At 69.6% G+C, this 55,440-nt stretch carries 54 protein-coding genes and 1 tRNA gene (1 of these 55 only partly in view); 26 read left to right on the forward strand and 29 right to left on the reverse strand.

Annotation, left to right across the window (positions count from 1 at the left end; genetic code table 11):
• Positions 1-211: 211 nt before the first annotated feature.
• The 15 genes from dcd (at position 212) to FIF60_RS07510 (ending at position 12,628) form a co-directional block, all read left to right on the forward strand.
• Positions 212-766 carry a dCTP deaminase gene (gene dcd / locus FIF60_RS07440; protein ID WP_144185436.1) on the forward strand — a complete coding sequence of 185 codons (555 nt, stop codon included), beginning with the start codon at positions 212-214 and terminating at the stop codon, positions 764-766.
• Between the two features lie 9 nt (positions 767-775).
• Positions 776-2,038, forward strand: a complete 1,263-nt coding sequence (gene murA / locus FIF60_RS07445) for a UDP-N-acetylglucosamine 1-carboxyvinyltransferase (RefSeq protein ID WP_144185437.1) — start codon at positions 776-778, stop codon at positions 2,036-2,038.
• 19 nt (positions 2,039-2,057) lie between these two features.
• Positions 2,058-3,230 (forward strand): OpgC family protein, encoded by a 1,173-nt coding sequence (locus FIF60_RS07450; RefSeq protein WP_144185438.1) that lies wholly within the window; start codon positions 2,058-2,060, stop codon positions 3,228-3,230.
• Positions 3,227-3,988, forward strand: a complete 762-nt coding sequence (locus FIF60_RS07455; RefSeq protein WP_144185439.1) for an SGNH/GDSL hydrolase family protein — start codon at positions 3,227-3,229, stop codon at positions 3,986-3,988. Before FIF60_RS07450 ends, FIF60_RS07455 begins: the two co-directional genes overlap by 4 nt.
• A 71-nt stretch (positions 3,989-4,059) precedes the next feature.
• Positions 4,060-4,770, forward strand: a complete 711-nt coding sequence (hisG, locus tag FIF60_RS07460) for an ATP phosphoribosyltransferase (protein ID WP_144185440.1) — start codon at positions 4,060-4,062, stop codon at positions 4,768-4,770.
• Entirely contained in the window at positions 4,767-6,074 is a 1,308-nt protein-coding gene (gene hisD, locus FIF60_RS07465; protein WP_144185441.1) for a histidinol dehydrogenase, read from the forward strand. Before hisG ends, hisD begins: the two co-directional genes overlap by 4 nt.
• Positions 6,075-6,166: 92 nt before the next feature.
• Positions 6,167-6,385 carry a translation initiation factor IF-1 gene (infA, locus tag FIF60_RS07470; RefSeq protein ID WP_026299603.1) on the forward strand — a complete coding sequence of 73 codons (219 nt, stop codon included), beginning with the start codon at positions 6,167-6,169 and terminating at the stop codon, positions 6,383-6,385.
• Positions 6,386-6,417: 32 nt separating this feature from the next.
• Positions 6,418-6,999 (forward strand): Maf family protein, encoded by a 582-nt coding sequence (locus tag FIF60_RS07475; RefSeq protein WP_144185442.1) that lies wholly within the window; start codon positions 6,418-6,420, stop codon positions 6,997-6,999.
• On the forward strand, positions 6,978-8,162 hold the full coding sequence (locus tag FIF60_RS07480; protein ID WP_144185443.1) for a ribonuclease E/G: 1,185 nt from the start codon (positions 6,978-6,980) through the stop codon (positions 8,160-8,162). Before FIF60_RS07475 ends, FIF60_RS07480 begins: the two co-directional genes overlap by 22 nt.
• Positions 8,159-8,347, forward strand: a complete 189-nt coding sequence (locus tag FIF60_RS07485) for a DNA gyrase inhibitor YacG (RefSeq protein WP_144185444.1) — start codon at positions 8,159-8,161, stop codon at positions 8,345-8,347. Before FIF60_RS07480 ends, FIF60_RS07485 begins: the two co-directional genes overlap by 4 nt.
• Before the next feature lie 59 nt (positions 8,348-8,406).
• A tRNA-Phe gene (locus tag FIF60_RS07490) sits at positions 8,407-8,482 on the forward strand.
• Positions 8,483-8,688: 206 nt separating this feature from the next.
• Positions 8,689-9,555 (forward strand): SDR family oxidoreductase, encoded by an 867-nt coding sequence (locus FIF60_RS07495; protein ID WP_144185445.1) that lies wholly within the window; start codon positions 8,689-8,691, stop codon positions 9,553-9,555.
• A gap of 59 nt (positions 9,556-9,614) precedes the next feature.
• Positions 9,615-10,184 carry a diguanylate cyclase gene (locus FIF60_RS07500; protein WP_144185446.1) on the forward strand — a complete coding sequence of 190 codons (570 nt, stop codon included), beginning with the start codon at positions 9,615-9,617 and terminating at the stop codon, positions 10,182-10,184.
• 22 nt (positions 10,185-10,206) lie between these two features.
• A complete protein-coding gene (locus FIF60_RS07505) occupies positions 10,207-10,395 on the forward strand; it encodes a hypothetical protein (protein ID WP_144185447.1) in 189 nt (62 codons plus the stop codon).
• A gap of 136 nt (positions 10,396-10,531) precedes the next feature.
• A complete protein-coding gene (locus FIF60_RS07510) occupies positions 10,532-12,628 on the forward strand; it encodes a catalase (protein WP_144185448.1) in 2,097 nt (698 codons plus the stop codon).
• A 41-nt stretch (positions 12,629-12,669) separates the two neighbouring features.
• Here FIF60_RS07510 and FIF60_RS07515 read toward each other — a convergent pair whose 3' ends face one another.
• The 3 genes from FIF60_RS07515 to FIF60_RS07525 are packed head-to-tail and all read right to left on the reverse strand — an operon-like array spanning position 12,670 to position 15,529.
• Positions 12,670-13,920 carry a CaiB/BaiF CoA transferase family protein gene (locus FIF60_RS07515; protein ID WP_144185449.1) on the reverse strand — a complete coding sequence of 417 codons (1,251 nt, stop codon included), beginning with the start codon at positions 13,918-13,920 and terminating at the stop codon, positions 12,670-12,672.
• Between the two features lie 29 nt (positions 13,921-13,949).
• Entirely contained in the window at positions 13,950-14,693 is a 744-nt protein-coding gene (locus tag FIF60_RS07520; protein ID WP_239451539.1) for a CoA-transferase, read from the reverse strand.
• A gap of 2 nt (positions 14,694-14,695) precedes the next feature.
• Positions 14,696-15,529 (reverse strand): CoA transferase subunit A, encoded by an 834-nt coding sequence (locus FIF60_RS07525; protein ID WP_144185451.1) that lies wholly within the window; start codon positions 15,527-15,529, stop codon positions 14,696-14,698.
• Positions 15,530-15,624: 95 nt separating this feature from the next.
• Here FIF60_RS07525 and FIF60_RS07530 point away from each other — a divergent pair, with 95 nt between their 5' ends.
• Complete coding sequence (locus tag FIF60_RS07530) at positions 15,625-16,707, forward strand: endonuclease/exonuclease/phosphatase family protein (protein WP_204251132.1); 1,083 nt, start codon at positions 15,625-15,627, stop codon at positions 16,705-16,707.
• Positions 16,708-16,776: 69 nt separating this feature from the next.
• Entirely contained in the window at positions 16,777-18,003 is a 1,227-nt protein-coding gene (locus tag FIF60_RS07535) for an NAD(P)/FAD-dependent oxidoreductase (RefSeq protein WP_144185452.1), read from the forward strand.
• A gap of 3 nt (positions 18,004-18,006) precedes the next feature.
• Here the strand turns inward: FIF60_RS07535 and FIF60_RS07540 are convergent, their stop codons facing one another.
• On the reverse strand, positions 18,007-18,708 hold the full coding sequence (locus FIF60_RS07540) for a dienelactone hydrolase family protein (RefSeq protein ID WP_144185453.1): 702 nt from the start codon (positions 18,706-18,708) through the stop codon (positions 18,007-18,009).
• Between the two features lie 71 nt (positions 18,709-18,779).
• Here FIF60_RS07540 and FIF60_RS07545 point away from each other — a divergent pair, with 71 nt between their 5' ends.
• Positions 18,780-19,499: a DUF3047 domain-containing protein gene (locus FIF60_RS07545; protein ID WP_144185454.1), complete on the forward strand. Its 720-nt coding sequence runs from the start codon at positions 18,780-18,782 to the stop codon at positions 19,497-19,499.
• 226 nt (positions 19,500-19,725) lie between these two features.
• On the opposite strand, the gene FIF60_RS07555 is transcribed toward FIF60_RS07545, so the two are convergent.
• From FIF60_RS07555 to FIF60_RS07585, 7 genes are all read right to left on the reverse strand, one after another.
• Complete coding sequence (locus FIF60_RS07555) at positions 19,726-20,025, reverse strand: hypothetical protein (RefSeq protein ID WP_144185455.1); 300 nt, start codon at positions 20,023-20,025, stop codon at positions 19,726-19,728.
• A 265-nt stretch (positions 20,026-20,290) separates the two neighbouring features.
• Positions 20,291-20,971, reverse strand: a complete 681-nt coding sequence (locus FIF60_RS07560; RefSeq protein ID WP_144185456.1) for a hypothetical protein — start codon at positions 20,969-20,971, stop codon at positions 20,291-20,293.
• Positions 20,972-21,076: 105 nt separating this feature from the next.
• Positions 21,077-22,108, reverse strand: coding sequence for an ABC transporter ATP-binding protein (locus FIF60_RS07565; protein WP_144185457.1), 1,032 nt, complete (start codon positions 22,106-22,108; stop codon positions 21,077-21,079).
• Positions 22,098-23,081, reverse strand: coding sequence for an ABC transporter ATP-binding protein (locus FIF60_RS07570; protein WP_144185458.1), 984 nt, complete (start codon positions 23,079-23,081; stop codon positions 22,098-22,100). Before FIF60_RS07570 ends, FIF60_RS07565 begins: the two co-directional genes overlap by 11 nt.
• Before the next feature lie 13 nt (positions 23,082-23,094).
• A complete protein-coding gene (locus tag FIF60_RS07575; RefSeq protein ID WP_144185459.1) occupies positions 23,095-24,030 on the reverse strand; it encodes an ABC transporter permease in 936 nt (311 codons plus the stop codon).
• 1 nt (position 24,031) lies between these two features.
• Positions 24,032-25,015, reverse strand: a complete 984-nt coding sequence (locus tag FIF60_RS07580) for an ABC transporter permease (protein ID WP_144185460.1) — start codon at positions 25,013-25,015, stop codon at positions 24,032-24,034.
• A gap of 62 nt (positions 25,016-25,077) precedes the next feature.
• Positions 25,078-26,670 carry an ABC transporter substrate-binding protein gene (locus tag FIF60_RS07585; protein WP_144185461.1) on the reverse strand — a complete coding sequence of 531 codons (1,593 nt, stop codon included), beginning with the start codon at positions 26,668-26,670 and terminating at the stop codon, positions 25,078-25,080.
• Positions 26,671-27,023: 353 nt separating this feature from the next.
• Here FIF60_RS07585 and FIF60_RS07590 point away from each other — a divergent pair, with 353 nt between their 5' ends.
• The 3 genes from FIF60_RS07590 (at position 27,024) to FIF60_RS07600 (ending at position 30,333) form a co-directional block, all read left to right on the forward strand.
• Positions 27,024-27,620: a hypothetical protein gene (locus FIF60_RS07590; RefSeq protein WP_158639109.1), complete on the forward strand. Its 597-nt coding sequence runs from the start codon at positions 27,024-27,026 to the stop codon at positions 27,618-27,620.
• Between the two features lie 148 nt (positions 27,621-27,768).
• Complete coding sequence (locus tag FIF60_RS07595) at positions 27,769-29,067, forward strand: O-acetylhomoserine aminocarboxypropyltransferase/cysteine synthase family protein (protein WP_144185463.1); 1,299 nt, start codon at positions 27,769-27,771, stop codon at positions 29,065-29,067.
• Positions 29,068-29,145: 78 nt separating this feature from the next.
• Positions 29,146-30,333 (forward strand): homoserine O-acetyltransferase/O-succinyltransferase family protein, encoded by a 1,188-nt coding sequence (locus FIF60_RS07600; protein WP_144185464.1) that lies wholly within the window; start codon positions 29,146-29,148, stop codon positions 30,331-30,333.
• A gap of 122 nt (positions 30,334-30,455) precedes the next feature.
• Here the strand turns inward: FIF60_RS07600 and FIF60_RS07605 are convergent, their stop codons facing one another.
• On the reverse strand, positions 30,456-32,030 hold the full coding sequence (locus tag FIF60_RS07605) for a winged helix-turn-helix domain-containing tetratricopeptide repeat protein (protein ID WP_144185465.1): 1,575 nt from the start codon (positions 32,028-32,030) through the stop codon (positions 30,456-30,458).
• Between the two features lie 181 nt (positions 32,031-32,211).
• Here FIF60_RS07605 and FIF60_RS07610 point away from each other — a divergent pair, with 181 nt between their 5' ends.
• Both FIF60_RS07610 and FIF60_RS07615 read left to right on the forward strand, forming a co-directional pair.
• The gene (locus FIF60_RS07610; protein ID WP_144185466.1) at positions 32,212-32,382 is read left to right on the forward strand and encodes a DUF1127 domain-containing protein; all 171 of its coding nucleotides are present in this window, start codon (positions 32,212-32,214) and stop codon (positions 32,380-32,382) included.
• The gene (locus tag FIF60_RS07615) at positions 32,379-33,344 is read left to right on the forward strand and encodes an EamA family transporter (protein ID WP_144185467.1); all 966 of its coding nucleotides are present in this window, start codon (positions 32,379-32,381) and stop codon (positions 33,342-33,344) included. The genes FIF60_RS07610 and FIF60_RS07615 overlap by 4 nt, the downstream gene beginning before the upstream one ends.
• Here FIF60_RS07615 and FIF60_RS07620 read toward each other — a convergent pair.
• The gene (locus FIF60_RS07620; RefSeq protein ID WP_204251133.1) at positions 33,233-34,120 is read right to left on the reverse strand and encodes a DMT family transporter; all 888 of its coding nucleotides are present in this window, start codon (positions 34,118-34,120) and stop codon (positions 33,233-33,235) included. The genes FIF60_RS07615 and FIF60_RS07620 overlap by 112 nt on opposite strands.
• A 13-nt stretch (positions 34,121-34,133) precedes the next feature.
• Positions 34,134-35,492 (reverse strand): lactonase family protein, encoded by a 1,359-nt coding sequence (locus tag FIF60_RS07625; RefSeq protein ID WP_204251134.1) that lies wholly within the window; start codon positions 35,490-35,492, stop codon positions 34,134-34,136.
• A 91-nt stretch (positions 35,493-35,583) separates the two neighbouring features.
• On the opposite strand from FIF60_RS07625, the gene FIF60_RS07630 reads away from it, so the two are divergent.
• Positions 35,584-36,237 (forward strand): TetR/AcrR family transcriptional regulator C-terminal domain-containing protein, encoded by a 654-nt coding sequence (locus FIF60_RS07630; protein ID WP_144185468.1) that lies wholly within the window; start codon positions 35,584-35,586, stop codon positions 36,235-36,237.
• On the opposite strand, the gene FIF60_RS07635 is transcribed toward FIF60_RS07630, so the two are convergent.
• The 7 genes from FIF60_RS07635 to FIF60_RS07665 form a co-directional block, all read right to left on the reverse strand.
• The gene (locus FIF60_RS07635) at positions 36,229-37,413 is read right to left on the reverse strand and encodes an aminotransferase class V-fold PLP-dependent enzyme (RefSeq protein WP_144185469.1); all 1,185 of its coding nucleotides are present in this window, start codon (positions 37,411-37,413) and stop codon (positions 36,229-36,231) included. The two genes, FIF60_RS07630 and FIF60_RS07635, sit on opposite strands and share 9 nt — an antisense overlap.
• Positions 37,410-38,387 (reverse strand): ABC transporter ATP-binding protein, encoded by a 978-nt coding sequence (locus FIF60_RS07640; protein ID WP_144185470.1) that lies wholly within the window; start codon positions 38,385-38,387, stop codon positions 37,410-37,412. The genes FIF60_RS07635 and FIF60_RS07640 overlap by 4 nt, the downstream gene beginning before the upstream one ends.
• Positions 38,384-39,373: an ABC transporter ATP-binding protein gene (locus tag FIF60_RS07645; RefSeq protein ID WP_144185471.1), complete on the reverse strand. Its 990-nt coding sequence runs from the start codon at positions 39,371-39,373 to the stop codon at positions 38,384-38,386. Before FIF60_RS07645 ends, FIF60_RS07640 begins: the two co-directional genes overlap by 4 nt.
• Positions 39,373-40,269 (reverse strand): ABC transporter permease, encoded by an 897-nt coding sequence (locus tag FIF60_RS07650; RefSeq protein WP_144185472.1) that lies wholly within the window; start codon positions 40,267-40,269, stop codon positions 39,373-39,375. The genes FIF60_RS07645 and FIF60_RS07650 overlap by 1 nt, the downstream gene beginning before the upstream one ends.
• Entirely contained in the window at positions 40,269-41,210 is a 942-nt protein-coding gene (locus tag FIF60_RS07655; protein WP_144185473.1) for an ABC transporter permease, read from the reverse strand. Before FIF60_RS07655 ends, FIF60_RS07650 begins: the two co-directional genes overlap by 1 nt.
• Positions 41,211-41,283: 73 nt before the next feature.
• The gene (locus FIF60_RS07660; RefSeq protein ID WP_144185474.1) at positions 41,284-42,879 is read right to left on the reverse strand and encodes an ABC transporter substrate-binding protein; all 1,596 of its coding nucleotides are present in this window, start codon (positions 42,877-42,879) and stop codon (positions 41,284-41,286) included.
• A gap of 32 nt (positions 42,880-42,911) precedes the next feature.
• Positions 42,912-44,396 carry a M81 family metallopeptidase gene (locus FIF60_RS07665; protein ID WP_144185475.1) on the reverse strand — a complete coding sequence of 495 codons (1,485 nt, stop codon included), beginning with the start codon at positions 44,394-44,396 and terminating at the stop codon, positions 42,912-42,914.
• A gap of 140 nt (positions 44,397-44,536) precedes the next feature.
• Between FIF60_RS07665 and FIF60_RS07670 the strand changes: the two genes are divergently transcribed.
• The gene (locus FIF60_RS07670; RefSeq protein ID WP_144185476.1) at positions 44,537-45,535 is read left to right on the forward strand and encodes a succinylglutamate desuccinylase/aspartoacylase domain-containing protein; all 999 of its coding nucleotides are present in this window, start codon (positions 44,537-44,539) and stop codon (positions 45,533-45,535) included.
• 43 nt (positions 45,536-45,578) lie between these two features.
• Here FIF60_RS07670 and FIF60_RS07675 read toward each other — a convergent pair whose 3' ends face one another.
• From FIF60_RS07675 to FIF60_RS07700, 6 genes are all read right to left on the reverse strand, one after another.
• Positions 45,579-46,553, reverse strand: a complete 975-nt coding sequence (locus FIF60_RS07675; RefSeq protein WP_144185477.1) for an ABC transporter ATP-binding protein — start codon at positions 46,551-46,553, stop codon at positions 45,579-45,581.
• Positions 46,554-46,561: 8 nt separating this feature from the next.
• Positions 46,562-47,566: an ABC transporter ATP-binding protein gene (locus FIF60_RS07680; RefSeq protein ID WP_144185553.1), complete on the reverse strand. Its 1,005-nt coding sequence runs from the start codon at positions 47,564-47,566 to the stop codon at positions 46,562-46,564.
• 8 nt (positions 47,567-47,574) lie between these two features.
• On the reverse strand, positions 47,575-48,447 hold the full coding sequence (locus tag FIF60_RS07685; protein ID WP_239451540.1) for an ABC transporter permease: 873 nt from the start codon (positions 48,445-48,447) through the stop codon (positions 47,575-47,577).
• 25 nt (positions 48,448-48,472) lie between these two features.
• On the reverse strand, positions 48,473-49,432 hold the full coding sequence (locus tag FIF60_RS07690) for an ABC transporter permease (protein ID WP_144185479.1): 960 nt from the start codon (positions 49,430-49,432) through the stop codon (positions 48,473-48,475).
• 87 nt (positions 49,433-49,519) lie between these two features.
• A complete protein-coding gene (locus FIF60_RS07695) occupies positions 49,520-51,313 on the reverse strand; it encodes a peptide ABC transporter substrate-binding protein (protein WP_144185480.1) in 1,794 nt (597 codons plus the stop codon).
• 207 nt (positions 51,314-51,520) lie between these two features.
• On the reverse strand, positions 51,521-52,735 hold the full coding sequence (locus FIF60_RS07700) for a M20 aminoacylase family protein (RefSeq protein ID WP_239451541.1): 1,215 nt from the start codon (positions 52,733-52,735) through the stop codon (positions 51,521-51,523).
• A gap of 116 nt (positions 52,736-52,851) precedes the next feature.
• On the opposite strand from FIF60_RS07700, the gene FIF60_RS07705 reads away from it, so the two are divergent.
• Positions 52,852-53,922 (forward strand): META domain-containing protein, encoded by a 1,071-nt coding sequence (locus tag FIF60_RS07705; protein ID WP_158639110.1) that lies wholly within the window; start codon positions 52,852-52,854, stop codon positions 53,920-53,922.
• Positions 53,923-53,932: 10 nt separating this feature from the next.
• Here the strand turns inward: FIF60_RS07705 and FIF60_RS07710 are convergent, their stop codons facing one another.
• Both FIF60_RS07710 and FIF60_RS07715 read right to left on the reverse strand, forming a co-directional pair.
• On the reverse strand, positions 53,933-55,339 hold the full coding sequence (locus FIF60_RS07710) for an amidase (RefSeq protein WP_144185482.1): 1,407 nt from the start codon (positions 55,337-55,339) through the stop codon (positions 53,933-53,935).
• Positions 55,336-55,440, reverse strand: the end of a protein-coding gene (locus tag FIF60_RS07715; RefSeq protein WP_144185483.1) for a hypothetical protein. The gene runs 366 nt beyond the window's last position; only the last 105 of its 471 coding nucleotides appear in the window; the start codon falls outside the window, past its right edge; the stop codon is at positions 55,336-55,338. Before FIF60_RS07715 ends, FIF60_RS07710 begins: the two co-directional genes overlap by 4 nt.

Genomic DNA, 55,440 nt, shown 5'->3' on the forward strand with positions numbered 1-55,440 from the left:
TGACGGAGGCGGGCCTCGCCGCCAAGGCTGCCCGGGAGGCCCGCAGCGCGGCCGCGCTGCGCGAGAACCTCCGCCGGCGGAAGGCCCAGGCACGCGCGCGGGCGGGCGCCGACACGCCTCGCGACGGCGGCCAGGGCAGCGGTTGAGCCGCCCCCCTCGCTCCGCTACACCCTCGGGCCTTCACCCCCGAGACAGCGGAGTCGCCCCGCCCATGGGCATCCTGCCCGACCACTGGATCCGCCGCATGGCGACGGAGCACGGGATGATCTCCCCCTTCGTCGAGAAGCAGACGCGCGAAGGCGTGATCAGCTACGGCCTCTCCTCCTACGGCTACGATGCCCGCGTCGGCCCCGACTTCAAGATCTTCACGAACGTGGAGAGCGCGGTGGTCGACCCGAAGAACTTCTCCCCCGCTTCCTTCGTCGACCGCACGACGGATGTCTGCGTCATCCCGCCGAACTCCTTCGCGCTCGCTCACACGATCGAGTATTTCCGGATCCCGCGCGACGTGCTCGTGATCTGCCTCGGGAAGTCCACCTACGCACGGTGCGGCATCATCGTGAACGTGACGCCGCTCGAGCCGGAATGGGAAGGCCAGGTGACCATCGAGATCAGCAACACCACCCCGCTGCCGGCACGCATCTACGCCAACGAGGGGATCTGCCAGTTCCTGTTCCTCAGGGGCACCGAGGTCTGCGAGACGAGCTACGCCGACCGCGCGGGCAAGTACATGCGCCAGCGCGGCGTCGCGCTGCCGAAACTCTGAGGGGCAGGGATGGACCGCATCCGCATCCGTGGCGGCAGGCCGCTCGAGGGCACAATCCGCATCGGGGGCGCGAAGAACGCCGCCCTGCCTCTGATGGCCGCAGGCCTGCTGACCGACGAGCGGCTGACGCTCACCAACGTTCCCGCGCTCGCCGACATCGCGACCATGAGCTCGCTCCTGCGCACGCTCGGCATCGCCGTCGAGCCGGTCGGCAATGACGGGCGGACGCTCGCAATCGGCGGGGCCATCGCCTCGTCGGAGGCGCCCTACGACATCGTGCGCAAGATGCGCGCCTCGGTCCTGGTGCTCGGCCCCCTCGTCGCCCGCACCGGGCTCGCGCGGGTGTCGCTGCCTGGCGGCTGCGCCATCGGCACGCGGCCGATCGACCTTCACCTGAAGGCGCTCGAGCAGCTCGGCGCAGAGATCAGCCTCGAGGGCGGCTACGTCACCGCAACCGCGAAGCAGGGCCTGAAGGGGGCGACGGTGATCTTCCCCTTCGTCTCGGTCGGCGCGACCGAGAACCTGCTGATGGCCGCCTCGCTCGCCGAAGGCACGACGGTGATCGCCAATGCCGCGCGCGAGCCTGAGATCGGCGACCTTGCCGCCTGCCTCGCGGCGATGGGCGCCCGCATCGAGGGCGTCGGCACCGACAGGCTGACCGTCCATGGCGTGCCGAGCCTCTCGGCCGCGACGCATGCGATCATCCCCGACAGGATCGAGACGGGCACCTATGCCTGTGCCGCCGCCATCACCGGTGGGGCGGTGCTGCTCGAAGGGGCGAAGCTCGAGCATCTCGGCGCGGTGGTGCGCACGCTGCGCGAGGCCGGCGTCGAGGTTGCCGAGGCCGAGGGCGGGCTGTCGGTGAAGCGCCTGAACGGCCTGCACGGCGCGGACGCGATGACCGAGCCCTATCCCGGCTTCCCGACCGACATGCAGGCCCAGTTCATGGCGCTGATGAGCGTCGCCGAGGGCGCCTCGATGGTCACCGAGACGATCTTCGAGAACCGCTTCATGCACGTGCCCGAGCTCGCGCGGATGGGGGCGCACATCGTCGTCCATGGCGCGTCGGCCATCGTGCGCGGCGTGCCAGCCCTCTCCGGCGCCCCGGTGATGGCGACCGACCTTCGCGCCTCCGTCTCGCTCGTGCTCGCCGGCCTCGCGGCGAAGGGCGAGACGATCGTCAACCGCGTCTACCATCTCGATCGCGGCTACGAGCGGGTGGAGGAGAAGCTCGCCGCCTGCGGCGCGGCCATCGAGCGCATCCCCGGTTAGGCAGCGCGCGGGGCGGGGCATGCGCGCGCTCGTCCGTACCAACAGGGACCTCCGCGTCGATTTCTTCCGCGGCTTCGCGCTCTACTGCATCTTCGTCGGCCACATCCCAGACCACGTGCTCTGGGTGCTCACGCTGCAGGTGCTCGGGCCGTCCGACAGCACCGAGACCTTCATCTTCCTTGCAGGCTACTCGGCCGCCATCGCCTATGGCCGCTCGTACGACCGCTTCGGCTGGACCTATGCCGCGACGGCGGTGCTGCTCCGGGTCTGGACGCTCTATGTCGTCCACATCTTCATGTTCGTCGCCTTCGTCGCGCAGGTCTCGTGGTCGGCCACGCGCTTCGCCAACCCGGCCTATATCGACGAGATCAACATCGGGGCCTTCCTTGACGAACCGCACATTGCCGTGCTCGACGCGCTCTCCCTGCGCTTCCAGCCGGCGTTCATGGACATCCTGCCGCTCTACATCGTCGTGCTGCTGGTCTTCGCAGCGATGCTGCCGCTGCTGCGGCGCCCCGCCGTGCTCCTGGCCGTATCGGGCGCGCTCTACCTCTTCGTGCGCGTGACACGCTTCAACCTGCCGACGGCGAGCGGGGAGTGGTTCTTCAACCCGCTTGCCTGGCAGTTCCTGTTCATGGCGGGCGGGGCCGTGGTGGTCATGCCGGACCGGACGCACGCCGCGCTCCGCCGGGCGGGGCCGGTGCTTCTGCCGCTTGCCATCGGCTTCGCCCTCGTCGGCCTGTTCATCAGCGCGGTCTGGCGCATCCCGGCGGTCTATGCGGCGCTGCCGGAGCCCTTCGCGGCGCTCATCTACACGAGCATCGACAAGTCGGGGCTTCACCCGCTCCGGCTGCTGCACTTCCTGGCGCTCGCCTACCTCGTGGCCCGGATCGTGCCGGAAGGCGCGCGCTGGCTCACCTCCTGGGCGGCACTGCCCTTCACCCTGGCCGGGCAGCACGGGCTGGTCGTGTTCACGCTCGGCGTCTTCCTCTCCTTCCTGGGCCGCCTCGTGATGCAGGAATGGGACGCCACGCTGCCCACGCAGCTTGCCATCGCCGTACTTGGCTGGGCCGTGTGCGTTGCCGTCTCGGCATTCCAGGCCTGGTACGACGGCAAGGGCAGGCCGCCGAAGCAGCGCCCCGCATCGCCCCCCTTGGCGGAAGTGGGCTCTCCTGATAGCGGTGCGTCATGATCGGTTGCCGCAGGCTCATCGCCGCGCTGGCCGCTCTGGCTGGTGTCGTGGCATCGCCCGTCTCCGCGGTCCCGGCGGCGGCGGACAAGTGCGCCGCACCGGCGGAGTTCTCCGTCGCCTCCGGCGCGCTGCCGAATGCCGCCGCCGCGGTGAAGCAGCGCAAGCGCCTCGCTGTCCTTGTCCTCGGCACCGGCTCCTCGACGAATGGTGGCACCTCCGACCAGGCCGCCTCCTACCCGCAGCGGCTGGAGAACGACCTCGCGGCTGCCTTCCCCGGCATCACCGTCACGCTCCAGACCCGCGGCGGACGCGGGCTAACGGCGGCCGACATGCTTCCCCTGCTCGTCGAGGCGCTCGACCAGTTCCGGCCCGACCTCGTGGTCTGGCAGTCCGGCACCGTCGACGCCGTCCGAGGCCTCGACCCGGACGGGTATGGCGAGACCGTGTCGGAAGGCATCGAGAAGGCTCTCCAGCGCCGCGCCGATGTCGTGCTGATGGACATGCAGTTCAGCCGCTTCTCCCGCGCCGCGGTGAACTACGGCCCCTTCCGGCAGGCGCTCGACACGGCTGCCTTGGCGCATGGCGCGCTGAGCTTCCCCCGCTACGAGCTGATGCGCTACTGGGCCGCCGCGGGGCAGATCGACGTCGAGCGGGCGCCGAGGCCGAAATGGGCGGCCGAGGCCGACGCGCTGCACGCGTGCATCGCCAAGAAGCTCACCGAGCTGATCCGCGACGGCATCCGCCAGGCCGGACCCTGAGGCGCGCGCCGGGCCCGACGCGCGGCCCGCTCGGCTTGTTGCCCCGCCCCCCCGATGCTACCACCCGCGCCGTGAACGCGCCGATCCCCGCCTCCCTGTCGCACCCCGCGCTCGCCCGCCCCGATGCCGGGCCACTCGTCCTCGCCCTGCCCAAGGGGCGCATCCTCTCCGAGCTCGGCCCCGTGCTCGAGCGCGCCGGCATCGCCCCCGATCCCGACTACGCGAACGAGGACAGCCGCAAGCTCCGCTTCCGCACCAACGACCCCGGGCTCGACGTCGTCCGCGTGCGGCCGTTCGACGTCGCGACCTTCGTAGCCTTCGGCGCGGCCGCGATCGGCGTCGTCGGCTCCGACGTGCTCATGGAGTTCGACTACCCCGAGCTCTACGCCCCGCTCGACCTTCGCCTCGGCCTCTGCCGGCTCTCGATCGCCGCGCCGGCCGCCGTCCTCGCCGCGGAGGACGACCCCGCGCGCTGGAGCCAGATAAGGGTCGCGACCAAGTATCCGCGCATCGCCCGCCGGCACTTCGCCGCGCGCGGCGTCACCGCCGACGTGGTGGAGCTCTCCGGCGCCATGGAGCTCGCCCCCTCGCTCGGCCTCTCGCGGCTGATCCTCGACCTCGTCCAGACAGGCTCGACGCTCCGCGCCAACGGGCTCGTGGAGATCGAGCATGTCGCGAATGTCTCGACGCGGCTGATCGTGAACCGCGCCGCGCTGAAGACGCGGCCCGAGCTTCTCGGCGGCTGGATCGCGCGGTTCCGCGCCGCCGCCGCGGCGTCATGAGCGGGCCGCGCCGCCTCTCGGCGGGCGAGCCCGGGTTCGAGGATGCCTTCGCCGCCCTGCTCGCCGACCGCGACGAGGCCAATCTCGACGCGGAAAAGGCCGCCGCCGCGATCATCGCCGAGGTGCGGGCGCGCGGCGACGCAGCGATCGTCGACTACACCGCGCGGTTCGACAGGCTGACGCTCACGCCGGAACGGTTCCGCGTGACGGAGGAGGAGATCGCCGCGGCCGATGCCGCCACGCCGCCGACGCTCGCCGGGGCGCTCGACATCGCCGCGGCGCGCATCGCCGCCTTCCACCGCGCGCAGATGCCGTCCGACCTCGCGACACGGGATGCCGCGGGGGTGCATCTCGGCATGCGCTGGGGCCCGCTCGACAGCGTCGGCATCTACGTGCCCGGCGGCAAGGCGGCCTACCCGTCCTCGGTGCTCATGAACGCGATTCCAGCGCGCGTCGCGGGCGTCCCGCGCATCGCCATGGTCGTGCCCTCGCCGGACGGCGTGCTGAACCCTCTCGTGCTCGCCGCCGCGCGCCGCGCCGGCGTGACGGAGATCTTCCGCATCGGCGGCGCGCAGGCCGTCGCCGCGCTCGCCTACGGCACCGACACCGTCCCGCCGGTCGACCGCATCGTGGGCCCCGGCAACGCCTATGTCGCGGCCGCCAAGCGGCAGGTGTTCGGCGCCGTCGGCATCGACATGATCGCCGGCCCGTCGGAAGTGGTGGTGGTGGCAGACGGCGCGAACGACCCGCGCTGGATCGCCGTCGACCTGCTCGCCCAGGCGGAGCATGACGAGGCGGCGCAGGCCATCCTGATCACCGACGATGCCGGCTTCGGCGACCGGGTGGCTGCCACGGTCGAGGAGGAGCTGGCCGCGAGCCCGCGCGGGGCGATCGCCGGCGCCTCCTGGCGGGCGCATGGGGCGATCATCGCCGTGCGCGACCTCGAGCAGGCGGCAGCGCTCGTCAACCGCCTCGCGCCGGAGCATCTCGAGCTCGCCGTCGCCGAGCCCGCGAAGCTCTTCTCGCGCATCCGCCATGCAGGGGCGGTGTTCCTCGGCCGCCACTGCCCCGAGGCGCTGGGGGACTACGTCGCTGGCCCGAACCATGTGCTGCCGACCTCGCGCACCGCGCGCTTCGCGTCCGGCCTTTCGGTGTTCGACTTCCTCAAGCGCACCACCTGGGTCTCCGCCGATGCCGCGGCGCTCGCAGCGATCGGCCCGGCCGCCGTGGCGCTCGCCGAAGCCGAGGGGCTGCCCGCGCATGCGCGCTCGGTCTCGCTCAGGCTTGCCGCAGGGCGCAGCTGACGGCCCTCTGCTTGACCGCGCCGGCTCCGGCGATCATGTTCCGGCCCCAACATGCGCCCCCGGGGGATGGGGCGCTGAACAACCGAGGTTCGATGCCGAAAGAAGACATGATCGAGTTCGACGGCATGGTGACGGAGCTTCTGCCCAACGCCATGTTCCGCGTGAAGCTCGACAACGACCACGTCATCCTCGCCCACACATCGGGCAAGATGCGCAAGAACCGCATCCGCGTGCTGGCGGGAGACCGCGTGAAGGTCGAGATGACGCCGTATGACCTGACCAAGGGACGCATCACGTTCCGCTTCAAGTAGACCGCCCGGCAGGGCCCGCGCGCCCTCGCCTCGTGCTCGCCTCCGCCTCGCCGCGGCGGCTAGAGCTTCTGCGCCAGATCGGCCTCGTTCCCGATGCCGTCGACCCAGCCGAGATCGACGAGACGCCGCGCCCGCGCGAGTTGCCTGCCACGCTCGCCGCGCGCCTCTGCCGCGCCAAGGCCGAAGCGGTCGCCGCCCGCCATCCGGATGCCTTCGTGCTGGCCGCCGACACGGTGGTGGCGCTCGGCCGGCGCGCCCTGCCGAAGGCCGAGACGGAAGAGGAGGCACATCGCTGCCTCGAGGGGCTGTCGGGGCGCCGGCACCGCGTTCTCGGTGGCATCTGCCTGATCGCGCCGGATGGACGGCGGGCCGAGCGGCTCGCCGCGACCGTCGTGCGCTTCAAGCGGCTCGAGCGCGCGGAGATCGAGGCCTATCTCGCCTCGGGCGAGTGGCACGGCAAGGCGGGCGGCTACGCCATCCAGGGCCTCGCCGCTGCCTTCATCCCCTTCATCGGCGGCAGCCATTCCAACGTCGTCGGCCTCGCGCTCGGCGAGACGGCGGCGATGCTCTCGGGCCTCGGTTTCCCCGTGCCATGGCGGACGACCGCCTCCTGATCGCCTCGAGCCCGGGCGAGCACCGGCTCGCCAGGCTCCGGGGACGAAGCCTCGTCGCCTACGCGGTCGAGCGCCCGTCCCAGCCCGAGCGCGTCGGCGCGCTGGTCCATGCCCGCGTCACCGCGCTCGCACCCGCCCTCGCTGGTGCCTTCCTCGCCATCGGCGGCGGAGAGAGCGCCTTCCTTCCCGCTGCCGAGGCAGAGCCCGACCGGCCCGACGGCGCCGCGGCGAAGCCGATCGGCGCGCTCGTGCATGTCGGCCAGGCGATCGCGGTGCGCATCACCCGCGCGGCGATGGGCGGCAAGGGCGCGCGCGCGACCGCCCGCATCCCTGCCGAGGACCGCGCGGCGGCTGCACGCGTGCAGCCCCCCGCGCTCGTCTCGCCCGGCCCCGGGCCCATCGCCCGTGCCCTGGCCGATCCACCCTCTGGCATGCTGCTCGACGACCCCGACCTCGCACGCCGCCTCCGCGAGGGCTTCCCCGCGCTTGCCGGGCGCATCACCGTCCGCCCCGGCACGCCGGCCTTCGATGACGCGCTCGAGGAGGAGATCGAGGGGCTTCTCGACCCCGACGTCCGGCTGCCGCGCGGCGGGCGGCTTCGCATCGCCATCACGCCTGCGGCAAAGACGATCGACGTCGACACCGGCGGTGCCGGGGGCGGCAGCGCGCGGGCGGAGCGGGACGCAGCGAACCGCGCGGCGCTGTCGGAAGCCGCGCGCCAGGTGGCGCTGCGCTCCCTCTCCGGAAACATCGTGATCGACCTCGCGGGCCTGCCCGGAGGAAAGGGGGCGCGGGCGGGGTTGCTCGCCGCGGCCGAGGCCGGCTTCGCGAGCTGGACGCCCGACGCGCGCGTGCTCGGCTTCTCGCGGCTCGGCCTGCTCGAGGTCGTTCGTCCCCGGGTGTTTCCACCCCTTGCCGAGGTGATGGGCGCGCCGGCAGACGGGGTGGTGCTTTCTCCGCTCAGCCATGCGCTGGCGGCGTTCCGCGCCGCGCTTCGGAACCCACGCGCGCCGCGCCTCGTCGCCTCCCCCGCCGTGATCGCCGCCGCCCGCGCGGAGGCAGACGCGCTTGCAGCGCTAGCGGCTAAGCTCGGCCGTCCCCTCGCGCTTGCCGAGGATGCCGCCTTGCCCGACGCAGCCTGGCGCGTGGAGGATGGAGCATGAAAGCGCCCACCTGCCCGATCTGCCGCCGCCCCTTGCCGACCGCGCCGGAGGCTGCACGCTTCCGCCCCTTCTGCAGCCGCCGCTGCGCCGATGTGGACCTGCACCGGTGGCTCACCGGCGCCTACAAGGTCGAGACAGATGAGGCGCCTGGTACCGACGCGGCCGACCGCGACGGCGAGCGCTGACCCAGGCGGGTTATGGACAGAGGCCGCGTCCTCTAGTATCACCCCCGGCCTCTGCCGGTGCCCAGGTAGCTCAGTTGGTAGAGCATGCGACTGAAAATCGCAGTGTCGCTGGTTCGATTCCGGCCCTGGGCACCACTTCCCTCAGCTGATTCCTCGGCCTGACCGATCGCGCGGGCGCCTGCCCGCAGCGGGCACACCCTAGACAGCAGCGACGTTGGACAGCTCGGCTCGGGTCCGCGCGCCGTAACCGGCCCCCCGATCCGCCGAACCCAATCGCGTGAGCGGCGGAACGATCACGCCACCCGGTCGTTCCTCAAGTCTGTGATCAGGGAGGAGCCCGCATGACCGAGGACGCTCTCCAACCGCCGCAAACGCAGCCGGTCCAGCCAGGGCTCGAGGGGGAGATGGATCCCCAGCCCCGCTCCTTCACGCGCGACTGGATCGGCAGCGGGAAGCTTGCCGGCAGAACGGCACTCGTCACCGGCGGGGATTCCGGGATCGGGCGCGCCGTCGCCATCGGCTTTGCCAAGGAAGGCGCCGACGTGGTCATCGCCTATCGCGACGAGGAGGAGGACGCGCAGGCCACCTGCGCGCATGTCGAGCGCGAGGGTCGACGATGCCTCGCCATCGGCGGCGACATCGCGGATCGCGATTTCTGCAACGACCTCGTTGGATCCGCCGCACGGTTCCTCGGAGACCGCATCGACATCCTCGTGAACAATGCCGCCGTGCAGCATCCTGTCGAGGACTTTGCTGACATCGAGGACGAGCTCATCGAGCGCACCTTCCGTGTCAACATCCTGTCGATGTTCTGGATCACCCGGCCTGCCCTCGCCCACATGCCTAAAGGGTCGAGCATCATCAATTCGACCTCGGTGACCGCCTATCGCGGCAGCGCGCAGCTCGTCGACTATGCCGCGACGAAAGGGGCGATCGTCGCCTTCACGCGAAGCCTCTCGCAGAGCCTCTGGCCCGAGCGGCGCATCAGGGTGAACGCCGTCGCGCCCGGCCCGATCTGGACGCCGCTCATTCCCGCCTCGTTCGACGCGGAGCGTGTCGCGCGCCACGGCAGCTCCGTGCCGATGAACCGTGCAGGACAGCCGGACGAGGTGGCACCAAGCTACATCTTCCTCGCCTCGGATCGTGACGCGAGCTACGTCACCGGTCAGGTGCTGCACCCGAATGGCGGCTCCGTCGTGAACGGCTGAGCGGCGATCCGCCCCGGACAGACGCGCGCGGTCGAGGCGAGGTGAAGGAGATCCGGACGATGGACGACCCGGCAATCCTGCTGCTTCTCTACGTCGTCCTGCCGCTGTGGCTCGCGGCGGGCTTCGCCGACTGGCTCTGCCACAGGGCGACCTCGATCGCGACCACCGCAGGGCCGAAGGAATCCCTCATCCATCTGCTGATGCTCGCGCAGGTCGGCGTGCCCGTGCTCGCCGCGCTCTTCCTCGAGATCAACGCAGGCATCATCGCCTTCATGCTCGTGATGTTCATCGCTCATGAAGCGACATCCTGGTGGGATGTCAGCTACGCCTCCGCGCACCGGGAGATCAAACCGGTGGAGCAGCACGTCCACAGCTTCCTCGAGGTGCTGCCCCTCATGGCTCTCCTCGTCGTCGTCTCGCGCCACTGGGACCAGGCCCTCGCCCTCTTCGGCGCTGGCTCGGAGGCGGCAGAGTTTGCCTTGCGGTGGAAGGAGGAGCCGCTTCCCGTCCTCTACGTCATCTTCCTGATGTCGGCGATCGTCATCTTCGAGCTGCTTCCCTATCTGGAGGAACTGCTGCGCGGCCTGCGCGCGAGACGGAGAGGCGCCGTCGCCGCCGACGCGAAGTAGGCCCGGCCAGTCGCACTCTCCGATGACCGTCTGCGAAGTCGACGTCGCCTCGCGATCCGACCAGCCCTTCGCCGCCCTCACCTGCCTGAAGACGCCAGTCAGCCTGTCCGCGGACAGCGGCGCGGGCGGCCACTGCGCCGGGCTCGGCCAGCAGGTCTGGGCCGGGGCTGTGTTCGGGTGGATCGCCGATACCGTGGGCTGGCGGGAGTGACCGACGACCGGACGACCGCCTGAGGCGCGATGGAACTTCTGCCTCGCTCGTTGGTTGTCTCCATGAGCCGCGGTGCATCCCGCGCGCCCATGACGGCTGGCCGGCGTCGCTCCGGCCGGAACCAGGAGGAGCAGCCATGGCCATCAAGGCCCCCCGCAAACCCGCTCATACCGAAAGCGAAACGTCAGGCATGGGCGGCGAGATCCACCAGCGCGCCGGGAGCCGCGAGACGGCGCTGACGACCGACCAGGGCATCGCCGTCGGCGACAACCAGAACTCCCTGCGCGCGGGGCCGAGGGGCCCGACGCTCCTCGAGGACTTCGTGCTGCGCGAGAAGCTGATGCGCTTCGACCACGAGCGCATCCCCGAGCGCGTGGTCCACGCCCGCGGCACGGGCGCGCACGGCTATTTCGAGCTGACCGATTCGCTTTCCGACCTGACGACGGCCGCGATCCTCACCGAGGTCGGCAAGCGGACGGAGGTCTTCGTGCGCTTCTCCACGGTTGCGGGAAGCAAGGGCTCGCCCGACCTCGCACGCGACGTGCGCGGCTTCGCGGTGAAGTTTTACACCCGCGAAGGCAACTGGGACCTCGTGGGCAACAACATCCCCGTCTTCTTCATCCAGGACGCGATCAAGTTCCCCGACCTGGTGCATGCGGCAAAGCCGGAGCCCGACCGCGGATTCCCCCAGGCGCAGACGGCGCACGACACGTTCTGGGACTACATCGCGCTGACCCCCGAAGCGATGCACATGATCATGTGGACGATGTCGGACCGTGCCATTCCGCGATCGTTCCGGATGATGGAGGGCTTCGGCGTGCACAGCTTCCGGCTGATCGACGCCGAGGGCCGCTCGCGCTTCGTGAAGTTCCACTGGCGTCCGAAGCTCGGCATGCAGTCCGTCCTGTGGGACGAGGCGGTGAAGATCAACGGCGCCGACCCAGACTACCATCGCCGCGACCTCTGGACGGCAATCGACCGCGGCGACTTCCCGGAATGGGAGCTCGGCGTTCAGGTGTTCGACGAGGCCGAGGCCGAGGCGCTCGAGTTCGACCATCTCGACGCAACGAAGATCATCCCCGAGGAGAAGATCCCGCTGCGCATCATCGGGCGGATGGTGCTCGACCGGAACATCGACAACTTCTTCGCCGAGACCGAGCAGGTGGCGTTCTGTACCGGGAACGTTCCGCCCGGCATCGATTTCAGCGACGACCCCCTGCTGCAGGGGCGGAACTTCTCCTATCTCGACACGCAGCTCTCTCGCCTCGGCAGCCCGCATTTCACTCAGATCCCGGTGAACCAGCCGAAGGGCTGCCCCGTGCGGAACTTCAATCGCGACGGGCACATGCAGATCGCCGTGCCGAAGGGTCGCGTGGCCTACGAGCCGAGCATGCTCGCCCCTGACGGACCGCGCGAGCATCCGCCCTCCGGCGTCCGCAGCGCGGCAGTGCCGTTCTCGGGCGAGAAGGGTCGCGAGCGTGCGGAAACCTTCGCCGATCACTACAGCCAGGCGCGCCTGTTCTACATGAGCCAGACGGAGGTCGAGCAGCAGCACATCGCCGATGCGCTGGTGTTCGAGCTCAGCAAGGTCGAGACCATGGCGTTGCGCGAACGGATGCTGCGCCATCTCGCGAATATCGACGAGGGGCTGTGCGCCAGCGTCGCCGAAGGGCTCGGTTTCCGGGGAGCGGTCGAACCACTCCAAGCTGCGCGGCCCACGCGGACCGACCTTGAAGCCTCTCCGGCGCTGAGCATTCTCGCCAAGGCGAAGCCCACGCTCGCGGGGCGGATGATCGGCTGCGTCATGACCGATGGCGCCGATCGCGCGGTGATCGAGGCGCTGCGGGACAGCGTGACGGCAGCGGGTGCGAGCGTCATGCTGATCGCCCCCGCGGTCGGCGGCATCGTGGCAGGCGACGGCACGCACATCCCCGCCGATGCGCAGCTCGCCGGGGCGCCTTCGGTGCTCTTCGATGCCGTGGCGCTCGTCACGTCGCGCAAGGGCGTGACGGAGCTTCTCTCCGACCCGAGGTCCGTCGCCTTCGTGCATGACGCGTACGCGCATCTGAAGGTCATCGGCCACAGCGCGGAGGCCAAGCCGCTTCTCGAGAAGGCGGGCGTGATGCCGGACAAGGGCATCGTGCCGCTGGACGGCAAGCGCGCCGCGACCTTCGCCGAGCGCGCCGCCGCAGGCCGCATCTGGGACCGCGACCCAGGCGCGAACGCGGCCTGAGGACAGGCCGGCCGGGACGCGTTGCCCCGGCCGGCCTCGCTCTATTCGGCCGCCTTCGGCTGCGGTGCCGGGCGGGCTTCCCGGCGCCGTTCGGTGACGAGAACGTCGGTGCGCTTGAGCGCCTCGATCTCCTCCGCCGAGAAGCCATGCGCCGCGAGCACGCCCTCGCCATCCGCGCCGAAGCGCGGCGGTGCGGCCCGCGCCCCACCTGGCGTGCGGCCGAACTTGATCGGCGTGTTCAGCCCCTTGTACCAGCCGATCTCGGCGACCATCTCGCGCGCCTTGGTGTGCGGCGCCTCGGCCACCTCGTCGATGAACAGAACCGGCCCGGCCGGCAGGCCGTTCGCGAGCAGCCGCGAGCAGAGCGCGTGGCCGTCCTCCTCCGCAACGATCGCCTGAACGATCTCGGAGAGCTCCTTGCGGTTGGCCATCCTGTCGGCATTGGTGCGGAAGCGCGCATCGTCCGCGAGCGCGGGCTGGCCGAGCAGCCCGCACATGCGGCGGAAGGTCGCGTCGTTGCCTGTGCCGATGAAGATCTCGCAGGTGCGCGTGCGGTACTTGTCGTACGGTGCGAGGTTCGGGTGCGGGTTGCCGGTTGCCGCCGGCCGCTTGCCGGAGAGGAAGAAGTTCGCCGCGTGGGGGTGCAGCAGCGCCATGCCGCAATCGTGCAGCGTCATGTCGATGTACTGGCCCTTGCCCGAGCCCTGCCGCTCGACCACCGCCATCAGGATCGCGATCGCGCTGAAGAGGCCGGTGCCGATATCGACGACGGGCGTGGCAAGCCGCGTCGGCCCGCTCGTCTCCGTGCCGTTGATGCTCATGAGCCCGACCATCGCCTGCACGATGGCGTCGTAGCCCGGGAAGCCGCCGAGCGGGCCCTCCGCGCCGAAGCCGGAGACGCGGCAATGGATCAGGCGCGGGAACCGTTCCGAGAGCGTCGCGTAGCCGAGCCCCCATTTCTCCATCGTGCCAGGCTTGAAGTTCTCGATGACGACATCGGCGCCATCGAGAAGCCTGAGCAGCACCTCGCGCGCCTCGGGCCGAGCGAGGTCGAGCGCGAGCGACTTCTTGTTGCGGTTGACGCCGATGAAGTAGCTCGCGTCGCGCCCGCCTTCCTCGTGGTCATGGAACGGGGGGCCCCAGTCGCGCACCTCGTCGCCCTGCGGCGGCTCGATCTTGATGACCTCCGCGCCATGGTCCGACAGGACCATGGTGCAGTAGGGGCCGCCGAGAACGCGGGTGAGGTCGATCACCTTCAGGCCGGCAAGCGCGCCCTTGGATGGTCCCGGCATGATGCTCCTCTCCTTTCAGCACGCCGCGCTCAGGCGGCCTTCGCGCCGAACACGCGGGCGCAGAAATTGGGGTAGGTGTCCTCGAGCGCGGCACGGATCGGCCCGCGAAGCGCCGCAAGGTCCTCGGCCGAGGGGCCGCGTGTCTCGCCGAGCTCTGCCGCCTCGTCATACTCGAAACCGGTTGCCTCGCGAACGCTCTGCCGCGTCTCGCCCGGGTGAAGCGAGGCAAGGGTGAAGCGGGCCGCTTCGGGGTCGAAGGTGAACACGCAGCGGCCCGTCACAAGGGCCTGGGCATGGCCGCGGCGGAACGTTCCCCGCGGCGAGACGCCCGGAGCGGACACATAGTCCACCTTCGGCACCAGCACGCGCGGGCTGTGCTCCTCGCGGAACAGGATCGTGCGCGGAACGGTGAAGTACATGAACGGCGCGCCGAAATTGCCCGGCAGCCGCGCGGCAGAGCCCGGCGGGTCGCCCGTGCCGAGAAGGTTGATGTTGGCCGCGCCGTCGATCTGGACGCCGCCGAGGAAGAACAGGTCGATCCGGCCTTGGCCGGCGAGGTCGAACAGCTCGCGCGTTCCCTCGGTGAACGGGTTGCCGACGCGCCGCTGCAGAAGCGACAGGCGGATCTCGGCGCCGCGGTGGCGCGCGAGCATCACCGCATGGGCGGGAATCGGGCTCGCCGCGCCGACGGCGGCGTGACGGACAGGGTGCGGGTGCGGCGCGGCGATCAGGTCGGCGATCGCCGCGATCAGCCGCTCCTCCTGCGTCGCCATGCTCATTCCGCCGCCCGTGCCGCCGGCCCGTACACATGCGCCGAGAGCCAGGCGCGGAAGCCCTCCTCGGTCTTCGCCTCGCGGGCATAGGCGTCGAGCGCCTTCTGGTCGGCACCGTAGAGGTCGAGCACGCCGAGCGGCCAGGCGCCCCGCTCCGCCACGGCGACGGCCGAGACGTAGAGCGCGCCGATGACGCCTGGCGCCATGCGCTCATCCTCCGTCAGGTCTCCGTCGACGATGCGCTCGACCGTCACCAGCGTCGTCTTCGCCGCATGCGCGATGGTGGCGAGCTCGCGCCGGCGGCCGACCCACACATTGCCCGCGCGATCGGCCGCCACCGCGTGGATCAGCGCGACATCGGGCGAGAGCGCGGGAACGAGGACGATCGGGTCCTTCTCCTCGGAGAACGGATTGTCGATCACCCGCCAGTCAGGCCGCGAGGCAAGCAGGTCGGAGCCGAGGATGCCGCGAAGCGGCATGAAGGGAACGCCCTTCTCGGCCGCCTGAAGTGCCGTGTGCACCGCCGGGCAGGTGGCATCGGTGATCGGCAGCGCGCCCGACTTCATAGCCACGGTGAAGCGCGGGGCGAAGCCCGCCTCGCCGAGCGTGACGGCTGCGGTGGTGAGCCGCGACACGGCACCCGCCCCGATCAGGAGGTCGGTGGCGAAACCGGAGACGGGCACGCCGATGACATGCAGGTCGCGCACGCCGCGCCGGATGAGCGCGCGCACGAGCGAGACGGGACAGAGCGAGTTGTCCGGCGGAAGCGCGACCGTCGCGCCATCGGGCACGCGGGCGGCGAGCGCATCGAGCTCGAGCAGGGGCGGCGGTATCATCGGCGAGGTCCTCCCGACGCATCCTGCCCCAGCCGGGCCGGGAGGGCCAGAAGCTGCAACCCACCCGGGGTCGTTCCGTTAGGGTACGAGGGTCGATGATGGTCAGAGGTGTCGCCTATTGGACCGTGCTGGGGCTGGGGGCGGCAGGCGTCGCCGTCACGCTTCTGCCCCTTCTCCCATCCGACGATTCCTTCATCCGCGTCTGGGACTATCCGCGCGTCCAGGTGGTGATGCTTCTCGCGGCCGTGCTGCTTGTCTTGCCGCTCGTCCTGAGGCCGTTCACGCGGGGGCGCGCCTTCTTCGCCGCCGCCGTGGCCGGCGCGCTCGCCTGGCAGGTTGGGCGCATCCTGCCCTACACGCCAATCCATCCGGTGGAGGCGAGGCAGGACGCCGAGTGCGACGACGCTTCCCGCCTCAGCCTCCTCGTCGCCAACGTTCTCGTGACCAACCGCGAGGCCGGCCCCCTGCTCGCCCAGATCGATGCGCTGCAGCCCGATCTCGTCCTGCTCGTGGAGAGCGGGGAATGGTGGGACCGCGCGCTCGGGCCGCTGCGCGCCGCCTATCCGTATGAGGTCCGCCAGCCGCAGGATGACGGCTACGGCATGCATCTGTTCAGCCGGTTGGAGCTCGTCGGACCGGAAGTCCGCTTCCTGTTGCAGAACTACGTCCCGTCGATCCGGACCGGCCTCCGCCTCCGTTCCGGGGCGACGATCATGCTCTACGGCGTGCACCCCCGCCCGCCGCCGCTCGAGGACACCGAACGGCGCGATGCGGAGCTGATGCTCGTCGGCCGCGAGGTGGAGAGCGACCCGACGCCGGCCATCGTCGCGGGCGACCTGAACGACGTCGCCTGGTCGAAGACGACGACGCTGTTCCAGGACGTGAGCGGCCTGCTCGACCCGCGGGTGGGACGCGGCCCCTATCCAACCTTCAACGCGAACTGGCCGCTGTTGCGCTGGCCGATCGACCACGTCTTCTTCGAGGCGAGCTTCCGCCTCGTCGACCTGGCCGTGCTGCCGCATGTCGGGTCGGACCATTTCCCCTTCTTCGTCTCGCTCTGCCATGCGCCCGAGGCGGCGGCCGAACAGCGGAGGCCGGAGCCGAAGCCCGAGGATGCCGCCAAGGCCGAGGAGAAGATCGAAGAGGGGCGCGCGGCGGACGCGCGCGGCGGGGAATGAGCGGCGCGGCAATCGGGATTGGCGCATCCTGCGGCTGACCGGCAGGATCTGGAAAGGAACGGGTGCGGCATGGGCGTGAACGGGCAGGCGACGTCGCGTCGCGACCTCAGGACGGGCGTGCCGGTCTGGCTCCGGAACGGATACGGCAGGACCCCCGCCCGCCCGCTCACCGAGGACCTCGTGGCCGATGTCGCGATCATCGGCGGCGGCGTGAGCGGTGCGCTAATCGCCGATGCCATCCTGCAGACGGGCCGCAGCATCGCGGTGTTCGACCGGCGCGGCCTGGTGAAGGGCTCGACCCCCGCGAGCACCGCGCTCCTCCAGTTCGAGATCGACCAGCCGCTGACGCTCCTCGGCAAACGCATCGGCAAGGCGAAGGCGGCGCGGGCCTGGTGGCGCTCGGCCTCCGCGGTGAACGTGCTCCGCGGCCGGATCGAGGATCTCGGGCTCCGCTGCGGCTTCTCCGAGCGCAACACCGCCTATCTCCCCGGCAATATGCTGAACCTGGCCGACCTCAGGCGCGAGGCGGAGGAGCGCGCGGCCATCGGGCTTCGCTCGCGGTTCATCGGGCGCGACGAGCTCGCGAAGCTGACGACGGTCGAGGCGCCCGGCGCGATCTGGTCGTCCGGCTCGGCGGAGCTCGACCCTGCGAAGCTCGTGCGCGGCCTCTGGCGCTCGGCTGCCGAACGGGGGGCGCGACTTCACGCGCCGGTCGACATCACCGACGTCGACGCCGGGCGGCGCGGCGTGACGCTCGGAACCAGCGAGGGGCGAACGGTGCGCGCCAAGGCGCTGATCCTCGCGACTGGCTACGAGCTTGCCCCGATGCTCCGCCCGCGCGGCTACTCGATCATCTCGACCTGGGCGATCGCGACGAAGCGGCAGAAGCGGAAGCTCTGGCCGTCGCGCTGCCTGATCTGGCAGGCCGCAGACCCCTACCTCTACCTCCGCACGACGCCGGACGGGCGCGTGATCGCTGGCGGCGAGGACGAGGAGTTCGCCGACAGCGACAGGCGCGACGCGCTGATCGGAAGGAAGACCTCCCGCATCGAGAAGAAGCTGGGCACGCTGCTTCCCGGGCTCGACCCGGAGGCCGAGTTCGCCTGGGCCGGCGCCTTCGGCCAGAGCAGCACGGGGCTGCCGGCGATCGGACCGCTGCCCGGCGCGAAGGGGGTCTATGCCGTGCTGGGATACGGCGGCAACGGCATCACCTTCAGCGTGATCGCCGCGCAGATGCTGCAGCGCGCGATCCTGGGCCTGCCCGACCCCGACGCCGAGCTCTTCGCGCTCGACTGAGGCTCAGCCGAGCCAGCGTGCGAGGAACGATGCCGTGCGCCCGTTTGCGATCGCCGCGGCGCGCCCGTCCCAGTGCTGGCCGTCGACACGGGCGAAGGCGTGCTCGACGCCCGGATAGACATGCGCCTCGACGACGGGGTTGGGGGCGAGCGCGGCGAGCACGGTGCCCTGCGCGGCCTTCGGAACGAACTTGTCGTTCTCCGCGATGTGGACGAGGAACGGCTTGGCCACGCCGGAGGAGCCCTCTGCGAACAGGCCCTCGAGGCCGACGCCGTAGTAGGAGACGTTGCAGTCTGCGTCGGATTTCAGCGCCATCATCGCCGCCATCCTCCCGCCGAGGCAGAACCCCATCGTTCCGGCGCGCCCGTTGCAGCCAGGCAGCTTCCGCGCCGCGGCGAGCGTCGCCCTCAGGTCGTCGACGCCCTTCTCCTGGTCGAAGGCGTTGAGCAGCGCGAAGGCCTTGTCCCACTCGCCCTGGGTGCGGTCGGTCAGGTTCACGCGCGGCTCGAGGCGCCAGAACAGGTCGGGCGCCACGGCGATGAAGCCCTGGTCGGCCACGCCATCGGCGATCGCCTTCAGGGAGTCGCTGACGCCGAAGATCTCCTGGATCACCACCACCGCGCCGGCAGGCTTCGTCTTCGGCTCGGCGACATAGGCGAAGAAGCCGCCCGAGCCGTCTCTCGCCTTGATCGTGATCTCTGCCATGGTCGCGCCCCTCCATGCTTGGTGTGCGCGAGACCATACCGGCGCACGGTACGGCAGGCTAGGATGCGGCCATGAAGCGCGCCGTGACGCTCGCCCTCGTGCTGGCCGCGCTCGCCGCGGGCAAGCCCGCCGCGGCGGGGCTCGACCCCGCGCTCGCGACACAGGGCTGGCGCATGCTCGCCACGCCCGGCGTGCCGACGCTCTCGGTGGAGCAGGACGGCGAAACCACGATCCGGCTGCGCGGCGCTGCAGGCTTGGCGATCGCCTACCAGGCGATGCGCGTGCCTGTCGGGCCGAATACCTGCCTCGCCTGGCGCTGGCGCGTCGATTCCGGCCCGCCGGCGACCGACCTCTCCCGCACCGCGTCGGACCGCGCGCTTGCCCTCTGGATCGGCTTCGAGGCCGACGGCGAGAGGATGACGATGCTGCAGCGCTACCTGCTCGGCATGGCGCGGCTGATGTCAGGCCGAAGGCTGGTGCCGGGCTTCTTCCTCGTCTACGTCCATGGCGGAACGGGCGAGGAGGAGATCTGGCACCGCGCACCGCAGACGGGGCTGCTCGGCCGCACGCTCGTGCTCGAGCGGGCCGGCACCGCGGAGGGCGGATGGATCGAGCACCGTGTGCCGCTCTGGGGCCATTTCCGCGCCGCCTTCGGCATCGCGCCGACCGGCTTCGTCACCGAGGTCGTTGTCAGCGCCGATGGCGACGACACGGGCGCGGCGATCGATTCCCGCATCAGCGAGCTGCGTTTCGTTCCCTGCCGGAACCCCACCGCTCAGCCTGGGCGGTAGGCGAGCCGCAATCCGCCCCAGTGGCGGCCGCGCACTGTGACGGGTGCAGAGGAATCCTTCCTCATCACGAACTGGCCGCCGCCCGTCGCGCCGCTAGGTCTGAAGCGGGTGGGGCTTCGTGTTCCGGCCCGCGGCGAGGCCGGTGCGGTCGTTGAAGATGCGCCGGTTGCGGCAGTGCGCCGCGTTCCAGACCGAGTCGTTCCCCTGTTTGTGGCGGCATGTTCGGCTATGCGCGCTCGAGCGCAGCCTCGAACAGCGCCGCGATCTCCGCCGTTCCCTGCTGGACGGCGCGGATCATCGGTGCATCCTCCGTCGCCGCGCCGGCGCCGAGCGCGATGCCCATCGCCTCCTCCGCGGCATCGCGGGGAGACGCTCGAGGCGTTGAGCGTGAGGAGGTTATCTGGCCGGCAATCACGGCGATGCCGCCGGCAACCCGGCGAACGCGGGAGAGCGCCTCGTCGAGTGCTGCAAGGCTTGCGGTCGTGCCGTCTATGCCTTCGGCAAGCGTGGCGATCCGGCGTGACACCTCGCGGCCTGCGGCGACGGCGGCCTCGGCGTCATGGCGGGCTGCGGCGCCACCGCGCAGGCGATGTCGGCGACCTCACACGACAGCCCGTCGACGTGGCCTGCGATCGCCACGACCGTTGCCGTGCCGTCAGTCGCGCAACCACCGGTCGCCATGCTGCCCGCTGCGATACCGTCGAATGCCATCGCCAGCCCTGTCCGTCGGGTTCGGCCGAGCCCTCGACCGTCCGTGCGATCGGCTAGCGGCTGGTCAGTGGTCGCCGCCCCTACCAGGCGCACTCGTCGTCGAACACGTGCAGCACGAAGCGGGCATAGCTCTCGGCGTTGTTGAGGGCTTCCTCGGGCGTGAGCCCCTCCTCGACGAACACCCCGTTGTCGTAGGTGTAGCCGCGCTTGCCGAAATCGGCCGTGCTGGCGAACTTGTGGGAGGCCTCGTGGACGACGGTCTTGGCCGCCAGCTTGACGCCCTGATCGAGCCGGGCGGCACCGACATGGATGTCGCCACGATACATGACCTTCGTCGTGGCCGAGCCGTCGGAATCGTTCAACGATACGGTTCCTTTCGTCCAGCGGGGCTTCCGCGCTGTTGGATGAGTCTTCACGTAGCCCGCAGCACCCTTCATCGTCGTGATCTTGATGCTCACGCCCTGCGTCAGCCCATTCTGGATCAGCACGAGATTAGGACGGATGATGTCGAGCTCCGGCTGGCCGAGGCCGCCGCCGGTGCGGAAGAAGTAGCCGCCATATGTCTGGACCGCCTCGGATTGCTGCGCGCTGGAGAGCGAGGAGATCTGCGCGGCGACATAGGCGACCATGTAGCGCGCCCGCGTCACCGCTTCCGTGGCCTGTGCCTTCCGCTCGTCGGAGAGCCAGAGTCCGCTGTACTTGACGTGGATGGCGGGGTCGCCGGAGGGCGCACTGTTCGACTTCGACCGCCAGATGGGCATGATGCCTCCTTGCAATCGTGCTCTACGATACAGTCGCAACGGTAGCGAATCAGGCGCGGCACGCACAACGGCATGCGGCGCGCCTCGGGCGGAAGCCGGCCGGCCTCACGCCGCCAGCCGGCCCTCCTCGACGGCGTGGCAAGCCACCTGCACGCCCTCGCGCGTCACGAGCGCCGGCGCCTCCGCCTTGCAGCGGTCATTGGCGAAGGGACAGCGCGGGTGGAAGGCGCAGCCTGAAGGCGGGTTGATCGGCGAAGGCACCTCGCCGCCGACCGGCGTGCGCTGCCGCCCGGTCATCTCGAGGTCGGGAATCGCCTCGAGAAGCAGTCGCGTGTAAGGGTGCAGCGGCCTCGCGAACAGAGTCTCGCCCGGAGCGAGCTCGACGATCTTGCCGAGATACATCACGCCGATCCGGTCCGACATGTGGCGGACGACGGCGAGGTTGTGGCTGATGAAGAGATAGGTCAGGCCGAGGCGCTGCTGCAGGTCCTTCATCAGGTTCAGGATCTGCGCCTGCACCGAGACGTCGAGCGCGGAGGTCGGCTCGTCGCAGACGAGGAACTCGGGGTTCGACGACAGCGCGCGGGCGATCGAGATGCGCTGCCGCTGCCCGCCGGAAAACTCGTGCGGGAACTTCTCGGAATCCTTCTCCGACAGGCCGACCTGGCGCAGAAGCTGGCCCACCCGCGCCTCGATCTCGCCTCTGTCCCGCATCAGGCCGAAGGCGCGGATCGGCTCGGCGATGATGTCGCCGACGCGCCAGCGCGGGTTCAGGCTGGCGTACGGATCCTGGAAGATCATCTGCATGCGCCGCCGCACGGGCGCCTGCGCGGCGCGCGAGGTCAGCGTCGCCATGTCCGTGCCGTCGATGCGGATGGCGCCGCGCGTCGGCGTGTAGAGGCCGACGACGAGGCGGGCGACCGTCGTCTTGCCGCAGCCGGATTCGCCGACGAGCGAGAGCGTCGTGCCCCTGGGAATGGCGAAGGTGACGCCGGCGACCGCGTGCAGGATGCGCTTCTTCTCACCCTGCAACAGGCGGAACAGGAGCGGCTTCGAGACGTCGAAGTCGCGCGCGAGGTCCTCGACCTCGAGGAGCGGGCGCGCCTCGGTGGCAGCGGCGGCAGCGTCAAGCGGCATCGCGCGCCTCCCCCTTGGCATAGAGCCAGCACGCCGCACGGGTCGGCCCGTCCGTCGCCATCAGATCGGGGCGTTCGATGCGGCAGCGGTCGAACACCTTGGTGCAGCGCGGGTTGAAGGCGCAGCCGCGCGGTATGTCGGTGAGCCGCGGCATCGAGCCGTCGATCTGCCGGAGCCGCTCGACCCTGTGGGTGAGTGAGGGGATCGAGCCCATCAGCCCCTCCGTGTAGGGGTGGCGGGCGCCCTTCACCACGTCGCGCACCGGGCCGATCTCGGCGATCCGCCCGGCATACATCACGGCCACGCGGTCCGCCGTCTCGGCGATCACGCCCATGTCGTGGGTGACGAGCATCACCGCCGTGCCGTGCTCGCGGCAGAGGCGCTTGAGCAGCGCGATCACCTGTGCCTGGATCGAGACGTCGAGCGCCGTCGTCGGCTCATCGGCGATGACGAGCTTGGGCTCGGCGCAGAGAGCGAGCGCGATCACCACGCGCTGGCGCATGCCGCCCGAGAACTGGTGCGGATAGGCGTCGATGCGCTGCGCCGCACCGGGAATGCCGACATCCTCGAGCCACCGGATCGCGCGGGCGCGGGCATCGCGGTCGGACAGGCCGAGATGCGTCTGCATCGTCTCTGCGAGCTGGCGGCCGATCGAATAGAGCGGGTTCAGCGTCGTCAGCGGGTCCTGGAAGATCGCGCCGATCTGCTTGCCGCGCACATGGCGCATCTCCTCCGGCGCGATGTTGTCGATGCGGCGGCCGGCGAGCAGGACCTCGCCGCCGGCGATGCGGCCCGGCGGCTCGATCAGCCGGATGATGGCCGTGCCTGTGATCGACTTGCCAGCCCCGCTCTCGCCGACGACGCCGAGGACCTCGCCCTCGTCGATCGAGAACGACACGTCGTCGACCGCGGTGAGCACGCCGCGGCGGGTGGGGAACTCGACACGGAGATTGCGGACTTCGAGAAGCGGCATGGATCGATCGCCCTCAGCGCAGCCTGGGGTTCAGCGCGTCGCGCAGCCAGTCGCCCAGGAGGTTCACCGACAGCACCATCAGGGCGAGCGTGATGCCGGGGAACACCGTGATCCACCACTCGCCCGAGAACAGGAAGTCGTTGCCGATGCGGATCAGCGTGCCGAGCGAAGGCTGGGTGGGCGGCACGCCAACGCCGAGGAACGACAGCGTCGCCTCTGCAAGGATCGCGAAGCCGAGGTTGAGCGTGGCGATGACGAGAACCGGCCCCATCACGTTCGGCAGAACGTGGCTCGTCATGATGCGTGTGCTGGACAACCCGATGACGCGGGCGGCCATCACGTATTCCTTGTTCTTCTCGACGAGCGTCGAGCCGCGCACGGTGCGGGCATACTGCACCCAGTTGGAGATGCCGATCGCGAAGATCACCACCCAGAGCGCGATCCGGTCATGCAGTTCGCGCGGCAGGGCGGCGCGCACGAGGCCGTCGACCAGGAGGGCGACGAGGATGGCGGGGAAGGTGAGCTTGATGTCGGCGATGCGCATCAGCACCGCATCGGTCGTGCCGCCGACGAAGCCGGCGACGAGGCCGAGCGTGACGCCGAGCACCATCGCGAAGATCACCGAGCAGAATCCGACGAACAGCGAAATGCGCGCGCCGTACATGATGGTCGACAGCATGTCCCGGCCCTGGTCGTCCGTGCCGAGAAGGAAGTCCGGGTTGCCCCCCTCCACCCAGGCCGGGGGGTTGAACGCATCCATCAGGTTCAGCGTGGCGAGGTTGAACGGGTCATGCGGGGCGATGACCGGGGCGAGAACGGCCGCGCCGATCAGAGCCAATGCAACGATCGCCGAGACGATGGTGAGAGGCGAGTGTGAGAAGCTGAACCAGAGGTCGCTGTCGAGGAACCGGGAGACCGGGCCCTTCCGGGCGGCGATGCTATCGGCCATCTCAGCGCGCGCTCCCGGCGAGCGAGCCGCGAAGCCGTGGATCGACAAGGTAGTACAGGAGATCGACGACCAGGTTGATGATGACGAACAGCAGCGCGATCATCATCAGGTAGGCCGCCATGATCGGGATGTCGGCGTTCGACACGGCCTGGATGAACAGAAGCCCCATACCGGGCCACTGGAACACCGTCTCCGTCACGATCGCGAAGGCGATGATGGCGCCGAGCTGCAGCCCCGTGATGGTGATCACGGGAACGAGCGTGTTCTTCAGCGCGTGCCCGAAATGCACCGCCCGGTTCGAGAGGCCGCGCGCGCGGGCGAACTTGATGTAGTCGGTCCGCAGCACCTCGAGCATCTCCGCGCGCACCAGCCGCATGATCAGCGTCATCTGGAACAGCCCGAGCGTGATCGAGGGAAGGATCAGCGCCTTCAGCCCAGAGGCCGTGAGGAACCCCGTCGTCCACCAGCCGATGGCCACCGTGTCGCCGCGCCCGAAGGAGGGCAGCACCCCGAGCATCACGGCAAAGACGAGGATGAGAAGGATGCCGATCAGGAAGGTCGGCAGCGACACGCCGATCAGCGATATCGTCAGGAAGAAGCGCGACAGCCAGCTCTCGCGGTAGAGCCCGGTGTAGACGCCCATCGGCACGCCGATGGCGAGCGCGAGGAAGGCGGCGGTGAAGGAGAGCTCGAGCGTCGCCGGCGCGCGCTCGAGGATGAGGTCGGACACGGGCCGCGCGAGGCGATAGGAGAGGCCGAACTCGCCCTGCACCGCGTTCTTCAGGTACTCGAAGAACTGCACGAAGAAGGGCTGGTCGAGCCCGAGGTCGCGGATCAGCGCCTGGCGCTGCGCCTCGGTGTAGTCCTGGCCGAGCATAATCGCGACCGGGTCGCCGACATAGGCGAACATCGCGAAGCTGATCAGGCTCACCGTGAACATCACGGGCAAGGCCTGGAAGAGGCGGGAGACGATGAAGGCGAACATGCCAGGCCCTGCTGCCCCGCGCGCGGCTCAGCGCCGTGCGCGGGGCTCGAGAGGTTGCGTCGTCAGTTCACGCGCACGAAACGGAACTGAGGCTGGTTGTTTGCCTGGTGCGGCATGGCGATGTTCGACCGCACGGCCCAGGGCACCATCTGGTGGTGCAGCGGGATGTGCGGAACGTCCTCGCGGTAGATCTTCAGCGCCTCGCGGATCGCCGCGTTGCGCTTCTCCGGGTCGAGCTCGTTCTTCATGGCGGTGACGAGCTGATCCATCCGCGGGTTCGAGTACCGCCCGTAGTTCCAGATGCCGTTGCCCTGGGCGCCATCCCGCGTCGCGAGAAGCGACTGGAAGGAGTAGAGCGCATCCTGCGTCGGCACACCCCAGCCGAGCAAGTAGATGGAGGTATCGTCGCGTTGGATCTTCGGGAAGAAGTTGGCGAGCGGCATGGCGTTGAGGTTGGTCTTGACGCCGATGCGCGTCCACATCGCCGCCACTGCCTGGCAGATCGCCTCGTCGTTGATGTAGCGGTTGTTCGGGCAGTCGAGCGTCACCTCGAAGCCCTGCGGGTAGCCCGCCTCGGCGAGGAGCTGGCGCGCGCGCTCGGCGTTGAAGGGAAGGCGCACGTCCTCCTCCTTCACGTAGCCGTTCACCTGCTCAGGGAAGAACGTTCCCGTGACGATCGCCTGGCCGCGCATCACGCGGGTGCGGATCGCCTCGATGTCGATCGCATGGTAGAGCGCCTGGCGGACGCGCAGCTCCTTGAACGGGTTCTTGCCCTTCACGCTCGAGTAGAGAAGCTCGTCGCGGGCGACGTCCATCGCGAAGAAGATGGTGCGGATCTCCGGCCCCTCGAGCACGGAGATGTTCGGCGCGCGCTTCAGGCGCTCGAGGTCCTGCAGCGGCGGGTCGAGCACGAAATCCACCTCACCCGACAGCAGCGCGGCGATGCGCGTGGCATCGGAGCTGATGGGCCGGTAGACGATCTCGGTGACGTTGGAGGTGTTCTTCGCCGTGTCGGCCCAGCCCCACCAGGCATCGTTGCGCAGCATCACGGTGCGCACGTCGGGCTCGCGCACCGAGAGGCGGAACGGCCCGGTGCCGTTGGTGTTGCGCACCGTGTGCGTCTCCTCGCGCGCGCGGGTGTTCTGCGGCGCGGTGACGTTGTTCTTCTCCGACCACTCCTTGTCCATCATGTAGACGGAGGCGATCTTGTTGGGGAGGATCGGGTCGGGGATCTTGGTGACGATGTCGACGGTGTTGTCGTCGACCTTCTCGGCCTTCTCCACGGTGTCGACGAAGATGCCGTAGTTCGAGGTCGGCGCCAGGGCGCGGGTGATGCTGAACACCACGTCGTCTGCGTTGAAGTCGGCCCCGTCATGGAACTTCACGCCGCGGCGCAGTTCGAACCGCCAGCGGTTCGGCTCGACCTGGCGCCAGGCGGTGGCAAGCCCGGGCTCGAGGGCGAGGTCCTTGTCGCGCTTGATCAGCGGCTCGTAGATCTGCTGCAGGACCATCGTCACGGTACCGAGGTTCTGCGAGTGCGGGTCCATCGTGTTGGGATCGCCGCTCGCAGACCAGCGAACGGTTCGTGCATCGGCCGCACCAGCGGCAGCGAGCACGCCAACGACCGCCGTGGCGGCCAGAAGGGCAGCGCGCATCGTGAAATCTCCCCTATGGTTTCCGGGCCGGTCTTCGCAGCCCGTTCAGCCAGCGTTCTAGCTTAAGCCCGGGCGGCGACCAAGGGGTGCGCCAGCGAGGGGCAGGGCGAAGTCCGGTGCGATCGTGCAACCAGAGACTTTGCGGCAAGCGGCGCAACATCGTCTAAAAAATAAACCTTCTTGCGTTATTTGACGTAGAGTGCGACAACCGTCTGACGGCTCAACCCCTGCATTGCAGGGCCGGAAACGGGGCCAACCTGGGAGCATTGAAGGCCATGCGCGCACTCGGATTCGTTGCTGGTTCGATCGCCGCCCTAGCCCTCGCCTCCCCAGGCGCCAAGGCCTCCCCGGTCATGCACGCGAGCACGGAGGCGTTCGTTTCGATCGCCTACGCGCCTGGCAGCAACAGCACGCTCGGCCAGGTTGCAGCTGAAAGGCGCGTCATCGGCAACATGTTCGACGGCTCGAATGCCACGCTGCTCTCGCTCGGCCTCGGCGGCAGCATCTCGTTCCTGATCGCGCCGACGGAGAACACCATCATCGGCTCGACGGTGTTCGAGCTCACCAATCTAGGCTCCGGCCACAAGGAGCGGGCGCGCCTGTTCCTCGGCAACGATCTTGGCGACTGGGTCGAGATCGGAACGCTGCTAAACCAGGAGTTCGGTTCCCAGGTCATCAACCTCAACCCGCTGGTCGCGAGCCTCGAGGTGGTCGCCTTCGGGCCTGCCACGGGCTTCGGGCTCACTGTCCTCGAGGGGTCGTTCAACTCGCTCCGCCTCGTCGATGCCTCGCCCACCACCGGGCGCAACCTCGACGGGTTCGACATCGCAACGCTCTCGATCACCTCGCTCTCCCGCCCCGTCGCGATCCCCGAACCGGCCGCGGCGCTCCTGCTGTCTGTTGGCCTTCTCGGGCTAGCGATGGGCGCCCGGGCGCGCGCCCGGGCCTGATCGGCACGCGCCGCCGGGGCCGGGGCGGCAAGTCTCAAGACAATCTCAAGCCCTTCCCAACCCCGCCTGAAAGTCTCGCGGTTCCGTCTCCCGTAGGGTCCTGCCCGTGGCCGCGCCATCCCGGGCGGCCCTGGGAAAGGACCAAGCCATGAAGACCGCGACCACCCTCCTGCACGCAGGGCACCGGGCCGATGCCGGAACCAACGCCGTCGCCGTGCCGATCCACATGACGACGTCGTACCAGTTCGACAGCACCGAGCACGCGGCCGACCTGTTCGCGCTCAAGCAGTTCGGCAACATCTACACGCGGGTGATGAACCCGACGACGGACGTGCTCGAGAAGCGCATCGCCGCCATGGAGGGGGGCGTGGCCGCGCTCGCCGTGGCCTCCGGCCAGGCAGCGACGATGATGGCGATCCAGAACATTGCCCAGGCGGGCGACAACATCGTCTCCTCGACCGACCTCTATGGCGGGTCGTGGAACCTCCTCGCCAACACGCTGAAGACGATGGGCATCGAGGTCCGCTTCGTCGACCCGACCGACCCCGAGAACTTCCGCCGCGCGACGGACGCGAGGACCCGCGCCTACTACGCCGAGACGCTGCCGAACCCGAAGCTGCACGTCTTCCCCATCGGCGAGGTCGCTTCCATCGGCAACGAGCTCGGCGTGCCGCTGATCGTCGACAACACGGCCGCGCCGTTGATCTGCAAGCCGTTCGCGCACGGCGCCCATATCGTCGTCTACTCGACGACCAAGTACATCGGCGGGCACGGCACGGCGATCGGCGGCATCATCGTCGACAGTGGAACGTTCGACTGGGAGAAGCATGCCGCCCGCTTCCCCATGCTGAACACGCCCGACCCGTCCTACCACGGCGCGGTGTGGACCGAGGCGGTGAAGCCGATCGGGCCCGTCGCCTACATCATCAAGGCGCGCGTGACGCTTCTGCGCGACGCAGGCGCGGCGATGAGCCCGTTCAACGCCTGGATGTTCCTGCAGGGCCTCGAGACGCTGCCGCTGCGAATGGCAAGGCACAGCGAGAACGCCGCGAAGGTCGCCGCCTGGCTCGATGGGCACCCGGCCGTCGCGCGCGTCGTCCATCCCGGCCTGTTCGAAGGCATGCAGGCCGCGCGCGCGCAGCGCTACCTCGAGGGCGGCATGGGTGGGCTCGTCGGCTTCGAGCTGAAGGGCGGCCGCGCGGCTGGGCGGGCCTTCATCGATGCGCTGAAGCTCTTCTACCACGTCGCGAACATCGGCGACGCGCGGAGCCTCGCGATCCACCCGGCAACGACAACGCACAGCCAGCTGAGCCCCGAGGCGCAGCTCAAGACGGGCGTGACCGAGGGGTACGTGCGCCTCTCGCTCGGCCTCGAGGACATCGAGGACATCATCGACGACCTCGACCAGGCGCTGGCGGCCTCGCAGCCGGCGGCCGTGGCCGCCTGAGGAAGGCGGCCCGGGGGGCGGGCCCGGCGCCCGCCCCCGTCTCCCCCGCTCGCCCGCACCGGCAAGAAGGAGGGTGCGATGCCGATCCAGCTTCCCCCCGGGCTTCCCGCCGCCGCCGCGCTGCGCGAGGAGGGCATCGCAGCTGAGGATGCCGGCACGGCCGCGCAAGGCTCGCTGCGCATCGCTCTCGTCAACCTCATGCCCGACAAGCCGACGACGGAGGTGCAGTTCGCCCGCCTTCTCGGCGCCGCACCCGGGACCGTTTCGCTCTCCCTCTTCGCCGCAGACGGCGGCGGCGCACGGCGCACCGCCGAGGCGCATCTCGCGCGCTTCTATACCCCCTTCACCCGGCTGCGCGCCGCCGCGGTCGACGGCATCATCATCACTGGCGCACCGCTCGAGACCATCGCCTTCGATGCCGTGCGCTGGTGGGGCGACCTCGCGTCCCTGTTCGACGATGCCGCCGCCGAACGCGTTCCGGTGCTCGCCGTGTGCTGGGCGGCGATGGCCGCTGCCTGGCACGGGCACGGCATCGACAAGCAGGCACTGCCGCGCAAGGCGTTCGGGCTGTTCGCCCAGACGGTGCGTGACCGTGCCGCACCGCTGATGCAGGGCATCGGCCCGCGCTACGTCGTTCCGGTCTCGCGTCACGCCGCGCTGCGGCCGGAGGCGTTCGAGGGCGCCGAGGCCTGCGTGCTTGCATCCTCGCCCGCGGCAGGCGTCTCGATCGCAGACAACGCAGCGAAGGGCGTGACCATGGTGCTCGACCATCTCGAGTATGACGGCGAGACGCTGATCGGCGAGTTCCTGCGTGACCGCGCAGCAGCCCTCCCTGTGCTCCCTCCCGCCGGCCTCACGCGCGAGGCACGGGCCGAGCTTCCCTGGCGGCCTGCGGGGCATCTCCTGATGCGGAACTGGCTCGGCCGCGTCACCTCCGCCGCGGCGCACCGCCGGCCGCAGGACATGATCGGCTGGCTGCTTGCCCCTGCGCGCGAACCAGCGGCGGCGGGCGAGCTCGTGCTCCGCATCGAATCGGGAGCGGAGCCTCTTGGGGGCCTCATCGCGCTCGCAGAAGCGTGGGGCATTGGCCTCGCCGCCTTCGCGCGCCATCCCTCCGGCACGCTCCTGACGGTGACGCTCGCGGTCACGACGGCGCGCGAGGCGGCGGAGGAGCTTGCGGCGCGCACCCTAGGCCTTCCCGGCGTGCGCGAGGCCTACCTGCGCGGGCCCGGGCATGCCGGAATGGCATTCCGCGCCGCTGCATAGAGCAGCGCCCGACCTGATGGAACCGGCTTCGGTTCCATCAGGTCGGGCCAAGCTGCGCCAATCATTTGGGGCTTGAGAGCACGACCTTCCGATCGATTGATTCCAATCGATCGGAACATGCTCTAGCGCTCCGGCACGCCGGCACGTCGAAGGCCTTCGGCGAAGCGGGCGATGAACGCCTCGTCGGCGCAAAAGAAGAAGTCGTCGCGCGCGCTGGCAATGGTGAAGCCGGGATGGCTGCGCGCAAGCTGCGCCACCGCCTCGCGCGCCTCCTCGCTCCGCCCGAGCAGCCCGAGCGTGGCGATGAGGTTGACGAGCGGGCGGTGGCTCGCGCTCGGATGCCTGAGCGCCATGCGCAGAAACTGCGCCGCCGCCTCGAGCTCGCCGAGCATGAGGTGCGCAGTGCCGCGCATCATATGGAACGTCCAGAGATGCGGGTCGCGCGGGCTGAGTTCCGCCGCCCGTTCCGACAGCGCGATGGATTCCTCGGCGCGGCCGCACCAGGTCAGGGTGAAGCCGAGGGCGAAATAGGCCTGCGCGAAGGAGGGGTTCAGCTCAATCGAGTGCTCGAGCGCGGCGATCGCCGGCTCGTACTGGCGATAGGCGGTCAGCGCGCGGCCCAGCACGCAGTGGCACATGCAGTCACGCTCGTCGAGCGCGACGGAGCGCTGCGCCGCGGCAAGTGCAAGGGCAAGCCGCTCCGGCCGCATCTCCGGCTCGCCGGCGAAGGCCTGCTGCAGGTTCACGTAGGACAGAGCCGCGTGCGCGCGGGCGAGCCCTGGCTCGATCTCTACGGCGCGACGGAAGCACGCCTCCGCTTCCGCAAATCCAGGCGCCGTGAACCCCCAGAGATGGAACAGCCCACGCTGGTAGCACTCCCACGCATCCAGGCTGCCAGGCGGCTTGCGCGCGGCGAGCTCGCGTTCGACGGCGGCGAGCTCGGGCTCGATCACGGCGGCGATGGCCTCGGCCATCTCGTCCTGGATGGCGAAGATGTCGTCCAGCCTGTGGTCGAAGCTCTCCGACCAGAGCTGGGTTCCAGTTTCCGCCGAAACGAGATCGGCGGTGATGCGCACCCTGTCGGCCCGCCTGCGCACCGCGCCTTGGACGAGGTAGCGCACGCCGAGCGCGCGCCCGATCTCCGCCGGCGGCAGGCCCTGGCCGCGGAACGGAAAGGTGCTGTGGCGGCTGAGCACGGTGAGCCAGCGATACCGCGCGAGCAGGCGGATGATGTCCTCTGTCAAGCCATAGGCGAAATATTCCGTATCGGGTGCGCCACCCTCGTTGGCGAAGGGCAGGACGGCGAGCGAGGTTCGGCCCATCGGCGGGAGCGCCGCGCGCGGCGCCGCTTCGGGCGCCGGCCCCGGTGGCGCGTCGGCCTCGGCCTTCTCCTCCCCTACCTCGGCGACGAAGCGGAACCCCCGCTTGTGCACCGTGCGGATCAGCGCCTGCTCTTCGCCGCTGTCGCCCACTGCGCGGCGCGCGGCGTTGATCCGGCTCGAGAGCGCTGCCTCGGAGATCGCCCGCCCGCCCCAGATCGTATCGATCAGCTCGTCCTTGGAAACGACACGGTCGCGGTTCCGGACGAGATGCGCGAGCAGGTCGAACACCTGCGGCTCGACATGCACAGGCTCGCCCGACCGGCGAAGCTCCTGCCTGTCGAGGTCGAGCTCGCACGACGCGAATCGAAGGCGCATCGAATGCCGTCCTCGCAGTTTCTTGCTTGGGCCAAAGGATACCACGGGCGGGGCGCTGGCAAGTTCTCACGGAAATCTCCAGCGGTCGCGAAGCCCTCCTTCAAGCGGCGGCCGGCCACTGGCGGGAAAAAGGGAGCGCCGCGCCACTCCCGGCGCGAGCCGACGCATAGGAGGTTCCGCCATGTTCGCCACCCGTCTCGCCGATACCGTCGCAGCGCGTCTTGCCCTCTGGCATGAGCGTTCGGTCGGCCGGCATGTCCTCTCGCTGCTCGAGCCGCGCCTGCTGCGCGACATCGGGCTCGATCGCGCGAGTGCAGCGCAGGAGGCGGCCAAGCCGTTCTGGCGGCCATGACCGCGCAGGCCTCGCCAGGCGTCGGCATCGCGGCCGCGCTCGCCGCAGCGCTGATCTGGGGCGGCACGCTCGCTGCGGTACGCGCAGGCGTGGCCGGCGCCTCGCCGCTCCCGCCCGTCGATCTCGCGCTTCTGCGCTTTGTTCCGCCGGCACTTCTCGCTCCGCTTCTGTTGCGTCGGGCAATGTTGCCGCCGCTTCTGCCGGGTCTCGCTCTGGTCATCGGCGGCGGGGCACCATTCGTGCTGCTGGTCGCGCTTGGGATGGCGGCCTCGCCGGCCGCGGAAGCGGGCGTGCTTCTTCCCGGGTCATTCCCGCTCTGGGTCGCGCTTCTCGGCCGCGCGTGCGTGGGTGCGCCTGTCGGTGCGGCGCGATTCGGCGGCCTGGCTCTCGTCGCCGCCGCGCTCGGTAGCATCGCGCTTCCCTCTGCCGGCGGCGGCGCGCCGATCCTGCTCGGCGCCTCCGCACTCGCGGCGGGCTACACGCTTGCCCTGCGCCAGGCGCGCCTCGCCCCCCTCGCCGCCGTCGCCTTCGTCTCCTCCATCTCGGTTGCGCTGTTGCTTCCTGCCCTGCTCGCCCCTGGCATGAGCCACCTTGCCGAGGCGAGCGCGGGCACGATCGCCACCCAGCTGCTGCTGCAGGGCGTGCTCGCCGGGATAGCCGGGCCGGTGCTCTTCGCCACAGCGATCGCCCGGCTCGGCGCGGCGCGCGCAGCGGCCTTCGGCGGCCTCACGCCGGGCGCGGCGGCGCTGTTCGGCCTCGTGCTTCTCGGCGAGGTGCCGGACGCGCCCGTCGTCATCGCCCTCGCCCTCGCCGGGCTCGGCGTTGCCATTGCAAGCCTCGCGCGCGCGCCTCAGCCCCGCCCGCGCTCCGGCCGCATCGCCACGATGCCCGCTGCGATCACCACCGCCGCGCCGGTTACCGTCGTCACCGAGAGGCTCTCGCCGAAAAGCGCGACGCCGTAGACCGAGGCGAAGACCAGGTGGAGATAGGCCAGCGGCTGCAGCCTGCTCGCCTCTGCCGCCGCCAAGGCGCGGATGTAGAGGGAATGGCCGAGGGCCGAGATGAGGCAGAGCAGAAGCATCCAGCCCCAGTCGGCCGGAGGGGGCGGGTCCCATGCGAAGGGCACGACGAGGCTCAGCGCGGCGGCGCCGGCCACGCCGGTATAGAACAGGCTCGTCTCCGGCCTGTCATGCGCCGCGACACGGCGCGTCATCAGTGCATAGCCCGCGAACATGACGGCTGCGGCGAGCACGAGAAGCGCATCGGCGCTGACCGCTTCGGCTCCCGGACGCAGGATGAGGAGCGCGCCGCCGAGCCCGGCGAGGATCGCGAGCCAGCGGCGCAGCGTCACGCGTTCGCCGAGCGTCGGCCCCGACAGCGCGACGACGAGAAGCGGTGCTCCGGCGAACAGCGCATGGGTCGCGACAAGGCCGAGACGCGTGAACCCTTCGATGATCATCGCCACCTGGGCAGCCAGCAGCACGCCTCGGCCGACCTGGACGAACGGATGGCGCGTCCGCACGGTGCGCGCGAGCCCGCCCGGGCTGCGCGCACCGATCGCGAGGACGAAGAGCACGAAGGCCCAGTAGCGGATCGTCAGAATGGTCAGCACGCTGGCCTGCTCGGCCAGGTGGCGGGCGAGCGCGTCCTGCGTGGCGAATAGCGCCATCGCCGCCGCCATGTTGGCGAAGCCGCGCCGTGGGTCGGCCGATGCGCCGTGCAGCGGTGACGACGTCACGGCGCGGCGTGCATCAGCGCACGAGAACCATCGAATGGGCGCCACGCGTCACCGGCACCGCGTGGGCCGTCTTGACGAGCTCGATCCGCGCGGGATCGATCGGATCGCGGGCGACGCGCCAGAAATCGACCGATCCGCCCGCGCGGCGATCGTCGAAATGATCGTAGGTGACGACGGCAAGGAATCGGCTCGAGGCATCGAAGGCGGCCGCCTCGGGCAGGATGCCGTCATACGCGAAATCGCCGACGCGGCTGAGCGCCCCCGTCTCCGGGTCGAGCCTCAGCAGAGTGATCGAGGAGAAGAAGGTCTGTCGCGCATCGTCGTAGGGGAGGTAGCTGCGCTCGAGATTGGTCGTGGCGACGAGCGTGCCGTCGGGGCTGATCGCGATACCCTCGGGGCTGACGCCGGTCACGGCGCGGGAGACGAGAGCATGGCGGGGGTTGCCATCCGCCGCCGTTCCCGCTGCGAGGCGAACGCTGACGACACTGCCGCGCGGCGCTTCGTTCCACGTCCCCTGCACATCCGGGCCCCAGTAGAGCGCATTGGCAATGGCGTGGCGACCATCGGGCGTGAAGCGCACCATGTAGGGCGCCTTCTCGATCTGCACGACATTGCCGTGGGCCTCGAGCGAGAGGATGCGTCCGGCACCCGCGATGCGCACGAAGGAGAGTTCGCCCCGCGTCTCGTTGACCAGCGCCAGCATCGGCTCGCTCGGATGGAACTCCGCATGGATCAGCCGTTCGCCCTCCCGCCAGCGCGGCACCGCTGGCGCCGTCGGCTCGCCGAGCCGGCCGTCGCGGAACGGGTAGAGAAGAAGCGGCGTGCGCGCGCCGTCGCCTCCCGGGTTCACCGCGATCGCGACGAGCGACCCGTCACCGCTGATCGAGACCGCGTCCGGGCGTTCCGGTCCGGCTACACGCTGCACGATGCGCGGGGCGGACGGATCGGCGAGGTCGATCACCGTCAGGGTGCGCCCGTGGCGCAGGTCACGGAACGTGTGGTCCTCGCGCCCGTCATCCGGCCGAGGGGTGAACGTCTCGACGACGATCGCGAAGCGGCCATCGGGCGAAACCGCGAGCGCGACAGGCGGGCCGGCGACGGAGTTGCTCGCCTCGACGGCATGCGCCCGCAGATCCCGCGCATGCGGGCCGAGAGGAATGACGCTGAGCGTGTCGCGACCCTCGCGAGGACCGAGCCTGCCATCGACATAGGCCGAGGCGACCATGTCTGCGTCGGAAAGAGCGAGCAGGGCGCGGCCCTGGAACGCGAGCGGTGCGGCGCCATCGTGCCCGAGGGCCGGCGGTGCCGGCCAGGCGAGCCAAGTGCACAGGGCGAGCCCGAGGGCACGCCCGGAGAGGGGGGATGTCGTCATCGGATGCTCCCATATAGAGTGCGTGCACTCACTAAGGGAACGAGCGCATGTTTTACAAGCTAAGTCGCTTCACTTTTTTTGTGGGGCGCGAATGACGTCACGGCCGGCCCGGGCCCCTGGCGGGCTCGCCGCCTACCAGGCTCGCGTGGTGGCTGAAAAGCGGCGCGCGATCCTCGATGCCGCCGCCGCGGCCTTCCTCCAGTCAGGCTATGACGGCACGACCCTAGAGGCCGTCGCGCGCCGGGCCGGGGTCTCTACCGGCACGCTGTTCAAGCGCTTCCCGACGAAGGCGGCGCTGTTCGAGGCGATCATGGAGCGGATCTGGGAGGCGGGGCCCGACGCGCCGGCTTCGCCGTTGGCCTCGACCCTCCCGGTGCGCGAGGCCCTGCGGGGCATAGGGCGCGACTATGCGCGGCTGCTGCGCGCGCCTGGGGTCGAGGGGCTGTTCCGCGTGATCGTCGCGGAGGTCAATCGCTTTCCCGAACTCGGTCGCGCCCTCTACGAACGCGGCAAGAAGCCCTATCTCGATCGCCTCCACGTCCAGCTCCAGGCCGCCGCGGCCGATGGCGCCGTATCGATCGCGGACATCCCGCTGGCTGCACGGCAGCTTCTCGGCATGATCAATGACCTGATCTTCTGGCCGCGCCTGCTCGTGAAGGATCTCCCGGTGACGGACGAGGATGTCGCGCGCGTCGTCGACGAGGCGGTGGAGACGTTCCTTGCTCGATACGGACGTTCAGCCTGAGGCGCAGGCCGCGCGGATCGCTGCCGCGAGCGTCGTATCGTCCTCCGGCTGAAGCGACTGGGGATCGACCAGGAGCACGCCTTCCGCCACGCGCCGCTCGCCGACATGCACCGGCGGGTCCTGCGAGAGAAGGGCCGCGACGGCTGAGGCCGCACGCGTCGGAGGCTCGAGCGCAACCACGAGAACCGGCGCGCGCCCGCTGTGCGAGAGCGTGGCGCGCACCGAGTTCAGGCCGTCGAGCCGCGCGGCGATCGCGCGAAGCCGTGCCTCGAGCGCGGCCGTCTCCGCCGCCTCGTCGGCCGAGGCGAAGCGTTCGAGCGCGACGAGCAGGCCGATGATCTCCTCCTTGCCCGCCTTGAAGCCGCGGCCGATGCCGTGCGGCGGCGCCGCTCCCTTGATGATCGGCCGAAGCAGCGGCGGCGGCGTCCAGGCCTCGGCGCGGATGTCCATGTCGAGCTGCTGCGCGAGCGCCGAGCCCACGAGGTCGGCCCGGCCCGCGAGGATGCCGGAGGCCTGCGGACCGCCGATCGCCTTGCCGCCGGAGAAGCACACCAGATCGGCCCCCATCGCGACGAGGCGGCGGAGGTTCTCGCGCGGCGGAAGCTGCGCTGCCGCGTCGACGATGACCGGCAGGCCGCGCGCCCGGCAATGCGCGGCGATCGCGGGCAGGGAGGCGATCGTCTCCGGCGTTGCGGTGAAGGCGAAGGCCGCCGTGCGCGGCGTGATCGCGGCGTCGATCTCCCACGGCTCGAGCCCACGTACGCCCGCCCCCGTGCCGCGATCGTTGTGCCCGAGATCGACCAGCCTTGCACCGGCGGCGGCGAGCGCGTGCGAATACATCGTCCGATGCGTGCGCGGCAGCAGGATCTCGTTCGGGAACGCGTCGGCGAAGGGCAGCGCCGCCATGCGCGCGAAATCGTCGCCGGCGAGGCAGGCGGCAGCGGCGAGAGTGAGCGCGGCCGCCGCGCCGGTGGTGACCATTGCCGCCTCGCTTCCGAGCGTCGCGGCGATGCGGTCGCTCGCCACCTGCTGAAGCGAGGCGATGTCGAGCGAGAGCCCGGCGGCCTCCGCCATCGCCGAGGCGACCTCCGGCGCCATCGGACGGCCGCCGAGGCGCGTGAGCGTACCGGCCGCGTTGATGCGGCGGGTGAGGCCGAAGCGCGCGAGAACGCTCATGCCGGCTGGTCGAGCAGGTGGCAGGCCGCACGGCGGCCGGGCGCGATCTCCTTCAGCAGCGGAACCTCTTCGCGGCAACGGCCGAACACGAAGGGGCAGCGCGTGTGGAAGCGGCAGCCGGGGGGCGGGTTCAGCGGGCTCGGCACGTCGCCCTCGATCACGAGCTTCTCCCGTCTGGCCCGCGGGTCTGGCACAGGCGCGGCAGCGATCAGCGCTTTCGTGTAGGGATGCGCGGGCTCGGCGAGGACATCGTCCTTCGGCCCGATCTCGACGATGTGGCCGAGATACATCACCGCGATTCGGTGGCCGATATGTTCCACGACCGCAAGATCATGGCTGACGAATAGGAAGGCGAGGCCGAACTCCTCCTGCAGGTCCATCAGCAGGTTCAGCACCTGCGCCTGCACCGACACGTCGAGCGCCGAGACCGGCTCGTCGGCGACGATCAGCTCGGGCCGGAGCGCGAGCGCGCGGGCGATGCCGATCCGCTGGCGCTGGCCGCCCGAGAACTCGAACGGATAGCGGCCGGCCGCCTCGGGGCGGAGGCCCACCTTGGCGAGGATGGCGCCAACGCGCTCGTTCCGCTCTGCGGTGCCCAGGTTCTCGAAGTTCTCGAGCGGCTCTCCGACGATCTGTCCGACGCGAAGCCGTGGGTTCAGCGAGGCGTAGGGGTCCTGGAACACCATCTGGACCTTGCGCCGATAGGGCGCCATCTCGCTTTCCGATAGCGTGGTGATGTCGGTTCCGCCGAGGCGGATCGCGCCCGATGTCGGCTCCGTCAGGCGCAGCACGAGCCGCGCGACGGTGGACTTGCCGCAGCCCGATTCGCCGACGAGGCAGAGCGTCTCGCCCGGTGCGATGTCGAAATCGACGCCGTCGACCGCGCGCACCCAGGCGACCGCGCGGCGGAGGATGCCCCGCTCGACCGGGAAGTGCTTGGTGAGCCCCTCGACGGAAAGAACCGGCGCCGTCATGCCGCTTCTCCGGCCTTCCAGCAGGCCGCCTGGTGGGCGGTCAGATGTTCGGTGAGCGGTGGCGCCTCCGCGCGGCAGTGATCGTCAGCCAGGGGACAACGCGGAGCGAACGCGCAGCCGATCACCGGCTTGCGCAGATCGGGCACCAGCCCGGGGATTTCCGTCAGCCGCTTCTGCCGGGCAGCGGCCCCGAGGCGGGGGATCGAGGACATCAGGCCGCGCGTGTAGGGGTGCAGCGGCCGGTCGAACAGCTCCGTCACCTCCGCCATCTCGACGATGCGGCCTGCATACATCACGATCACGCGCTGGCACGTCTCGGCCACAACCGGGAGCGCATGGGTGATCAGCATCACCGCAGCGCCCGTGCGCTCCTTCAGCTCGAGCATCAGCTTCAGGATCTGCGCCTGGACCGTGACATCGAGCGCCGTCGTCGGCTCGTCGGCGATCAGGAGCTTGGGGTTGCAGGAGAGCGCCATCGCGATCATCACGCGCTGGCGCATGCCGCCCGAGAACTGGTGAGGGTAGTCACCGAGCCTGCGCCTGGCATCGGAGATGCGCACGAGCGCGAGCATCTCCTCCGCGCGCGCGAGCGCATCGGCCGCGGAGGCGCCCTGGTGGATGCGCACCGCTTCGGCGATCTGCTCGCCGATGGTGAGCACCGGGTTGAGGCTCGTCATGGGCTCCTGGAAGATCATCGCGATGCGGTTGCCGCGGATGTCGCGCATCGCGCCGATGTCGAGGCCGAGCAGGTCCTCGCCCTCGAGCAGCACCCGCCCACCGACGATTCGCCCGATGCGCTGCGGCAGGAGACGCAGGATCGACAGCGCGGTGACGCTCTTGCCGCACCCCGATTCCCCGACGATGCCGAGCGTTTCTCCCGCGTTGACGGTGAAGCTCACGCCATCAACCGCACGCGTCACGCCATCGACCGTGAAAAAATGCGTGCGCAGGTCCTCGACGGAGAGGAGCGGGGCGGCGGCGTCCATCACCGCATGCGTCTCGCGAGCCGCGGGTCGAGCCTGTCGCGCAGACCATCGCCCACGAGGTTGATCGCAAGCACAACGATGGCAAGGCACGCGCCGGGGAAGAATACCGTCCACGGCGCACGGGACAGGAACAGACGCGACTGCGCGATCATGTTGCCCCAGGTGGGGATCTCGGGCGGCACGCCGGCGCCGAGGAAGGAGAGACCGGCTTCGACGAGGATTGCGGACGCGCAAACATAGGTTGCCTGCACGATCAGTGGTGCCAATGTATTGGGCAGGATGTGCCGGAGGATCACCTTCCTCGGTCGCGAACCGACCGAGACTGCGGCATCGATGAAGGGTCGTTCGCGCACCGTAAGGACGACCGCTCGCACGAGCCGCACAACGCGCGGGATTTCAGGCACGGTGATGGCGAAGATCACCACCGGCACACCTCCGCGGGTGAGTGCGACGAGCGCGATGGCGAGCAGGATGCCCGGTATCGCCATCAGCGCATCCATCAACCGCATGATGATCGTATCGAGCGCGCGGTAGTAGCCGGCGGCAAGCCCAACGAAGAGGCCGATCGTGGTGGAGAAGAACGCTACCGCGATGCCGACGAGCAGGGAAACGCGAGCGCCGTAGATGGTGCGCGCGAACACGTCGCGCCCGAGATTATCGGTGCCGAAACGATCCATCGCGCCGGCGACGAAGAGGTTCGTGAGGTCGGGAGGTTGCAACCGGTTCACCGGTGCCACGTGCAGTGGATCGCCGGCGATGAACGGAGCGAGCAGGGCTAGGATCAGCATCACGATGAGCAGCGCACCGCCGATCACGATCGTCGGGTTGCGGCGGATGAACACGCGCGCCCCGCCAGACCTGGGAGCGGCCGCCGCCTCTGCCGCCACGCCCGCCATCAGTACCGGACCCTGGGATCGAAGAACGTATAGGAGATGTCGACGGCGAGGTTCACAAGCACATAGACGCCCGAGAATACCAGGATCACGCCCTGGATGATCGGGTAGTCGCGCCTGGCGATCGCATCGACCACAAGCCGCCCGATGCCGGGAATGTTGAAAACCGTCTCCGTGATCACGACGCCGCCGATCAGCAGCGCCACCCCGATACCGACGATGGTGACGATCGGCACGGCGGCGTTCTTCAAGGCATGCTTCAGCAGCATCGGCCGCGTTGCCACGCCCTTGGCCTCTGCCGTGCGGATATAGTCCTCCGCCAGAACCTCCAGCATGGTGGTGCGGGTGATGCGCGCGATCAGCGCGACATAGGCGAGCCCGAGCGCGATCGAGGGCAGGATCAGCCGTTCGAACCAGGGCCACAGCCCGTCCGCGATCGGGCGGTAGCCTTGCACCGGCAGCCAACGCAGCTGGATCGCGAACACGAACACGAGCAGGTAGCCGACCACGAACACCGGCACCGAGAAGCCCGTGACGGCAACGCCCATCACTGCGCGATCAAGCCCCGATCCCGCCTTCCAGGCTGCGAGCACGCCGAGGGTGATCGAGATCGTCACCGCCAGGATCAGCGTCGTGATGGCGAGCGAGATGGTCGGTTCCGCGCGCTGGAGGATCAGCTCCGCCACAGGGCGGTTCCAGAACAGGGAGTGGCCCAGATCGCCCTGAAGCACATGGCCGATCCAGATCGCGAACTGCTCCCACAGCGGCCGGTTGAGCCCGAGGGCGGCGCGGATCGAGGCGATCTGGTCGGACGTCGCGTTGTCGCCGGCGATCACGCTCGCCGGATCGCCGGGTGCCAGATGGACGAGCAGGAAAACGATGACTGCAACGAGCAGCATCACCGGAATGGTCGCGACCAGGCGGCGGATGATGTAGGCGATCATCCGCCGCGGCCATCACACAGGAAAACCCCTTCCCGCGCACGAACGGGAAGGGGGCACGACACGGAACAGCGCATCAGGTCTTGCGGACGTTCCAGAACGGCACGCAGCCCGGTGTCGCGATCCAGCCTGTGACGTTGCGGCGATGCGCCACGGGCTGCTTCCACTGCCCGTAATAGACGGTCGGAACGAAATTCCACGCGTTCTCCTGCATCTCGCGCGCGATCCTCTGCCGCGAGGCGAGGTCGGGAGCGGAGACCCAGGCGTTGCGCAACTGCTCGTGCTTCTCGTCGGACGGCCAGCCGAACCAGCCGCGCTCGCCTGTCGCTGCGTGCGCCGCGGCCCAGATCGGGTTGGACGACGAGAGGCCGTCGGCTGAAGTGATGAAGATGTTCCACCCGCCCTGGTCGGGGGCGGCCTTCACCGCGCGCCGCTGCACCACGCCTGACCAGTCCATCGGCACGACCTGGATGTTGAAGCCGATGCCGCGGAGCTCCTGCGCAAGGATCTGGGCGGTGTTGTTCATGTAGACGATGCTGGTCGCCTGCAGCAGCGTCACCGGCTCGCCGTTGTAGCCGCTCTCGCGCAGCAGCTGGCGTGCCCTTTCAGGGTTTGGCCCGTTCTTGAACCAGTCTGTATTCGCATCGTTCTCCATCGGCGTGCCGCAAGTGAGGTAGGCGCCGCACTTCTGGTAGAAGCGCGGGTCGACGAACGTCGCCTTCATGTGGTTCTCCTGGTTCACGGCCCAGAGAACCGCCTGCCGCGCCTTCGCGTTGTTGAACGGCGGGTGCAGGAAGTTGAGCCGGATCCAGCCGACATCGCCGAGGGGGCTGCGGGGCGCGAGCATGATGTCGCGGTCACGCTCGAGTTCGGGCACGCTGTCGAGTGACGGCGTCTCGACATAGTCGACCTCACCGGCCTGAAGCGCGGCGATCGCCGTCTGCGCATCCGGGACGTTCTGGATGATCACGCGGTCGACATGCGCCACCTTGCCGCCCGCGATCCAGGATGCGGGCTCGCTGCGGGGGCGGTAGGCGGGATTCTTGTCGTAGACATACTGCGTGCCAGGGCGCGTCTCACGCTCATTCATGATGAACGGGCCGGAGCCGACCGTGGTCTCGATCTTCTGCATCGGGTCGGTCAACGCTTCCTTCTCGCGCATCATGAAGCAGAACGGGGTCGAAGTTTTCGCCATGGCATCGAGCGCGATGCCATAGGGCTCCTTGAACTTGATGATGATGGTGCGTGCATCGCCGGGCGATACGTCGGCCACGCGCTCCATCATGTGCTGGCCAGCACCGTCACGCACTGCCCAACGGCGGATGGAGGCGACACAGTCGCGCGACGTGACGTCCGTACCATCGGACCATTTGAGCCCTTCGCGCAGCTCCATGGTCAGCGTGAGCTTGTCGTCGGAGAAGCCGTGGCGGCCGATCATCTGGGGCTGCGCCGTCACCTTCTCGTCAATGCCGAAGAGGGTGTCGTAGACGAGTGCGCCGTGGTTTGCGGCCATGTTGGCCGTCGTCCAGATCGGGTCGAAGGTGGGAATATCGCCGTGCAGGATGGCGCGCACGGTACGGTTGGCCGGCGGCGCCGGCTGCGCGCGCACGATGGCCGGTGCGGCGGCAACGGCGGCAGCGCCGCCCATCAAGGCCCTGCGTGTCGTCTTCATCGTGCTGTCTCCCTTTCCGGTTCCTGCGTGGCCTAGAGGATGAGGCCCGGTTGCGTCACCTCGTCGAGCGGCCAGATCGGCCGTGCGACCTTGGTGTACGGAAGCTTGCGATAGTCGCGCGAGAGCGGTCCATCGCTGTCGACGTAGATCACCTTCGACGCGATCGGCCCGAACGCGCCCATGAAATGGTTCGTCGACTTCACGACGATGATCTTCCGCTCCGTCGGCTCGATGCCGAGATTGCGGAAGATCTCGAGCCCGAGCGCCTGCGTGCGGTTCGTGATCAAGACGACCTCGACGCCGCCGACCTTGATCGCGGCGCAATCGCCGAGCGGAACCTTGGTCGGCCCGAAGCTCTGCCAGGCATCGCGCACGAGCTTCGTCACCGTCACCGTCGCGTCGATCGGCTGGCCGGAGCTCGGCGCGATCTTGCCGCCGAAGCGAAGCGGGAAGCTCGCTCCCTCGCCCGCGTCGAAGCAGAGCCGCACCGCGACCGGGTCCCAGATCGGCGCGAGCGCCGCGCTCTCGGCCTTCGTCTCGATCAGGTGGCGGAGGATCGTCGTGTTGTCGGTCGGCGCGCCGCCACCGGCGTTGTCGGCCGGGTCCGCCACCACCACGGGGGCGCCGTTATGCGCCCGCGCCGCGGCGATGCCCCCCTCGACCGTCTGGTAGTCGGGGATGGTCTTGCCCCGCATCGAGACGAACTCCTCACCGATCGCTGTCGCGACCGCATCGGCCTTCGCCTTGTCATTGTCGGTGATGACGAGGATGCGCCCCGTCAGCTCCTCGACATCGGCGTAGGGGAAACAGTGCCCGATCGAGATCGAGAGGATGCCGTCCTTGCCCTCCATCGCCTTCACCTTGTCGACGAAGGCGCGCATCAGCGGCAGCGTGGTGGGGTAGGAGCTGATCTGCCGGCAGTCATAGACCGAGGTGACGGGCTTGATCTCGCCGCGCAGCGTGCGCAGCACAAGCGTCAGGACTTCCTCGGCGCGCTCGGCCACGTCGGTGTGCGGGAACTCCTTGTAGAGAATGGTGATGTCGGCCGCCTTCACGCGCTTCTTCGTCAGGTGGCAGTGCGGATCGAGCTCGACGCCGATGACCACCTGGGGCCCGACGATCTCGCGCACGCGCGAGATGATGTCGCCCTCGACGTCATCGTAGCCATGCGCGACCATCGCGCCGTGCAGCCCGAGCAGCACGCCGTCCAACGGCCCGTCGCCCGACGAATGGGCAGCCGTCAGCTGGCCCAAGATCTCGTCGCGCATCATCTCGTAGTCCGCGCGGTTCGTCGTGCCGGCGGGGCTTGCCGCGAAGCAGCTTCCCTCGATCAGTGTGAAGCCTTCGGCGGCGGCGCGGCGGCGCGCGACGAACAGAGGGGCGGTGCACATCCGCGGCGCGTCATCGGGGTGCTCGCCGGGGCGCAGGAACACGCTCTCCTTGTACGCCTCGAGGCTCGTCGGCATGGGCGAGAAGGTGTTCGATTCGGTCGCGAGCGTGGCAGTGAACAGACGCACCGTATGCTGCCTCCCAGTCGTTTGCGCGATGAAAGCATCTCTCGGCGCGCCCGGCAACGGCGCTCGCGCGCACGACCCACCTTGCCGCACCGTGCCAACCGGCGGAGGATACGCCACCGAGACAGTTGCGGGGGAAGCGCATGCAAAGCCGGACACGGATCTGGACCGAGGTCGACTACGAGCGCGACGGCAAGCAGGTGGACTGGCTGCACCTGCCGCATTCCGTCACCCGCTCCGCCTACGGCACGATCGCCATTCCCGTCGCCGTCGTGAAGAACGGCGAGGGGCCGACGGCTCTGTTCACCGCCGGCAACCACGGCGACGAGTATGAGGGCCAGGTCGCCATCTGCAACCTGATCCGCGAGCTGCGTGCCGAAACGATCCGTGGCCGTGTCATCATGATCCCGGCGCTGAACCTGCCGGCCGCGCTCGCCGGCACGCGCGTCTCGCCGATCGATGGCGGCAACCTGAACCGCTCCTTCCCCGGCTCACCCGACGGAACGGTGACGCAGCAGATCGCCCATTATGTCGACAGCGTGCTGTTCCCGATGGCGGATCTGTTCCACGACTTCCACTCGGGCGGCGGCTCCCTCGCCTACCTCCCCTTCGCCTCGACGCATGAGGGGCCGGACAAGGAGGTGAATGCCCGCGGAATGGCAGCCCTCAGGAACTTCGCGGCCCCCGTGTCGCTTCACTGGCGCCAGGGGGCGGACCCGCGCTACTCGCCCGGTGCCGCGATGAAGCGCGGCGTCGCGGCGCTGGGCGGGGAGTTCGGCGGCGGCGGCTCGCTGAACCGCGCTGGCCTCGCCTTCGCCGAGGAGGGGCTCATCCGACACCTCCGCTTCCTTGGAATCCTGCCTGGCGGGGCGCCGGAGCCGAGGCCGACGCGCATGATGGAGGTGCCTGACCAGGCCTGCTTCGTCTACGCGCCCGATGCCGGCGTGTTCGAACCGGCGACGGAGATCGGCGACGGGGTTCGCAAGGGGGACCTCTGCGGCCGGGTGCACTTCGTCGACGATCCCGCGCGCCCGCCCGTGTCGGTGTTCTTCAAGCGGGACGGCATCGTCGTCTGCCAGCGCCACCCGGCGCGCTGCGAGAGGGGCGATTGCGTCGCCCATCTCGCGCTCGACGTCGACTGAGGGAGGCGCTGCGTCGCGGGGGTGGCGCTGCCGCCCCGCGGCGCTAGCCCCGCAGATGGCAGGCCACCCAATGCCCTGGCCGCGCCTCGCGCAGCGGCGGGTCCACCTCCGTGCAGGGGCTCGCCTTGGCGATGGGGCAGCGCGTGTGGAAATGGCAGCCCTTCGGCGGGTTCAGCGGGTTCGGCACGTCGCCCTGCAGCATGATGCGCTTGCGCTTCACCGTCGGGTCGGGGATCGGCACGGCGGAGAGAAGCGCCTCGGTGTAGGGGTGAAGCGGCGTCGTGTAGAGGTCGTGCGACGTCGCGTTCTCGACGATGCGGCCGAGATACATCACCGCGACGCGGTCGGAGATGTGCTCCACCACCGAGAGGTCATGCGCGATGAAGAGGTAGGTCAGGCCGAACTTGGCCTGCAGGTCCTCGAGCAGGTTCACCACCTGCGCCTGGATGGAGACATCGAGCGCGGAGACCGGTTCGTCGCAGATCACCAGCTTGGGCGAGACGGCGAGCGCGCGCGCGATGCCGATGCGCTGGCGCTGGCCGCCCGAGAACTCGTGCGGGAAGCGGCGCATCTGGTCGGGCCTGAGGCCGACCGTCTCGAGCAGCTCGACCACCCGCTCCTCGATCGCGCGCCGGCCTTGCGCGAGGCCGTGGATCACGAGCGCCTCGCCGATGATCGAGCCAACCGTCATGCGCGGGTTCAGCGACGCATAGGGGTCCTGGAAGATGATCTGCATGTCGCGCCGCAGCGCAACCATCTCCTGGTGGCCGAGCCCGGTGATGTCGCGTCCTTCGAACCACACCTCCCCGGCCGTCGGCTCGATGAGCCTCAGGATCAGCCGCCCCGTCGTCGACTTGCCGCAGCCGGACTCGCCGACGAGGCCGAGCGTCTGGCTCCTGCCGAGATCGAAGCTGACGCCGCTGACGGCATGCACTTCCGCGACGGTGCGCCGAAGCAGGCCGCCCTTCACAGGGAAGCGCTTCACCAGGTTCCTTACGCTGAGAAGCGCATCGCTCATCGTTTCCATCACAGGATGCAGGCGACCTTGTGTCCGGGGGACACTTCGCGCAGCGGCGGCTGCGCGTCGAGGCATTCGGGCATCACGAAGCGGCAGCGCGCGGCGAAGCGGCAGCCCTTGGGCGGGTCGAGCAGGCTCGGCACCGAACCGGGGATCGCCTCGAGCCTGACCTTGTGCGTCGCGGCCGTGTCGATGCGCGGGATGGAGCGGATCAGCCCCTGCGTATAGGGGTGCCGCGGGTTTGCGAAGAGCTCGCCCACTGGCGCCTCCTCCGCCACCTTGCCGGCATACATCACAACGACCCGCTGCGCCGTCTCCGCCACCACGCCCATGGCATGGGTGATCAGCATCACCGCCATGCCGAGACGCTCCTTCATCTCGACCATGATCTCGAGGATCTGCGCCTGGATGGTCACGTCGAGCGCCGTCGTCGGCTCGTCGGCGATCAGCAGCTTCGGCGAGCAGGAGAGCGCCATCGCGATCATCACGCGCTGGCGCATGCCGCCCGAGAACTGGTGCGGATAGTCATTCACGCGGCGTGACGGGTTCGGGATGTGCACGAGCTTCAGCATCTCGGCCGCGCGGTCCATCGCCGCGCGCTTGCCCAGGCCCTCGTGCAGCCTCAGCGTCTCGGCGATCTGCTCGCCGACGGTGTAGACCGGGTTGAGCGAGGTCATCGGCTCCTGGAAGACGATGCCGATCTCCTTCGAGCGGATCGAGCGCATCTCCGCAGGGGTGAGCGGAACGATGTCGCGCCCCTGCCAGTGGATGGTGCCGTCGACGATCTTGCCCGGCGGCATCGCGATGAGCTTCAGCACCGTCATCGCCGTGACGGTCTTGCCGCAGCCGCTCTCGCCGACGACGCCGAGCGTCTCGCCACGGTCGACGCCGAGGGAGACACCGTCGACGGCACGCACCCAGCCGTCATCGGTGCGGAAATGCACCTTGAGGTTCGCGATCTCGAGCAGCCTCCGCGCCGTCGCGGCTGCACCGGTGTCGCGCTCGGCGGTCATCCCCTCGGTCACAGCACCCTCCTCGGGTCGAGCGCGTCGCGCAGCCCGTCGCCGACGAAGTTGATGGTCAGCACCGTGAGGAAGATCGCCCCGCCGGGGAACAGCGCCCAGTGCGGCGCGAAGTCGAGATGGTCGCGCGCATCGAACAACAGCCGCCCCCAGGTCGGGATATCGGGCGGAAAACCGAGGCCGAGAAAAGAGAGGGTGCTCTCGGCGATGATCGCTGCCGCAACGTCGATCGTGCCGGCGACGATCACCGGGCCGAGCGCGTTGGGCAGGATGTGGCGGATGACAAGCCGCGGCGTCGAAGCGCCAAGAGCGCGCGCGGCTTCGACGAACTCCTTCTCGCGGAGCGAGAAGAACTGCGCCCGCACCAGCCGCGCGACAGGCATCCAGCCGAAGCTTCCGATCACCAGCACGATCAGGATGAACACGCCCATCTCGGGGCCCACCCATTCGCGCAGCGTGTCGCGGAACAGGTAGATGATCAGCAGAAGCAGCGGCAGTTGCGGCAGCGAGAGGAACAGGTCGGTCAGCCACATCAGCGCGGCATCGACGCTGCCGCGGGATATGCCTGCCACGGCACCAACGAGTATGCCCACGAACACGGCGACCGCCATGGCCGCGAAGCCGACGGCAAGCGAGATCCGCCCGCCATAGAGCATGCGCGCGAGCAGATCCTGCCCGAGATCGTCGGTGCCGAACGGATGCGCCCAGGAGGGGCCCTCCAGCGTCGCGGAGAAGTCGATCTCGTCGATCGCCACGGTCCAGAAGAGCGGGCCGAACAGGACTGCGAGAACCACGACAGAGAGCACCACGGCGCTCGCCACCGCGAGCCGGTGCTTGCGAAAGCGCCGCCAGGCCTCGAGCCCGGGCGACACCGGCTTGCGCGCGGGCGCGCCCGCGCTAGCGGTAGGAGATGCGAGGGTCGAGCCAGCCATAGAGCACGTCGGCCAGGAGGTTGAAGAGGATGACGAGGATCGAGACGACGAAGGTCACGGCCATGATCACGGGCGTGTCGTTGGCGAGGATCGCGGTGATCAGAAGCGAGCCGATGCCCGGCACGCGGAAGATCTGCTCCGTCACGATCGCGCCGCCGAACACGGCGGGCATCGACAGCGCGACGAGCGTGACGACCGGGATGAGCGCGTTCCGCATGACATGCTTGATGGTGATGACGCGCTCGGCAAGCCCCTTCGCGCGGGCTGTCGTGACGTAGTCGAGGCGGATCACGTCGAGCACGGCCGAGCGCACGAAGCGGGTCCAGGCAGCGCCCTGGAACAGCCCGAGCACGGCGATGGGCATGATCGACTGCTTCACATGCTCCCAGAACCAAGGGAGGCCGCTGCCGGGAATGTCGGAGCGGTACACGAAGGGAAGCCAGTCGAGATAGATCGAGAAGAACAGGATGAACAGGATGCCCGTGAAGAACGTCGGCAGCGAGAAGCCGATGAAGGCCAGGGTGTTGGCGATCTGATCGAAGATCGAATAGGGCCGCGTCGCTGCGTAGACACCCACGGGAAGCGCGATCATCAGCGCAAGGATCTGCGAGGAGCCGATGACGATCAGTGTCGTCGGCAGGCGCTGCAGGATTAGGTCGTCGACATCGATGCGGCTGACGAAGGAATAACCCCAGTCACCCCGCAACATGGCGAACAGCCAGTTGAAGTAGCGGACGTGCACCGGATCATCGAGGCCGAGCGAGGCGCGCAGCGCGGCGCGCACGTCCGGCGGCACGGCGGGGTTAGTCGCGAGTTCCTCGAACGGGTCGCCTGGTGCGAGGGCGAGCACCGTGAACAGGATGACGCTGATCCCGAGCAGGCTCGGGATCGCGATCAACAGCCGGCGGAGGACGTACTGCGTCACGGAACGGGATGGGTCATGCGCTGTGCGCTGTCTCCGAACGCAAAGGACGCCGGCCCTGCGGCCGACGTCCCTGCATTGCTTCCTGCCTCAGGCGGTACGGTGCCAGTTGTAGAGGAAGGCGATCGTGCTGTCCCAGCCGCTCAGCGGCGAGACGAGGGTGTTCAGGCTGGCGCTGACGAGCGGGCGGCGCACCACCGGGATGACGACGTGGTTGCCGACCACGAGGTCGTTCATCTTGATGAACAGCGCGGCGCGCTTGACCGGATCGAGCTCGCCCTCCGCGGCACGGAAGGCCGCGTCATACTCCTCGTTCCGCCAGCGGACGATATTGCGGCCCTGCCACTTGTTCTCCTGGCTCGAGATCTCCCAGGAGACGTACTGGTTCATGAAGAGCTGCGGGTCGGCCTGCGTCATCGTCGTGGTGTACATCTGGATGTCGGACCAGAACTTGGTATAGGTGTCCGGGTTCGCGACGTCCGAGGAGAAGAACACCGAAGCGGTGACCGACTTCAGCTCGATGTCGATGCCGCAGCGCGAGGCCGCCTGCTTGATCACCGCCTGCGTCTTCTGGCGCGGGGCGTTGATCGAGGTCTGGAACACGTAGCGGAGGCGGACATTGCCCTTGGCACGGATGCCGTCACGCCCCCTCGCCCAGCCGGCGCGATCGAGGATCTCGTTCGCCTTGGCGATGCTGAACTCCCACTTCATGTTCTCGGAGCGGAAGCGCGGCGGGTTGTTGAGGAAGTTCGACGCCGCCGGGCCGCCACGGCCGTAGATGTGATCCTCGATCGACTTCTTGTCGACGAGGAGCGACAGCGCCTCGCGCACCGCAGGGTCGGTCAGAGACGGGTGGGTCGACTTGATCGAGGCACGCTCACCCTCGACCTCGTTCCACGGGTCGGTCTGGTTGAGCATGATGAACTCGATGTTGCCGCCCTCGACGACGTTCACACGGCCGCGGTTTGCCGCCTCGAGGCGCTTGAGGATCTCGTCCTCGACCTGGAGGTTCCAGGCATAGTCGTATTCGCCCGTCTGCAGCACGGCACGCGCGGCCGACACCGCGTCGCCGCCGCCCTTGATCTCCATGCTGTCGAAGAACGGCCGGTTCGGCATGTAGTAGCTCGTGTTCGCCGTGCCGCGAACGATGTCGCCAGGCGCGAAGCTCTCGAACCGGTAGGGACCGGTGCCGACGGGGCGCAGGTTCGCAGGCGCGTCGCGCGAGGTGCCGCCCACGTAGTCCTTGAACAGGTGGCGCGGGATGAGCATGCCGCGCGTGGCGACGAAGGCGTCCGCCCAGAACGGCGTCGGGCGCGCGAACTCGACGCGCACGGTGAAGTCGTCGACCTTGCGCACCTCGATGTCGCGATAGCTGCCGATCGAGACGGCGGCCGTGGCCGGGTTCCGCGCGTATTCCCAGTTGAACACGACGTCATCGGCGCTGAACTGCTCGCCGTCGTGCCACTTCACGTCGCGGCGCAGCTTCCAGGTCACCGAACGGCCATCCTCGGCGAGGGTCCGGTTCTCGACCGAGGGAATCTCGGCCGCCAGCAGCGGCACAAGGGTTCCGTCGGGCGCCCAGTTGGCGAGCGGCTCGTAGAAGATGCGGCTCGCATCCTGGTTCGTCGTGCCGGTCGCGAAATGCGGGTTCAGCAGCGTCGAGGCCTGCCAGTAGAGGATCTTGAGCTGGCCGCCGCCACGCTGCGTCGGCGTATAGGCGGGAAGCGACTGCGACGCGGCCGGTGCGGCGCCCGCGATGGCGAGAAGCTGCGTCGCCATCGGCGCCGTTAGGCCGACCGCCGCCATGCGCCGGATGAACCCGCGCCGCGACAGCGCACCACGCTTCACGCGCCCGATAAGCTGGCGAAGATCGTCTTCGGTCATTGTCGTCTCCCGTTCGAGCCCCCATGGAACCGGCAGGGTGCGCGCATCCCGTGCGCGGCTTCCGAGCCCGTCCCTTTGCGCGGATGCTACAGCACGATTGCGCCCCGCGGCACTCCCCTTTTGGCGCCGTCTCGCATTTCGAGACGAGCCGGACGATCGGCGCGCGACCCCGTCTCGCGCGCCCCCGTCGGCCTGAGGCGGTGCCTGTCAGTCCTTCTGCAACCCGAGCTCGTGCTCGACGAGCCCAACCCAGTAGGCAACGCCGAGCGGAATGATCTCGTCATTGAAGTCGAAATGCGGCGTGTGCAGGTTGGCCGAGCTGCCCTCCGGCCCCGTGCCGCCGCCGATGAACATGAAGTTCCCCGGTCGGGCCTCGAGCATCAGCGAGAAATCCTCCGCCCCCGTCACGGGGGTGAGGTTGAGGTTCACGTTCGCCGCGCCCGCAAGGCCCGTGGCGACGGCGGCGGCGACATCGGTCTGCTCGGCGTGGTTGACGGTCGCCGGAACGCCGCGGCGGTACTCCACCTCGGCCGTGCAGCCATGCGCGGCGGCGAAGCCCTGCGCGAGCTCGCCGATGCGGCGCTCGAGAAGGTCGCGGATGCGCGGGCTGTAGCTTCGCGAGGTGCCCGTGATCACGAGCTCTGCCGGCATCACGTTCGGCGACAGGGCCGAGCCGCCGTTGATCGAGCCGACGCTGAGCACGGCGGAATCGAGCGCAGGAACGTTCCGCCCCACGATCGTCTGCAGCGCCAGAACGAAATGCGCCTGAACGATGGTGATGTCGGTCGCGAGGTGGGGGGTCGAGCCGCCATGGCCGCCGGTGCCGCGGAACGTCACCGAGAACCGGTCGGCCGCGGCGAGCGTCGGGCCCTTGCGGGTGGCGAAGTGCCCGGCCGGGATCGTCGGCTTGTTGTGCAGGCCATAGATCGCGTCGCAGGGGAAGCGCTCGAAAAGCCCGTCCTCGAGCATCGCCTTCGCGCCGCCCCTTCCTTCCTCGGCAGGCTGGAAGATCAGGTGCACGGTGCCTGCGAAGTCGCGGTGCCGGGAGAGCCAGCGCGCGGCGCCGAGCAGCATCGTCGTGTGCCCGTCATGGCCGCAGGCATGCATCACCCCAGGCGTCGTCGACGCCCAGGGCTTGCCCGTCTGCTCGGCGATCTGCAGCGCGTCCATGTCCGCCCTCAGCCCGATAGCGCGCTGCCCAGGCCTCGTTCCCTTGATCGTGCCGACCACGCCGAGCTTGCCCACGCCTTCGGTCACGTCCACGCCCCATTCGCGGAGCTTCGCGGCCACGAGCGCAGAGGTGCGGTGCTCCTCCATGCCCATCTCCGGGTGGGCATGGATGTCGCGCCGGATGGCGGCAAGTTCGTCGGCAAAGGTGGCGACGCCCTCGACGACGGGGTTCTGCATGCGGTCTGTCTCCATGGGGAAGGATCCGTGACACCACCATGCGACAGAGTGCGGCGCTTGGCGAGGGAGGGCGGGGGCGTGCAGTGTTGCCGGCGTGCGTTGGCGCACCATTCGAGCCAAGGGGTGACCGCATGATGCTTCGCTGCCTCGTCGCCTGCGCGATCGCGCTCTCCCTCGCCGACGCGCGCGGCGCCGGCGCCTCGACCCCAGCCCCCGAACCGAGGATGGGTGCGCATGGGCTCATGCTCCCCGGAACCTTGGCCGGCGACCTGCCCGCCGCAACCGGGCCGGGTATCCGCCACGAGCTCGATCTCTGGCCCGACCAGCTCTTCCAGCTGCGCCGCACTTGGCTCAGCGCGCGGCGGAGCGAGGACATGCTCGGCCGCTGGCACCTCGACCCGGACCGAAGGGCGATCATCCTCGAGGGGGGTGCGAGCCCCGCGCCGCAGTTCGAGGTGCTCGGCAATGGCAATCTCCGCCTGCTCGACCACCAGGGGCAGCGCATCGAAAGCCAGCTTCCCTATACGCTCGAGCGGCAGGACCGGTTTGTGCCCTTCGAGCCCCGCCTGGCCTTACGCGGGATGTTCCTCTACTTCGCAGATGCGGCGCGCTTCACCGAATGCCGTTCGGGCCGGTCCTGGCCGGTCGCGATGGAGGGTGCGTTCCTCGGCCTCCAGCGCGCGTATCTCGAGGCACGCCCCGCGCCTCAGGTGCCCGTGCTCGCCGAGATCGAGGCGACGATCGCGCAGCGGCCGCGCATGGAAGGGGGCGGCACCGAGGCGGCGGTGATCGTCGAACGGCTCGTCCGTCTCGTGCCCGGCGAGGCGTGCGACCGCCCCGCCGCCCGGCCCGGCCTGCGGAACACGGCCTGGCGCATCGCGAGCCTCGGCGGAGCCGCGATCGGGGCGGACCAGGGCAGGCGCGAACCCTATCTTCTGCTCTCGGGCGCCGCCCCTCGCTTCTCGGCGACGGTCGGCTGCAACCAGATGATCGGCGGCTTCGAGACGTCCGGCGACACGCTCCGCTTCCGGCCCGGCCCCTCGACGATGATGGCCTGCCCGCCGCCGCTCGATGCGCAGGAGCGGACGCTCGCGGCCACGCTGACCGACACGGCCTCGTACAGGATCGACGGCACGCGGCTGACGCTACTCGACGCTGACGGGCGGGCGCTCTCGACGCTCGAGGCCGCCTACCTGCCCTGATCACCGACCGTCAGATCGCAGGGCGGCGCGAGCGGCTTCCCGAAGCCTCTTCGACGGCATGGCCGACCGCGAGCACGGTCGCGTCGCCGAAAGGCGGGCCGATGATCTGCAGCCCGAGCGGCAGCCCGTTCGGCGCGAAGCCGCTGCACACGGACATGGCCGGCCCGCCCGACACGTTGGCCGGCGCCGAGTAGGTCGGCCGCGACAGACCCTCGTCCAGCGTCTGGTCGGCAAGCCGCGGCGCGGGGCCGGGCGTCGAGGCGGTCACCAGGACATCGAAGCGGGAGAACAGAGCGTTGAGCTCGGCCGCGAGCGCGCGGCGGTGGCGTTGCGCCTGGATGTAGTCTGCCGCCCGCATCACCCCGCCCGCCATCACGCGAACGCGGAAGGCGCGGCTGTAGGCTTCGGGCCGCGCGATCAGGTCCGCCTCGTGCAGCGCATAGGCCTCGCCCGAGATGATCAGCCTGTTCGCGGCATTGAAGCTGATCAGCGGCGGGCAATCGGCGGTCGCCACCGTGCAGCCGAGATCCTTCAGCAGGCGCTCTGCGTCCTCCATCTGCTCGAGGACTTCGGCGGTGGCGGGAAGGTCGGTCTCGTAGAAGCGACGGATGATGCCGACGCGCAGACCCTTCACGCCCCGCTTCGCCGCCACACCGTAGCCGCCGGGCGGCGGCGTCGAGGGAACCGAGGCCGGGTCGGCCGGGTCGTGGCCGGCGATCGCATCGAGCAGGAGCGCGCAGTCCTCCGCCGTCCAGGCCATCGGGCCTGCCGTGTCCAGGCTCGGCGAGAGGGGAATGACGCCTCGGCGGCTGACGAGCCCGGCCGTCGGCTTGATGCCTGCGATACCGCAATAGGCGGCAGGAAAGCGGATCGACCCGCCTGTGTCGGAGCCGAGGCCGCCGAGCGCGAGCCCCGCAGCGACCGCCGCGCCGGTGCCGGAGGATGAGCCGCCGGTGAAGCGCTCCGTATCCCAGGGGTTACGGGCGGGCGGCCAGGGCAGGTCGAAGGCTGGGCCGCCGATGGCGAATTCATGGGTGGCGAGCTTGCCGAGCATCACCGCCCCGGCCTCGCCGAGCCGGCGGACGGTCTCGGCATCCTCCGCCGGGACATTGTTCTCGAGGATGCGGGAATGCGCCGTCGTGCGCACGCCGGCGGTGTCGTAGATGTCCTTGTAGGCGAGCGGGATGCCGTGCAGCGGCCCCTTCAGCGCCCCCTGCATGGCCGCCTTCTCGGCTGCCCGCGCGGTTGAAATCGCCGTCTGGGCGGTGACGAGGAGATAGGCATCGAGGCTCGGGTTCACCCGCTCGATCCGGTCCAGCAGCGCACGGGCGAGATCGACCGGCGAGAGCCGCCGCGCGCGGATCATTCCGGCCGCGTCGGCGATCGTCAGGTGGTGCAGGACGTCGGCAGACCTCATCGGCGGCGTGCCTGCCGCGCGGGCGCCTTGGCTGCCTTGGGCCTGGCCTTGCCTGCTGGCTTCGCTGCGGGCTTCGGTTTGGCCTTGGCCGCGGCGGCTTT

The organism is Elioraea rosea, assembly GCF_007644105.1.
In the GTDB taxonomy this organism is placed as follows: Bacteria; Pseudomonadota; Alphaproteobacteria; order Acetobacterales; family Acetobacteraceae; genus Elioraea_A; species Elioraea_A rosea.

Excerpts from the sequence above, each read along its gene's own strand:
- dcd (WP_144185436.1), top strand. The coding sequence starts at position 212 with ATGGGCATCCTGCCCGACCACTGGATCCGCCGCATGGCGACGGAGCAC.
- murA (WP_144185437.1), top strand. The coding sequence starts at position 776 with ATGGACCGCATCCGCATCCGTGGCGGCAGGCCGCTCGAGGGCACAATC.
- FIF60_RS07450 (WP_144185438.1), top strand. The coding sequence starts at position 2,058 with ATGCGCGCGCTCGTCCGTACCAACAGGGACCTCCGCGTCGATTTCTTC.
- FIF60_RS07455 (WP_144185439.1), top strand. The coding sequence starts at position 3,227 with ATGATCGGTTGCCGCAGGCTCATCGCCGCGCTGGCCGCTCTGGCTGGT.
- hisD (WP_144185441.1), top strand. The coding sequence starts at position 4,767 with ATGAGCGGGCCGCGCCGCCTCTCGGCGGGCGAGCCCGGGTTCGAGGAT.
- infA (WP_026299603.1), top strand. The coding sequence starts at position 6,167 with ATGCCGAAAGAAGACATGATCGAGTTCGACGGCATGGTGACGGAGCTT.
- FIF60_RS07480 (WP_144185443.1), top strand. The coding sequence starts at position 6,978 with ATGGCGGACGACCGCCTCCTGATCGCCTCGAGCCCGGGCGAGCACCGG.
- FIF60_RS07485 (WP_144185444.1), top strand. The coding sequence starts at position 8,159 with ATGAAAGCGCCCACCTGCCCGATCTGCCGCCGCCCCTTGCCGACCGCG.
- FIF60_RS07495 (WP_144185445.1), top strand. The coding sequence starts at position 8,689 with ATGACCGAGGACGCTCTCCAACCGCCGCAAACGCAGCCGGTCCAGCCA.
- FIF60_RS07500 (WP_144185446.1), top strand. The coding sequence starts at position 9,615 with ATGGACGACCCGGCAATCCTGCTGCTTCTCTACGTCGTCCTGCCGCTG.
- FIF60_RS07505 (WP_144185447.1), top strand. The coding sequence starts at position 10,207 with ATGACCGTCTGCGAAGTCGACGTCGCCTCGCGATCCGACCAGCCCTTC.
- FIF60_RS07510 (WP_144185448.1), top strand. The coding sequence starts at position 10,532 with ATGGCCATCAAGGCCCCCCGCAAACCCGCTCATACCGAAAGCGAAACG.
- FIF60_RS07515 (WP_144185449.1), bottom strand. The coding sequence starts at position 13,920 with ATGCCGGGACCATCCAAGGGCGCGCTTGCCGGCCTGAAGGTGATCGAC.
- FIF60_RS07520 (WP_239451539.1), bottom strand. The coding sequence starts at position 14,693 with ATGGCGACGCAGGAGGAGCGGCTGATCGCGGCGATCGCCGACCTGATC.
- FIF60_RS07525 (WP_144185451.1), bottom strand. The coding sequence starts at position 15,529 with ATGATACCGCCGCCCCTGCTCGAGCTCGATGCGCTCGCCGCCCGCGTG.
- FIF60_RS07530 (WP_204251132.1), top strand. The coding sequence starts at position 15,625 with ATGATGGTCAGAGGTGTCGCCTATTGGACCGTGCTGGGGCTGGGGGCG.
- FIF60_RS07535 (WP_144185452.1), top strand. The coding sequence starts at position 16,777 with ATGGGCGTGAACGGGCAGGCGACGTCGCGTCGCGACCTCAGGACGGGC.
- FIF60_RS07540 (WP_144185453.1), bottom strand. The coding sequence starts at position 18,708 with ATGGCAGAGATCACGATCAAGGCGAGAGACGGCTCGGGCGGCTTCTTC.
- FIF60_RS07545 (WP_144185454.1), top strand. The coding sequence starts at position 18,780 with ATGAAGCGCGCCGTGACGCTCGCCCTCGTGCTGGCCGCGCTCGCCGCG.
- FIF60_RS07560 (WP_144185456.1), bottom strand. The coding sequence starts at position 20,971 with ATGCCCATCTGGCGGTCGAAGTCGAACAGTGCGCCCTCCGGCGACCCC.
- FIF60_RS07565 (WP_144185457.1), bottom strand. The coding sequence starts at position 22,108 with ATGCCGCTTGACGCTGCCGCCGCTGCCACCGAGGCGCGCCCGCTCCTC.
- FIF60_RS07570 (WP_144185458.1), bottom strand. The coding sequence starts at position 23,081 with ATGCCGCTTCTCGAAGTCCGCAATCTCCGTGTCGAGTTCCCCACCCGC.
- FIF60_RS07575 (WP_144185459.1), bottom strand. The coding sequence starts at position 24,030 with ATGGCCGATAGCATCGCCGCCCGGAAGGGCCCGGTCTCCCGGTTCCTC.
- FIF60_RS07580 (WP_144185460.1), bottom strand. The coding sequence starts at position 25,015 with ATGTTCGCCTTCATCGTCTCCCGCCTCTTCCAGGCCTTGCCCGTGATG.
- FIF60_RS07585 (WP_144185461.1), bottom strand. The coding sequence starts at position 26,670 with ATGCGCGCTGCCCTTCTGGCCGCCACGGCGGTCGTTGGCGTGCTCGCT.
- FIF60_RS07590 (WP_158639109.1), top strand. The coding sequence starts at position 27,024 with ATGCACGCGAGCACGGAGGCGTTCGTTTCGATCGCCTACGCGCCTGGC.
- FIF60_RS07595 (WP_144185463.1), top strand. The coding sequence starts at position 27,769 with ATGAAGACCGCGACCACCCTCCTGCACGCAGGGCACCGGGCCGATGCC.
- FIF60_RS07600 (WP_144185464.1), top strand. The coding sequence starts at position 29,146 with ATGCCGATCCAGCTTCCCCCCGGGCTTCCCGCCGCCGCCGCGCTGCGC.
- FIF60_RS07605 (WP_144185465.1), bottom strand. The coding sequence starts at position 32,030 with ATGCGCCTTCGATTCGCGTCGTGCGAGCTCGACCTCGACAGGCAGGAG.
- FIF60_RS07610 (WP_144185466.1), top strand. The coding sequence starts at position 32,212 with ATGTTCGCCACCCGTCTCGCCGATACCGTCGCAGCGCGTCTTGCCCTC.
- FIF60_RS07615 (WP_144185467.1), top strand. The coding sequence starts at position 32,379 with ATGACCGCGCAGGCCTCGCCAGGCGTCGGCATCGCGGCCGCGCTCGCC.
- FIF60_RS07625 (WP_204251134.1), bottom strand. The coding sequence starts at position 35,492 with ATGACGACATCCCCCCTCTCCGGGCGTGCCCTCGGGCTCGCCCTGTGC.
- FIF60_RS07630 (WP_144185468.1), top strand. The coding sequence starts at position 35,584 with ATGACGTCACGGCCGGCCCGGGCCCCTGGCGGGCTCGCCGCCTACCAG.
- FIF60_RS07635 (WP_144185469.1), bottom strand. The coding sequence starts at position 37,413 with ATGAGCGTTCTCGCGCGCTTCGGCCTCACCCGCCGCATCAACGCGGCC.
- FIF60_RS07640 (WP_144185470.1), bottom strand. The coding sequence starts at position 38,387 with ATGACGGCGCCGGTTCTTTCCGTCGAGGGGCTCACCAAGCACTTCCCG.
- FIF60_RS07645 (WP_144185471.1), bottom strand. The coding sequence starts at position 39,373 with ATGGACGCCGCCGCCCCGCTCCTCTCCGTCGAGGACCTGCGCACGCAT.
- FIF60_RS07650 (WP_144185472.1), bottom strand. The coding sequence starts at position 40,269 with ATGGCGGGCGTGGCGGCAGAGGCGGCGGCCGCTCCCAGGTCTGGCGGG.
- FIF60_RS07655 (WP_144185473.1), bottom strand. The coding sequence starts at position 41,210 with ATGATCGCCTACATCATCCGCCGCCTGGTCGCGACCATTCCGGTGATG.
- FIF60_RS07660 (WP_144185474.1), bottom strand. The coding sequence starts at position 42,879 with ATGAAGACGACACGCAGGGCCTTGATGGGCGGCGCTGCCGCCGTTGCC.
- FIF60_RS07670 (WP_144185476.1), top strand. The coding sequence starts at position 44,537 with ATGCAAAGCCGGACACGGATCTGGACCGAGGTCGACTACGAGCGCGAC.
- FIF60_RS07675 (WP_144185477.1), bottom strand. The coding sequence starts at position 46,553 with ATGAGCGATGCGCTTCTCAGCGTAAGGAACCTGGTGAAGCGCTTCCCT.
- FIF60_RS07680 (WP_144185553.1), bottom strand. The coding sequence starts at position 47,566 with ATGACCGCCGAGCGCGACACCGGTGCAGCCGCGACGGCGCGGAGGCTG.
- FIF60_RS07695 (WP_144185480.1), bottom strand. The coding sequence starts at position 51,313 with ATGACCGAAGACGATCTTCGCCAGCTTATCGGGCGCGTGAAGCGTGGT.
- FIF60_RS07700 (WP_239451541.1), bottom strand. The coding sequence starts at position 52,735 with ATGGAGACAGACCGCATGCAGAACCCCGTCGTCGAGGGCGTCGCCACC.
- FIF60_RS07705 (WP_158639110.1), top strand. The coding sequence starts at position 52,852 with ATGATGCTTCGCTGCCTCGTCGCCTGCGCGATCGCGCTCTCCCTCGCC.
- FIF60_RS07710 (WP_144185482.1), bottom strand. The coding sequence starts at position 55,339 with ATGAGGTCTGCCGACGTCCTGCACCACCTGACGATCGCCGACGCGGCC.